This is a genomic window from Micromonospora sp. U56 (assembly GCF_018070095.1).
Lineage (GTDB): Bacteria > Actinomycetota > Actinomycetes > Mycobacteriales > Micromonosporaceae > Micromonospora > Micromonospora purpureochromogenes.
This window is the reverse complement of sequence record NZ_JAGPYL010000004.1, coordinates 1-56,438: the sequence shown is the minus strand read 5'-3', so window position 1 is coordinate 56,438 and position 56,438 is coordinate 1. Positions and strand designations below refer to the sequence as shown.

The 56,438-nt window shown below is 72.7% G+C and carries 49 protein-coding genes, 2 tRNA genes, 3 pseudogenes and 1 riboswitch (1 of these 55 running past the window's edge); of the genes and pseudogenes, 12 read left to right on the top strand and 42 right to left on the bottom strand.

The annotated features are described in order from the left end of the window. Positions 1–799 carry the 5' portion of a MacS family sensor histidine kinase gene (gene macS, locus KBX37_RS03465; protein ID WP_210774464.1) on the bottom strand. 332 nt of this gene lie to the left of the window's left edge, so 799 of the gene's 1,131 nt are visible here — the first part of the coding sequence; its start codon is at positions 797–799; its stop codon lies beyond the left edge, outside the window. 119 nt (positions 800–918) lie between these two features. Here macS and KBX37_RS03460 point away from each other — a divergent pair, with 119 nt between their 5' ends. After that, positions 919–1,386 carry an ATP-binding protein gene (locus tag KBX37_RS03460; protein WP_210774463.1) on the top strand — a complete coding sequence of 156 codons (468 nt, stop codon included), beginning with the start codon at positions 919–921 and terminating at the stop codon, positions 1,384–1,386. 14 nt (positions 1,387–1,400) lie between these two features. On the opposite strand, the gene KBX37_RS03455 is transcribed toward KBX37_RS03460, so the two are convergent. Further along, entirely contained in the window at positions 1,401–2,339 is a 939-nt protein-coding gene (locus tag KBX37_RS03455) for a ribose-phosphate pyrophosphokinase (RefSeq protein WP_210774462.1), read from the bottom strand. A 221-nt stretch (positions 2,340–2,560) separates the two neighbouring features. Next, positions 2,561–3,394: a phosphoribosylaminoimidazolesuccinocarboxamide synthase gene (locus KBX37_RS03450; protein WP_210774461.1), complete on the bottom strand. Its 834-nt coding sequence runs from the start codon at positions 3,392–3,394 to the stop codon at positions 2,561–2,563. Positions 3,395–3,602: 208 nt separating this feature from the next. On the opposite strand from KBX37_RS03450, the gene KBX37_RS03445 reads away from it, so the two are divergent. Then, the gene (locus tag KBX37_RS03445) at positions 3,603–4,934 is read left to right on the top strand and encodes an extracellular solute-binding protein (RefSeq protein ID WP_307848925.1); all 1,332 of its coding nucleotides are present in this window, start codon (positions 3,603–3,605) and stop codon (positions 4,932–4,934) included. 35 nt (positions 4,935–4,969) lie between these two features. Here KBX37_RS03445 and KBX37_RS03440 read toward each other — a convergent pair whose 3' ends face one another. The 7 genes from KBX37_RS03440 to KBX37_RS03410 all read right to left on the bottom strand — a co-directional run bounded on the left by KBX37_RS03440 (position 4,970) and on the right by KBX37_RS03410 (position 11,316). Beyond that, a complete protein-coding gene (locus KBX37_RS03440; protein WP_179801708.1) occupies positions 4,970–5,218 on the bottom strand; it encodes a hypothetical protein in 249 nt (82 codons plus the stop codon). Between the two features lie 111 nt (positions 5,219–5,329). Continuing rightward, a tRNA-Met gene (locus KBX37_RS03435) sits at positions 5,330–5,403 on the bottom strand. Positions 5,404–5,525: 122 nt separating this feature from the next. Next, positions 5,526–5,602, bottom strand: a tRNA-Met gene (locus KBX37_RS03430). Between the two features lie 59 nt (positions 5,603–5,661). Next, positions 5,662–6,582: a hypothetical protein gene (locus tag KBX37_RS03425; RefSeq protein ID WP_210774459.1), complete on the bottom strand. Its 921-nt coding sequence runs from the start codon at positions 6,580–6,582 to the stop codon at positions 5,662–5,664. Beyond that, on the bottom strand, positions 6,572–7,081 hold the full coding sequence (locus KBX37_RS03420) for a SigE family RNA polymerase sigma factor (protein ID WP_210774458.1): 510 nt from the start codon (positions 7,079–7,081) through the stop codon (positions 6,572–6,574). Before KBX37_RS03420 ends, KBX37_RS03425 begins: the two co-directional genes overlap by 11 nt. A gap of 151 nt (positions 7,082–7,232) precedes the next feature. Next, the gene (locus tag KBX37_RS03415) at positions 7,233–10,187 is read right to left on the bottom strand and encodes a UPF0182 family protein (protein WP_210774457.1); all 2,955 of its coding nucleotides are present in this window, start codon (positions 10,185–10,187) and stop codon (positions 7,233–7,235) included. A gap of 115 nt (positions 10,188–10,302) precedes the next feature. After that, positions 10,303–11,316, bottom strand: coding sequence for a PDZ domain-containing protein (locus tag KBX37_RS03410; protein WP_210774456.1), 1,014 nt, complete (start codon positions 11,314–11,316; stop codon positions 10,303–10,305). Between the two features lie 182 nt (positions 11,317–11,498). Between KBX37_RS03410 and KBX37_RS03405 the strand changes: the two genes are divergently transcribed. Continuing rightward, positions 11,499–12,731, top strand: coding sequence for a zinc-dependent metalloprotease (locus KBX37_RS03405; protein ID WP_210774455.1), 1,233 nt, complete (start codon positions 11,499–11,501; stop codon positions 12,729–12,731). A 93-nt stretch (positions 12,732–12,824) separates the two neighbouring features. Here the strand turns inward: KBX37_RS03405 and KBX37_RS03400 are convergent, their stop codons facing one another. Beyond that, positions 12,825–13,433 (bottom strand): hypothetical protein, encoded by a 609-nt coding sequence (locus tag KBX37_RS03400; RefSeq protein ID WP_210774454.1) that lies wholly within the window; start codon positions 13,431–13,433, stop codon positions 12,825–12,827. A gap of 139 nt (positions 13,434–13,572) precedes the next feature. After that, entirely contained in the window at positions 13,573–14,103 is a 531-nt protein-coding gene (locus tag KBX37_RS03395; protein WP_088960451.1) for a M48 family metallopeptidase, read from the bottom strand. 513 nt (positions 14,104–14,616) lie between these two features. Between KBX37_RS03395 and KBX37_RS03390 the strand changes: the two genes are divergently transcribed. Together KBX37_RS03390 and KBX37_RS03385 are read left to right on the top strand one after the other, a co-directional pair. Then, positions 14,617–14,784 (top strand): DUF5679 domain-containing protein, encoded by a 168-nt coding sequence (locus tag KBX37_RS03390; protein WP_012014940.1) that lies wholly within the window; start codon positions 14,617–14,619, stop codon positions 14,782–14,784. A 206-nt stretch (positions 14,785–14,990) separates the two neighbouring features. Continuing rightward, positions 14,991–15,875, top strand: a pseudogene (locus KBX37_RS03385) (hypothetical protein); the annotation flags it as partial. On the opposite strand, the pseudogene KBX37_RS03380 reads toward KBX37_RS03385, so the two are convergent. From KBX37_RS03380 to paaA, 19 genes and pseudogenes are all read right to left on the bottom strand, one after another. Then, positions 15,801–17,906: pseudogene (locus tag KBX37_RS03380) on the bottom strand (NADH-quinone oxidoreductase subunit G); the annotation flags it as partial. The pseudogenes KBX37_RS03385 and KBX37_RS03380 sit on opposite strands and share 75 nt — an antisense overlap. Then, on the bottom strand, positions 17,906–19,222 hold the full coding sequence (gene nuoF / locus KBX37_RS03375) for an NADH-quinone oxidoreductase subunit NuoF (protein ID WP_210774453.1): 1,317 nt from the start codon (positions 19,220–19,222) through the stop codon (positions 17,906–17,908). The gene nuoF and the pseudogene KBX37_RS03380, both read right to left, overlap by 1 nt. Beyond that, positions 19,219–20,364, bottom strand: a complete 1,146-nt coding sequence (nuoE, locus tag KBX37_RS03370) for an NADH-quinone oxidoreductase subunit NuoE (RefSeq protein WP_210774452.1) — start codon at positions 20,362–20,364, stop codon at positions 19,219–19,221. Before nuoE ends, nuoF begins: the two co-directional genes overlap by 4 nt. Next, positions 20,361–21,686: an NADH-quinone oxidoreductase subunit D gene (locus KBX37_RS03365; RefSeq protein ID WP_210774451.1), complete on the bottom strand. Its 1,326-nt coding sequence runs from the start codon at positions 21,684–21,686 to the stop codon at positions 20,361–20,363. Before KBX37_RS03365 ends, nuoE begins: the two co-directional genes overlap by 4 nt. Continuing rightward, positions 21,683–22,420, bottom strand: coding sequence for an NADH-quinone oxidoreductase subunit C (locus KBX37_RS03360; RefSeq protein WP_210774450.1), 738 nt, complete (start codon positions 22,418–22,420; stop codon positions 21,683–21,685). Before KBX37_RS03360 ends, KBX37_RS03365 begins: the two co-directional genes overlap by 4 nt. Continuing rightward, positions 22,417–23,094: an NADH-quinone oxidoreductase subunit B family protein gene (locus KBX37_RS03355; RefSeq protein ID WP_088959278.1), complete on the bottom strand. Its 678-nt coding sequence runs from the start codon at positions 23,092–23,094 to the stop codon at positions 22,417–22,419. Before KBX37_RS03355 ends, KBX37_RS03360 begins: the two co-directional genes overlap by 4 nt. A 14-nt stretch (positions 23,095–23,108) precedes the next feature. Then, complete coding sequence (locus KBX37_RS03350) at positions 23,109–23,474, bottom strand: NADH-quinone oxidoreductase subunit A (RefSeq protein ID WP_088959279.1); 366 nt, start codon at positions 23,472–23,474, stop codon at positions 23,109–23,111. A 133-nt stretch (positions 23,475–23,607) separates the two neighbouring features. Continuing rightward, positions 23,608–24,885 (bottom strand): geranylgeranyl reductase family protein, encoded by a 1,278-nt coding sequence (locus tag KBX37_RS03345; protein WP_210774449.1) that lies wholly within the window; start codon positions 24,883–24,885, stop codon positions 23,608–23,610. Between the two features lie 134 nt (positions 24,886–25,019). Next, complete coding sequence (locus KBX37_RS03340; RefSeq protein ID WP_088959280.1) at positions 25,020–25,244, bottom strand: hypothetical protein; 225 nt, start codon at positions 25,242–25,244, stop codon at positions 25,020–25,022. An 87-nt stretch (positions 25,245–25,331) separates the two neighbouring features. Further along, a complete protein-coding gene (locus KBX37_RS03335) occupies positions 25,332–26,042 on the bottom strand; it encodes a demethylmenaquinone methyltransferase (protein ID WP_210774448.1) in 711 nt (236 codons plus the stop codon). Positions 26,043–26,153: 111 nt separating this feature from the next. Beyond that, a complete protein-coding gene (locus tag KBX37_RS03330; RefSeq protein WP_210774447.1) occupies positions 26,154–27,389 on the bottom strand; it encodes a cell wall anchor protein in 1,236 nt (411 codons plus the stop codon). Between the two features lie 548 nt (positions 27,390–27,937). Next, complete coding sequence (locus KBX37_RS03325; RefSeq protein WP_210774446.1) at positions 27,938–29,143, bottom strand: hypothetical protein; 1,206 nt, start codon at positions 29,141–29,143, stop codon at positions 27,938–27,940. Between the two features lie 386 nt (positions 29,144–29,529). Continuing rightward, positions 29,530–30,723 (bottom strand): hypothetical protein, encoded by a 1,194-nt coding sequence (locus KBX37_RS03320; protein WP_210774445.1) that lies wholly within the window; start codon positions 30,721–30,723, stop codon positions 29,530–29,532. A 170-nt stretch (positions 30,724–30,893) separates the two neighbouring features. Then, positions 30,894–32,084, bottom strand: a complete 1,191-nt coding sequence (gene mqnC / locus KBX37_RS03315) for a cyclic dehypoxanthinyl futalosine synthase (RefSeq protein WP_210774444.1) — start codon at positions 32,082–32,084, stop codon at positions 30,894–30,896. Positions 32,085–32,259: 175 nt separating this feature from the next. Then, entirely contained in the window at positions 32,260–33,396 is a 1,137-nt protein-coding gene (gene paaE, locus KBX37_RS03310) for a 1,2-phenylacetyl-CoA epoxidase subunit PaaE (protein WP_210774443.1), read from the bottom strand. Next, positions 33,393–33,869 (bottom strand): 1,2-phenylacetyl-CoA epoxidase subunit PaaD, encoded by a 477-nt coding sequence (gene paaD / locus KBX37_RS03305; RefSeq protein ID WP_210774442.1) that lies wholly within the window; start codon positions 33,867–33,869, stop codon positions 33,393–33,395. Before paaD ends, paaE begins: the two co-directional genes overlap by 4 nt. Beyond that, positions 33,863–34,588 (bottom strand): 1,2-phenylacetyl-CoA epoxidase subunit PaaC, encoded by a 726-nt coding sequence (gene paaC, locus KBX37_RS03300; protein ID WP_210774441.1) that lies wholly within the window; start codon positions 34,586–34,588, stop codon positions 33,863–33,865. The genes paaD and paaC overlap by 7 nt, the downstream gene beginning before the upstream one ends. Continuing rightward, positions 34,585–34,872 carry a 1,2-phenylacetyl-CoA epoxidase subunit PaaB gene (gene paaB / locus KBX37_RS03295; RefSeq protein WP_210774440.1) on the bottom strand — a complete coding sequence of 96 codons (288 nt, stop codon included), beginning with the start codon at positions 34,870–34,872 and terminating at the stop codon, positions 34,585–34,587. The genes paaC and paaB overlap by 4 nt, the downstream gene beginning before the upstream one ends. After that, positions 34,869–35,936 carry a 1,2-phenylacetyl-CoA epoxidase subunit PaaA gene (gene paaA, locus KBX37_RS03290; protein ID WP_210774439.1) on the bottom strand — a complete coding sequence of 356 codons (1,068 nt, stop codon included), beginning with the start codon at positions 35,934–35,936 and terminating at the stop codon, positions 34,869–34,871. The genes paaB and paaA overlap by 4 nt, the downstream gene beginning before the upstream one ends. Before the next feature lie 368 nt (positions 35,937–36,304). Between paaA and KBX37_RS03285 the strand changes: the two genes are divergently transcribed. Together KBX37_RS03285 and KBX37_RS03280 are read left to right on the top strand one after the other, a co-directional pair. Further along, the gene (locus KBX37_RS03285; RefSeq protein WP_210774438.1) at positions 36,305–37,294 is read left to right on the top strand and encodes a hypothetical protein; all 990 of its coding nucleotides are present in this window, start codon (positions 36,305–36,307) and stop codon (positions 37,292–37,294) included. Further along, positions 37,294–38,232, top strand: a complete 939-nt coding sequence (locus tag KBX37_RS03280) for a hypothetical protein (protein WP_210774437.1) — start codon at positions 37,294–37,296, stop codon at positions 38,230–38,232. Before KBX37_RS03285 ends, KBX37_RS03280 begins: the two co-directional genes overlap by 1 nt. 94 nt (positions 38,233–38,326) lie before the next feature. Here KBX37_RS03280 and KBX37_RS03275 read toward each other — a convergent pair whose 3' ends face one another. The 3 genes from KBX37_RS03275 to KBX37_RS03265 are packed head-to-tail and all read right to left on the bottom strand — an operon-like array spanning position 38,327 to position 41,138. Then, a complete protein-coding gene (locus tag KBX37_RS03275; protein WP_179802732.1) occupies positions 38,327–39,178 on the bottom strand; it encodes a menaquinone biosynthetic enzyme MqnA/MqnD family protein in 852 nt (283 codons plus the stop codon). 33 nt (positions 39,179–39,211) lie between these two features. Further along, the gene (locus KBX37_RS03270; protein ID WP_210774436.1) at positions 39,212–40,513 is read right to left on the bottom strand and encodes an MFS transporter; all 1,302 of its coding nucleotides are present in this window, start codon (positions 40,511–40,513) and stop codon (positions 39,212–39,214) included. Positions 40,514–40,553: 40 nt separating this feature from the next. Then, entirely contained in the window at positions 40,554–41,138 is a 585-nt protein-coding gene (locus KBX37_RS03265; RefSeq protein WP_210774435.1) for a helix-turn-helix transcriptional regulator, read from the bottom strand. Between the two features lie 521 nt (positions 41,139–41,659). Here KBX37_RS03265 and KBX37_RS03260 point away from each other — a divergent pair. Both KBX37_RS03260 and KBX37_RS03255 read left to right on the top strand, forming a co-directional pair. Further along, entirely contained in the window at positions 41,660–43,780 is a 2,121-nt protein-coding gene (locus KBX37_RS03260) for an AAA family ATPase (protein ID WP_374103640.1), read from the top strand. A gap of 115 nt (positions 43,781–43,895) precedes the next feature. Further along, positions 43,896–44,657, top strand: a complete 762-nt coding sequence (locus tag KBX37_RS03255; protein ID WP_210774434.1) for a VOC family protein — start codon at positions 43,896–43,898, stop codon at positions 44,655–44,657. Positions 44,658–44,730: 73 nt separating this feature from the next. Here the strand turns inward: KBX37_RS03255 and KBX37_RS03250 are convergent, their stop codons facing one another. The 4 genes from KBX37_RS03250 to KBX37_RS03235 form a co-directional block, all read right to left on the bottom strand. Continuing rightward, positions 44,731–45,507, bottom strand: coding sequence for an ABC transporter ATP-binding protein (locus tag KBX37_RS03250; RefSeq protein WP_154940402.1), 777 nt, complete (start codon positions 45,505–45,507; stop codon positions 44,731–44,733). Beyond that, complete coding sequence (locus KBX37_RS03245) at positions 45,504–46,532, bottom strand: iron ABC transporter permease (protein ID WP_247656967.1); 1,029 nt, start codon at positions 46,530–46,532, stop codon at positions 45,504–45,506. Before KBX37_RS03245 ends, KBX37_RS03250 begins: the two co-directional genes overlap by 4 nt. A 205-nt stretch (positions 46,533–46,737) precedes the next feature. Continuing rightward, positions 46,738–47,676 carry an ABC transporter substrate-binding protein gene (locus tag KBX37_RS03240; RefSeq protein ID WP_210774433.1) on the bottom strand — a complete coding sequence of 313 codons (939 nt, stop codon included), beginning with the start codon at positions 47,674–47,676 and terminating at the stop codon, positions 46,738–46,740. 110 nt (positions 47,677–47,786) lie between these two features. Next, a riboswitch (cobalamin riboswitch) is annotated at positions 47,787–47,850 on the bottom strand. A 107-nt stretch (positions 47,851–47,957) separates the two neighbouring features. Continuing rightward, complete coding sequence (locus tag KBX37_RS03235) at positions 47,958–49,817, bottom strand: M14 family zinc carboxypeptidase (protein ID WP_210774432.1); 1,860 nt, start codon at positions 49,815–49,817, stop codon at positions 47,958–47,960. Positions 49,818–50,021: 204 nt separating this feature from the next. Between KBX37_RS03235 and KBX37_RS03230 the strand changes: the two genes are divergently transcribed. Next, a complete protein-coding gene (locus KBX37_RS03230; RefSeq protein ID WP_210774431.1) occupies positions 50,022–51,350 on the top strand; it encodes a peptidase C39 family protein in 1,329 nt (442 codons plus the stop codon). Positions 51,351–51,464: 114 nt separating this feature from the next. On the opposite strand, the gene KBX37_RS03225 is transcribed toward KBX37_RS03230, so the two are convergent. Genes KBX37_RS03225 through mqnE form a run of 4 tightly spaced genes read right to left on the bottom strand, consistent with a single transcriptional unit; the run spans position 51,465 to position 53,928 of the window. Next, positions 51,465–51,941: a hypothetical protein gene (locus tag KBX37_RS03225; RefSeq protein WP_210774430.1), complete on the bottom strand. Its 477-nt coding sequence runs from the start codon at positions 51,939–51,941 to the stop codon at positions 51,465–51,467. Positions 51,942–51,990: 49 nt separating this feature from the next. Beyond that, positions 51,991–52,269, bottom strand: coding sequence for a DUF4229 domain-containing protein (locus KBX37_RS03220; protein ID WP_210774429.1), 279 nt, complete (start codon positions 52,267–52,269; stop codon positions 51,991–51,993). A 43-nt stretch (positions 52,270–52,312) separates the two neighbouring features. Continuing rightward, positions 52,313–52,735 carry a hypothetical protein gene (locus KBX37_RS03215; RefSeq protein WP_210774428.1) on the bottom strand — a complete coding sequence of 141 codons (423 nt, stop codon included), beginning with the start codon at positions 52,733–52,735 and terminating at the stop codon, positions 52,313–52,315. 23 nt (positions 52,736–52,758) lie between these two features. Continuing rightward, complete coding sequence (gene mqnE / locus KBX37_RS03210) at positions 52,759–53,928, bottom strand: aminofutalosine synthase MqnE (RefSeq protein WP_210774427.1); 1,170 nt, start codon at positions 53,926–53,928, stop codon at positions 52,759–52,761. Between the two features lie 243 nt (positions 53,929–54,171). On the opposite strand from mqnE, the gene KBX37_RS03205 reads away from it, so the two are divergent. Next, the gene (locus KBX37_RS03205) at positions 54,172–55,737 is read left to right on the top strand and encodes a C40 family peptidase (protein ID WP_210774426.1); all 1,566 of its coding nucleotides are present in this window, start codon (positions 54,172–54,174) and stop codon (positions 55,735–55,737) included. A 136-nt stretch (positions 55,738–55,873) separates the two neighbouring features. Next, positions 55,874–56,438 (top strand): annotated as a pseudogene (locus tag KBX37_RS03200) (hypothetical protein); the annotation flags it as partial.

The window sequence follows — 56,438 nt, the reverse complement described above, 5'->3', positions numbered from 1 at the left end:
AGACGGACACCGCCGGCGAGGCGTACCGGCCGAGCAGGGCGCGCAGGTCCAGGGTGCCGGTCGGCTCGTCGGCGGCGGGCGCCGGGTCGACCCCGGCGATCAGGGCGCGCAGCGCCGCCTCCTGCTCGCCGGCGAGCCGGGCCAGCTCACCGGCCTCGCCGTCGAGGTGGGCGCCGCGCCGCTGCACCAGGGCCAGCACCTGGAGCACCGAGTCGTGGATGCCCCGGGCCAACCGCTCCCGCTCCCGGGTGGCCGCCTCCAGCTGCACCGCCCGGTGCAGCCGCTCCTCGGCGGTCACCGCCAGCCGCGCGACGTGCCCGACGATCACCCCGGCGAGCAGCAGCAGGATCACCCCGGTGAGCGAGGACGGGCCGATCCGTCCCCGGCTGGCCAGGTCCGCCGCGCCGAGCGCCAGCGCCGCAACCGCGCCGCGCCGCCGCCCGCCGGAGACCGCCCAGGCCAGCACCGGGCCGGCCAGCCAGACCACGGCCAGGGTCGGCACGCCGGCGGCCAGCGCCGGGCGGCCGACCACCCACGGGGAGACCGCGAGGACGACGAGCACGACGCCCAGGTCGGCCAGGAGCAGCGGCCAGTGCCGGTTCGCCGGCCGCGCGTAGCCGGCGGCGGTCACCCCGGACCAGGCCAGCATCGACAGCAGGACGGCGCCGGCGGCGAGCGGGTGGGCGTACCGGTCGGCGTCGCGGAGCACCAGCAGGCAGACGTACCCCAGGGCGGCGAAGCGGAAGACGGCGATGGAACGCCACAGCGGCACCTCGAGACCACCCGGCGGCGACGGCATGGCCGTCACGATGCCACAGCCGCCGGCCGGCTCGGCGCCGCCGGCGGTCGCGGTACCGAGAACCCTGACGTACGGTGGAAATGCCGCGAAACTCCGAGACCGGCTGTCGGGACAGGGCCATGACGAACGCAGATCCACCTTCGCCGCGTACGGTTGTGCCCATCGAATCTTCCGTTCTCATCGCCGAGGCCTTCGAGCAGGCACAGGTGACCGAGCTGCGACACTCGGTCACCTCCTGCGCGCACGCCGCGGGACTGAACGGCCAGCGGCTGGACGACTTCGTCCTCGCCGTCAACGAGCTGATCACCAACGCGGTCCGGCACGGCGGGGGCCGGGGCTGGCTGCGGCTGTGGCGGCGGGCCGACGAGCTGGTCTGCGAGGTCTCCGACCACGGCGCGGGAATCAGCGCGCAGCGGCTCGGCGACCACCGCCGCCCCGCGCCGGACACCGCCGGCGGGTGGGGGCTGTGGCTGGCCCGGGAGTTGAGCGACGCCATGGAGGTCGAGACCAGCCCGGCCGGCACGACGGTACGGATCAGCGCCATGACCCGGGCGCTGCGCCGCGCGGGCGGCCCGGCCGGCGACTGACCCGGCCGCCTGACTCAGCCGAAGAGCGCGCTGACCGACTCGCCGTTGTGGATCCGCCGCACCGCCTCGGCCAACGCGGGCGCCACCGAGAGGATCTCCAGCTTCGGCACCCGCTTCTCCGCCGGGATCGGGACCGTGTTGGTGCAGACGATCTCCAGCACCCCGTCCTCCCCGCTGAGCCGCTCCAGCGCGCCGCTGGAGAAGAGCCCGTGCGTGCAGGCGAGCCGGATCGAGCGCACCTTCCGCTCGCGCAGGTGCGCCATCAGCTCGATCACCGTGCTGCCCTTGGCGATCTCGTCGTCGAGGACGATGACGTCCCGGTCGGCCACGTCGCCGATCACCGTACTGATCTCGACCCGGTCGTCGCTGAACCGCTGCTTCGCCCCGGCCGCCACCGGCGTGCCGAGCATCCGGGCGAAGGCGGCGGCCTCCTTGGCGTTGCCCAGGTCCGGCGAGACCACCACGGTGTCGGTCAGGTCGTAGCGCCGGAAGTGGACGGCCAGCTCGCGCAGCGCGTGCAGGTGGTCGACGGGGACGCTAAAGAAGCCGTGCACCTGCGGCGAGTGCAGGGTCATCGCCAGCACCCGGTGCGCCCCGGCCGAGGTGAGCAGGTCGGCGACGAGCCGCCCGCCGATCGAGATGCGCGGGGCGTCCTTCTTGTCCGACCGGGCGTACGCGTAGTGCGGCAGCACCACGGTGATCCGGCCGGCGGACGCGCCCCGGGCCGCGTCGATCATGAGCAGCAGCTCGACCAGGTGCTCCTGGACCGGCGGCACCAACGGCTGGATCAGGAAGACGTCGCGCTCCCGGCAGTTCGCCTGCAACTGCACCTCCAGGCAGTCGTTGGCGAACCGGGAGACCCGCACCGGGTGCAACGGGACGTCGAGGTGAGCACAGATCTCGGCGGCGAGTTCGGGATGGGCAGTTCCGCTGAACACGGCGATGTCACGCACGATCCAGATCGTACGGAGGCCCCGGGGCGGGCGACGCGTGGGCGCGCGAGCTGCGCAAGGGCGGCGCGCACCCTGGACCGGGTGGAGTGAACGCCGGGTACTCACGATCATCTGATGAATCCCGACTGGAAGGTACGGAGGATGCACGCGGCGGCCTCGACCCCGCGCCACGGCGCGGCCGGGAGGTCCAGCCGGACGCCCGCCCTGCTACGGCTTTCTGATCAGGCCCAGCGGCTGCCGGTGAGCCTCTCGTAGACGTCGACGTAGCGGGCCCGGGTCGCCTCGACCACCTCGGCCGGCACCTCGGGAGCCGGGCCCTGCTTGTCCCAGCCGCTGTCGGTCGCCCAGTCCCGGACGTACTGCTTGTCGTAGGAGAACTGCACACGGCCCGGCTGGTACGACTCGGCCGGCCAGAACCGGGACGAGTCGGAGGTCAGCAGCTCGTCGCCGAGCATCAGGGTGCCGTCCGGCGTCCAGCCCAGTTCAAGCTTGGTGTCGGCCACCAGGATGCCCCGGTCGGCGGCCAGCTCAGCGCCGCGGCGGTAGACGTCGATGGTGATCTGGCGCAGCCGCTCGGCGGTCTCCGCGCCGACCTTGTCCACCACCTCGGCGAAGGTGATCGGCTCGTCGTGCTCCCCCACCGGCGCCTTGGTCGACGGGGTGAAGATCGGCTCGGGCAGGATCGACGCCTCGACCAGGCCGCGCGGCAGCGCCACGCCGGAGACGGCGCCGGTGCGCTGGTACTCCTTCAGGCCGCCGCCGGTCAGGTAGCCGCGGGCGACGCACTCCACCGGGACCATCTCCAGCCGCCGGCAGCGGATCGCCCGGCCGGCGAACTCGGCGGGCACGTCGGTGGTCGAGATGACGTGGTTCGGCACCAGGTCGGCGAGCTGCTCGAACCACCAGACGGAGAGGGCGGTGAGCAGTCGACCCTTGTCCGGGATCGGCGTCGGCAGCACCACGTCGTAGATCGAGATGCGGTCGGAGGCGACCAGGATCAGGTCGTCGCCGTCGGCGTAGACGTCCCTGACCTTGCCCGAGTGCAGAAGTTCCACGCGCCCTAGTACATCAGACGACGTCGGGACGCCCGGTGCGGCCACCGGCCGTCCCGAGCCCGGCGGGCCTCGGTCGGCTCGGCGCGCATCGATGTCGGTCAGCGCCCGAGCGACCGTCCCCGCCGCCGCCGGCCGCCCGGCGTTGACACCCGGGCTCACCGCCTGCGTGAATGGTCCGGCCCGCACCGCCGCGCACCAGGAGCCCCCCGTGCCCGCTGCCCGCCCTCCGCGCCCCCGGCCCGGCGCCGACCCGGACCGGCGGCGGCTGCTCGGCGCGCTGCTGGCGGTGCCGGCGCTCGCCACCGGCGGCCTCGCCGGGTGCAGCGACGGCCCGGCCGCCCCGGTCGACGAGAACGGGCCGATCGAGTTGTCGGTCTTCTGGTGGGGCAACACCCGGCGCGCGGAGGCCACCGAGCGGGCGCTGCGGCTCTACTCCTCGCGCAACCCCCGGGTCACCTTCCGGGTCACCTGGCAGGCCGCCAGCGGCTACTACGACCGGCTCGCGACCCAGGCCGGCGGCGGCAACGTGCCGGACCTGTTCCAGGTCGACGACACCGTGCTGACCGAGTACGCCCAGCGCGGCATCGCCCTGGACCTCAGCCCGTACGCTGCGGACGGCCGGCTCGACCTCGGCGGCCTGCCGCCCGGGCTGGCCGACTACGGCCGGGTGGACGGCCGGCTGTACGGCGTCCCCGCCGCGCAGACGCACGCCGCCGTGGTCTACAACAAGGACCTGCTGCGCCGGCTCGGGGTGCCCGCCCCGACCATCATGCCGTGGGCGGACTACCTGGCCTGGGCCGCGCGGGTCACCCAGGCCAGCGGCGGTCGGGTGGCCGGCACCATGGACCCGTCCGGCGACCACCGGGCGCTCTGGCTCTGGCTGCGCGGCCAGGGCGGCAAGTTCTACCAGGGGCGGCAACTCGGCTTCAGCTCGGCGGCCCTGGTCGACTGGTTCGAGCTCTGGCAGCGGGCCCGCAACGAGCGGGCGACCCCGGCCGCCGCGCTGGTGGACCGGGCCGACGGCGGCGAACCGGCCCGACAGCTCGTGGTGACCGGCCACACCGCCGCCTCGTTCGCCTGGTCGCACCAGCTGCCCGAACTTCAGCGCCACACCGACGACGAGTTGGGGCTGGCCGCCTTCCCCGGGCCGCCGGCCGCCCAGTGGGACCTGGCCTCGATGTACTGGGCCGGCTTCCACGGCACCCGGCACCCCGGCGTGGTGGCCGACGTCGTCACCTTCCTCACCACCAACGTCGAGGTGGGCCGGATCCTCGGCACCGACCGCGGGCTGCCCGCCGATCTGGCCGTGCGGCAGGCCGTCACCCAGGCGTCCGACGATCCGGTGGTCAAGCGCGTCGCCACGCTCGGCACCACCCTCAACGACCTGGTCGGGCCCGCCCCGGCCCCACCGCCCCGGGGGCACGCGCGGGTGCGCGCGCTGCTCACGGCGGGGGCCCAGGACGTCCGGTCGGGCCGGGTGGGAGCGCGGGCCACGACGTCGAAGTTCATGGCGCAGGCGCAGGGGGCGCTGGCCGAGTGACCCTGGCCGGCGTCCGCCGGCCAGGGCCAACCGGATCAGCTCGGCGGACGGTTGCGGCGGTTGCGCATCAGCCGCAGCACCAGGAACACGATCAACCCCACCACGACGAGGCAGCAGAGCAGGCCCAGGATGCCGCCACCGCCCCGGCCCCTGCGCCGTGCCGCCTCCACCACCAGCTCGCCCTGGCCCGTGGACGCCCAGGCCGCGACCGGTACGAAGACCGAGAGCACGACCGCACCGAGGACCGCGCTCAGCCGGCCCCACCACCTGTTCCAAGATGACATGCCCCCATCCTGACCGAGGCGGGCAAGCGGGGCACGCCGGACGGACGGGAAACCCCCGGCGGGCGGAAACGGCGAAGGCCCCGGAGCGGGGCTCCGGGGCCTTCGAACGAGTAGCGGGGACAGGATTTGAACCTGCGACCTCTGGGTTATGAGCCCAGCGAGCTACCGAGCTGCTCCACCCCGCGTCGGCTCCATAAGCTTAGCGCATCCCCGGGACCGAGATCAGCCGGGTCCCGGATCGGCCACCGGGCCGCTCGGGCGGGGAAAAGCGAACGGCCCGAGGATCAGATCCTCGGGCCGTTCGTCGTGGTAGCGGGGACAGGATTTGAACCTGCGACCTCTGGGTTATGAGCCCAGCGAGCTACCGAGCTGCTCCACCCCGCGTCGACTGGTTAACCGTAGCCTACGGGGCCCCGGACCCGCAAAACGGGTCCGGGACACACTCAGCGCAACCAGTCGCGGATCGCCAGCACCGCCCGCCGGCTGTCCGCGTCGACCTGCGACTTCGGGCTGGAACTGCCCTCCCAGCCCTGCTCCCAGAGCACCGTCACCACGTTCCCGATCCGGATGGCCCGGATCAGCCGGACCTCCTCGTCGCCGGTCGGCTGGTCGTTGACGTCGAGGAAGGGTTTGCGCATCTCGAACAGCACCGACTCGTCGCCGTAGCCGCTGCTGGGCAGCAGCTTCTGCCGGGACTTCACCTTGCCGACCGGCTGCTCGGCGCAGTCACGCACCGCGTCGCGCAGTTCGTCGAGCGCGGCGGCGGCCCTACCGTCGCGGTAGATGGTGATGCTGTGCCGGTAGAGACCATCCGGGATGTTCCCCTCCGGCGTGCCGGCCAGCTTGAACGGCACCGACCGGACGCGCTGCCGCACCGTCCCCGACGCGCCCGGCTCCGCCCCGCAGAGCGCCGGCAGCACCTGACCCTCGCCGAACCTCGCTCCCGCGCCGGTGTCGTTCGCCGCCGCCAACGCGAAGAAGGCGGAGTCGGGAATCGAGGTCGGCGTCCGGACGGGCGGCGGGCCGACCCGCGTCGGTGACGTCGACGGCGGTTGCTGCGACGCCGACCCGCTCGGGCCGGGCGAGGCCGCCGACGGGGTGGGCGTCGGGTTCGACGGCACCGGCGAGGGCGGGGCCGGGGTGTCGGCGGGCGGCCCGACCCGGGTGGCCGGGCCGGCGGTGAGGACGAACTGGGCGCCGACGGCCGTCCCGCCGACCAGCGCCGCCGCGGTCAGCACCCCCAGCGCCGCCCGGGTCCGCGCCCGGCGGTCGGCGTACCGACGCACCAGGTCGGGCGCCGCCAGGCCGCGTGGGTCGGTGTCCTCGGCGAGCGAACGGTAGAAACCGGTCAGTTCACGCGACATCGTTGACCTCCAGCTTCTCGGACGCGACCCCGGGCAGCAGCTCGGCCAGCCTCGTCCTGCCCCGGGACAGCCAGGACTTCACGGTGCCGGTGGGCGCCCCCGTCTCGCGGGCGATCTCCTCCACCGGCATGTCGAACAGGTAGTGCAGGGCCAGCGCCTGCCGTTGGTTCGCCGGCAACTGCCGCAGGGCAGCGACCAGCAGGACGGTGTCCTCGCCCGGTGGCCGTACGTCCTCGGGTAAGCCGGTGCGGCTCACCGCCGTGCGCCAGCCGCGCAGCCGGCGGAACCGGTCGGTGGCCAGGCGGCTGACCACCAGCCGCAGCCACGCCTCCGGCGCCGGGTGGGTGGCCAGGCTGCCCCACTGCCGCCAGGCCCGGGCGTACGCCTCCTGCACGAGGTCCTGCGCCTCGCCGTGGTCACCCGCCACCGCGTGGCCGTACCGCAGCGTCCGCCCGGAGGTGCTCCGGTAGAACTCGTCGAAGCTCTGCGCGTCCCTCATGCTCACACCACGTCTCCCCGTTTCCCCCACCTGCTGAGAAGACGGTGGACGGGGCCGCCCGGTTGCAGGGATCGGGTCGGAAAAGCGACAAGCCCGCGACCGGAGGATCGGCAGGTCCTCGGGTCGCGGGCTGGTCGGATCGCGCTGCGGCTCAGCCGCTCGGCGTCGGTGCCGGCGCGGACGGGCTGCCGCTCGGCGTCGGGGCCGGCCCGGCGGTCTGCTGCGCCTGCTGGAACGCGGTCATCGCCTCGTCCAGCGCCTTGAGCGCCCGGCCGTACCGTTCGAAGTCGCCGGACGTCTGCGCGGCCTTGACCTCGGCGATCGCCGTCTGCACCCGCTCCGCCGCGGCGGCCAGCTCACCGGTCAGCGGCGGCGGGTTGACGCCGCCCGGGGGCGGCGGCGGGGTGCCGCCGGGCGGCGGCGGCGTGCCCTGCCCGGCCCGTTTGCCCTGGTCGACGAGCTGCTTGATGCCGTCGGTGAGGTTGTCGGCCAGCACCACGTAGGAACCGCCGTCGCCGTACGAGAGCAGCACCTTCTGCAGCAGCGGGTAGGCGTCCTGCTGGTTGCTCTTCACGTAGACCGGCTCGACGTAGAGCATCCCGTCGCCGAACGGCAGCGACAGCAGGTTGCCGTACTGCACCTGGGCCTGGTTGGAGGAGAGCAGGTTGAGCTGCTGCCGGATGTTGGCGTTGTTGGTCATCTGCTGGTGCACCTGGACCGGCCCGGAGACCCGGGTCTGGTCCGGCAACTCCCACACCTCCAGCTTGGGCTGACCGTCGACGTACGACCCGGAGATCAGCGCGGCGAGGTTCTGCCGCCCGTTCGGGGTGACCGCCGCGGTGATCTGGAAGCGTGGCCCCTGCTGCCCGGGGAACTGGGTGAACAGGTAGTACGGCGGCTGCTTCTGCCCGCTGTCCGGCGCGTCCGGCACGTTCGGCACCTGCCAGAAGTCCTGGCCGGAGTAGAAGTCGCCAGGGTCGGTCACGTGGAACTTGGTGAGCAGGTTCCGCTGCACCTTGAACATGTCGGCCGGGTAGCGGAAGTGCTCGGCCAGCTCCGCCGGGATGGCGGTCTTCGGCAGCACCAGGTCGCCGCCGAACGCCTTGTTCCAGGCCTTGAGCACGGGGTCGGTCTGGTCGAACTCGTAGAGCCGCACCGTGCCGTCGTACGCGTCGACGGTGGCCTTCACCGAGTTGCGCATGTAGTTGACGTTCTCCCGGGCCAGCTGGAACGTGCCCCGGTTGGTCAGCTCGTCGGCGGTCTCGGTCTGCAGGTTGACTCGCTCGGCGTACGGGTAGGTCGCCGCCGTGGTGTAGCCGTCGACGATCCACTGGATCCGGCCGCCCACCACCGCCGGGTACGGGTCGCCGTCGAGGGTGAGGAAGGGGGCGACCTTCTCCACCCGGTCCCGCGGGTTGCGCACGTACAGCAGCCGCGAGTTGTCGTTGACCGCGTCGGAGAGCAGGAAGTTCGACTCCTGCTCCTTGATGGCGTAGAGCAGCCGGCGGGTGAACGAGCCGATCTCGACGCCGCCCTCACCGGTGTAGGTGTAGTACTGCTCGCCGCCGGTGGTCGGGGTGGGCCGGTCGAACTCGGCGTTGCGGGTCTTGTCGGACTGCCCGACGATCGCGTAGTCGTCCTCCTTCATCCGCTCGCCGTAGTAGATCCGCGGCTGGGTGGCCGGGATCTGCTCGGCCTGCGAGGAGCACGCCTCCTGCGCCTTCTCGCCGAGGAAGCCGGAGACGAAGTACGGCTGGCCGCCGCAGACCACCTGGTTGGCCGGGGCCGCGACGAGGCCGTACCCGTGGGTGAAGACGGTGTGCCGGTTGATCCAGTTGTTCTGGGTCAGCTCGCCGTAGTTGATCTCACGGACGCCGACCACGTAGTCGGAGGTCTTGTTCGCCACCGAGTACCGGTCGATGTCGAGCTTCGGCCCGAAGTCGTAGAAGCCGCGGACCTGCTGGAGCTGCGTGTACGTCTCGGAGACCAGTTGCGGGTCGAGCAGCCGGACGTTCGGCACCACCGAGGTGTCGGTGGCCAGGTTCGCCGGCGGGGTGAGATTGTTCGCCGCGTACCCGGTGGTCTTCGTGTCGCCCAACCCGAACGCGGCCCGGGTGGCCCCGATGCTGCGTTCGATGAACGGCGCCTCCTTGTCCCGGGCGCTCGGCTTGACCTCGAAGGTCTGCACCGCCCACGGGTAGATGCCGCCGATCGCGACGGCGGAGACGCCGAGCAGGCCCAGCGAGATGCCCGGCCAGACCAGGTTCCGCATCACCGCGTTGGAGAAGACGATGATGGCGATCGCCACCACCACCGAGATGTACGCCAGGATCTCCTTGGCCGGCAGCAGCGCGTTGACGTCGGCGTAACCGGCGCCGTAGAGCTTGGCGCCCTCGTTGTACTCCAGCAGCATCGCCCGCCGGTCCAGCACGTACGCGACGGCCTTGAGCAGCACGAAGACGGCGACCAGCGTGGAGAGGTGGGCCCGCGCGGCGTTGGTCATCCGGTCGCCGACGCCCTGCAGCCGCACCCCGCCGAAGATGTAGTGCACGGCCAGCGCGCCGAGCAGCGCCAGCACCACCGCGGTGAAGCCGACGCCGAGCAGGTACCGCCAGAAGGGCAGCTGGAAGACGTAGAAGCCGACGTCGACGCCGAACTCCGGGTCCTTGACGCCGAAGTCGCCGCCGTTGCGGAAGAGCAGCCACTGGTTCCACCGGCTCTGCCCGGAGAGGCCCGCGAAGAGCCCGAGCACGACCGCGGTCAGGCTGATCCAGGTGCCGATCCGGGGCGTGAGCAGCATCCGGTAGCGCTCCAGGGTGGCCTGCTCCAGCGAATGCGGCCGCAGCGCCGGTCGCAGCCGGTACGCCAGCCAGAGGTTGCCGCCCACGAAGAGCCCCAACCCCACCCCGATGGTGAGGAAGAGCAGCAGCCGGGTGACCAGTACCCCGGTGAAGACCTGGGTGTAGCGGACCTCTTCGAACCAGAGCCAGTCCGTCCAGGCCTGGACACCCCAGCCGAGCAGGGTGAAGAGCACGAACACCCCGACCAGGACTCCGATGGTGACGCGTCCGCGCCGGCTCATCCTCGGCAGGGGGCTGCTACGCATGACCACTGTTGGCTCCGCACGCTCGATGTGATCGGCTCCGGACAGGCACCCAGAGTACGGGGTGTTCCTGAACGTGTCGGTCCAAGGTCACGGCGGGCTGCCGCGGTGCCCGGGCTCAGCAGCGGATCGGCTGCCCACCCGACCGCAACGTCTCCAGCGCCGTCAATGCCTCGTCCAGCGAGCCGACCCTGATCAGGGGCAGGTCGGGCTGCGGATTGCGGACCGCCTCGGCACAGTTGTCCGCCGGCACCAGGAAGACCTTCGCGCCGGCCTTCTTCGCCCCGACGAGCTTCTGCGCGATCCCGCCGATCGGACCGACCCGGCCCTCGTCGTCGATGGTGCCGGTGCCGGCGATGATCTTCCCGCCGGTCAGGTCGGCCGGTTCGAGCTTGTCCACGATGCCGAGGGCGAACATCAGCCCGGCGCTCGGCCCGCCGATGTTGGCCAGGTCGATCTTCAGCGTGAACGGGTGCGGCTGCCGCTGCTCCGGCACCAGCCCGACGCGCGGCCGGCCGTCCTTCTCCCGGCTGGTCACCGTGGCCGTGCCGGCCACGCCGTCGCGGGTGTAGCCGATCCGCAGCGCGGTGCCGGCCGGCTTCGCCCGGACCAGGTCCACCAGCTTGGTCGCGGTGGTCACCTTGACCCCGTCGACCGTGGTGATCACGTCGCCGGCCTTGAGCACGCCCGCCGCCGGGCCGTCGGAGGCGACCTCCTTGGCCACCACCTGCACCGGGTAGCCGAGTTCCACCAGCGCGGCGGTCTCGGCGCTGGTCTGCGAGTTCTGGAAGTCCTCGGCGTTGCGCTTCTCCACCTCCTCCTGGCTCTCGTTCGGCGGGTAGACCAGCTCGCGCGGCACCACCGCCTCGTCGGCGGAGAGCCAGCCGGCGATCGCCGCGCGCAGCTTGACCGTGGGCTGCACCCCCACCGTGGTCATCCGCAGCTGGCCGGCGGAGTTGGACGTCGACCGGCCGGTGACCTGGATGACCTCCTTGCCGTCCGAGGTGCCGAGGGTGTTCACGGTCGGCCCCGGGCCGAGCACCACGTACGGGATGGGCGCGCCGAGCACGCCGATGCTGAGCAGAGTGGTGAGCAGAGCACCGAGGAGGACGGTCACGCCGCGACGTCTCATGCGGCAGAGCGTACCGATTCAGGCGGTGCCGCCCGGGCGGTCGAGGCCGACTTCGCCCTCAGCGCAACGACAGCGAGGGCGACCTGGGGCGCGGCGCGCGTACCGTAGACGTCGTGCCTGATATTCCGTTCGGTTTCGCGCTCCCGGGTGGGCAACCACCAGACCCCAACGATCCCGCGCAGATGCAGCAGTTCATGTCGCAGTTGCAGCACTTGCTCTCCGCGTCGGGCAGCGGGCCGGTCAACTGGGACCTGGCCCGGCAGGTGGCCGCCAGCCAGCTCGCCGCCGCAGGCGACCCGGCGGTGTCGCCGTACGAGCGGCACGCGGTGGAGGAGGCGCTGCGCCTCGCCGACCTCTGGCTGGAGCCGGCCTCCGCGCTGCCGTCCGGCATTCGCACCTCCGTGGCGTGGAACCGCAACGAGTGGATCTACAAGACCCTCGACGTCTGGCGCAAGCTCTGCGACCCGGTGGCCAGCCGGATGGTCGGCGCGATGGGCGACCTGGTGCCGCCGGAGGCGCGGGCCCAGCTCGGCCCGATGCAGTCGATGGTGGCGACCCTGGGCGGGGCGCTCTTCGGCGGGCAGCTCGGCCAGGCGCTCGGCTCGCTCGCCGCCGAGGTGCTCTCGGCCGGCGACATCGGCCTGCCGCTGGGCCCGGCCGGCACCGCCGCGCTCGTCCCGGCCAACATCCGGGCGTACGGCGAGGGCTTGGAGCTGCCCGAGGACGAGGTACGCCTCTACGTCGCCCTGCGCGAGGCCGCCCACCAGCGGCTCTTCGAGCACGTCCCGTGGCTGCGCGGGCACGTGCTGACCGCGGTGGAGAACTACGCCTCCGGCATCCGGGTCAACCGGGAGGCGATCGAGGAGGCGATGGGCCGGGTCGACCCGACCGACCCGGAGTCGATGCAGGCCATCGCCCTGGAGGGCATCTTCACGCCGGAGGACACCCCGGCGCAGAAGGCGTCCCTGGCCCGACTGGAGACGGTCCTCGCACTGGTCGAGGGCTGGGTCTGCCACGTGGTCGACAACGCCGCCGGCGAGCGCCTGCCCAACGTGGTCCGCCTCGGCGAGGCGTTCCGCCGCCGCCGGGCCGCCGGCGGGCCGGCCGAGCAGACCTTCGCCGCGCTGGTCGGGCTGGAGCTGCGACCGCGCCGGCTGCGCGAGGCGTCGGCGCTCTGGGCCGCGCTCACCACGCACCGGGGCATCTCCGGCCGGGACGCGGTCTGGGGCCACCCCGACCTGCTCCCCTCCGACGACGACTTCGCCGACCCGGTGGCCTTCGCGACCGCTCAGCTCGACCTCGACGACGAGCTGGCGAACTTCGACTTCACCGCGCCGGGCGGCCCGGAGGAGCAGGCGCCGGGCGGCACCCCGCCCCGCTCCGATGACTCCGGGGACGACACCGACAAGTCCTGATCCGCACCGCACCGGCCGGGCCGCACCCCACGCGCGCCCGGCCGGCGGCATCTGCACGGCAGCCCGGTGGGTCGCCCACCGGCTTCAGGGCGGTCAGCTTCGGCGGGCGGGGCCGGAGAGGAGGGCCCGGGTGGCCTCCCAGCCCTCGACCGCCGGGTTCAGCGCGGCCAGGTCGGCCGGGCCGCGCAGCCGCCGCCAGGCGGGAGTGACGGCCACGTCGCCCGGGGCCGGCGCCGCGCGGCGCACGTCCGCCGGCACCGCCGCGTCGAGGTCCACCGTCGGCAACCATCCGGGTACGGGCAGCCGGGTCGCCACCCCGAGCAGGCCGGGCCCCTCCCCCTCGACCGGGGCGACCGCCACGGGCCGGGTGGTGAGCGGCCGGAGCAGCTTGCCCAGGGTCAGGCCGGGCAGGTCCGGGGCGTCGGCGGCAACCACGGCCGCCTGGTCGTACCCGCTCAGCGCGGCCAGTACGGCGTTCACCGTGGGCTCGGCCACCTCGTGCACGGCGGTACCCGGCCAGATGACGGCGTCGGCGAGCCAGCGGTCCGCCGGGGTGACCGCCACCGCGGTCTCCACCTCGCTGAGCGTGGCGAGCATGTCGACGCTGTCCTCAGCCAGCGCGGTACGCCAGTCCACGGCATCAATTCCCGGCGGCGACCAGGTCACCGGGCCGAGCAACGCCACCACCACACGTCGGGTCACCCTCCGACCCTAACGTCCGGTGTGATCGACTCCGGGTCGCCGCAATGGCGGTATCGGAGGCGCACGGATGCCGCCACGTCGCCGACATGGAGTTGATCATCACGCGGCGGCGGGAGGGGGCCGGTCAGAGCGGTGCGGATCAGCCGGCGACGGGTACGGCGGAGGCGGCGGCGACGCCTTCCAGGTAGCCGCGGGCCCGCTCGGTCTTCGGGTACCGGGCGACGAGCTCCCAGAAACGGGCGTTGTGGCTGGGCACGATGAGGTGCGCCAACTCGTGCAGCAGCACGTAGTCGAGCACCCAGTCCGGCATGTCCTGGAGGCGGTGCGAGATCCGGATGGTCCGGTCGGCCGGGGTGCAGGAACCCCACCGGCCGTTCTGGTTGGTGACCCAGCGGACGCTGGCGGGCAGGGCGTCGCTGCCCTGGTCGGGAAGGTAGAGGTTGATCAGGCGCAGCGCCCGGTCGAGCAGTTCGGTGTCGGAGCGGGCGAGCCGGCCCTCACGGGCGGCGAGCCGGGCGAGCATCCGGTCGACCCACTCGCTCTCCTCGGCCCGGGAGAACTGGTCGGGGATCAGCACCACGACCCGCTCCCCGTCGCGGTAGGCGGACACCGTGCGTCGCCGGCGCTGACTGCGCCGTACCTCGACGACCGGCTTCCGCGCCCCAGCCATCAGTGGGCCGCGCAGCCGTGCATTCCTGCCACGGGGGAAAGCTAATGCGTACTGACCAGGGGTCCGCAAGAGTCAACACCGCGACACGCGCCCGGAAAATGGTGGTTGGTCGCGAGGAGTCCCGAAAAAAACTGTGGATGACCATGTCGGGCCGCCCCGATCACCCTTCGTGGCGGCCGGGGAGGCACTCGGCGCTCGCGTCCCACCCACCGTAGGTGATCACCCTCCGCAGCGCCGCTCGGGCCCCGTGCGGGCGTTTTTGCGGGTCTCCAACCGGCGTGTCCCCGGCAAACTCACTAATCCGGCCCATTCCGGCATGCACACTCTCGACGTCGACTTCCTCACAGTGTCGATGCACAGCTGACATGGATTCGCCCAGATCTGGGTAGGGTCCGCCAACCAGCGGTCACGAAGGTGTCCGCGGAGAAAGACCCAGCGCCTGGGCCCCGCGTGGCCCGCCGCCGGGAGACCCGCCGGGCCGGCTCGCCCGGCGGACGAGACGAGGAGGCTACCGTGGCCGACCAGGCCCAGACCTACAACGGTTACTGCGTCAAGTGCAAGGAGAAGCGGGACTTCGAGGGGCGCGTCGAGGTTTCGAAGACCGGGATGAACATGGCCAAGGGCAAGTGTCCGGTGTGCGGCACAACAGTGAACCGCATCCTGGGCAAGGCCAAGGTCTGACCCGTACGCGTTCTGCGGGGGAGGGGTGGCCGGCGGCCGCCCCTCCCCCGCGTCGTTCCCGGGGGCACGACGGTGTCGGGAGGGCGACAGAGTTACCCGCCGGTTGTGGATATCCCGCCGCTTCCTGTGGACAGCGCTGGACAGAGCGCCGCGCACCTGTGGACAACGATCGACGGACAGCGCGGACTCGGTCACGATCCGTCGTCATGACCCCGTCAACCCGCCCGGCCCACCCGACCCTCTCCCGCCCGCCCCTGCCCCGCCCGACGCTGCTGCCCGGCCTGACCCGGCTCTGGCGCGACCGGCACACCCTGCAACTCGGGCTCGACCCGGGGCGCGCCGTCCTGCTCGAGGTCGCCGACCCGCGCGCCGCGCGCCTGCTCGACCTGCTCGACGGCAGCCGCAGCGAGCGCGGGATCCTGGCCGATGCCGCGGCCGCCCGGATCGGCCCGGACGAGGCCCGCGAACTGCTGGACGCGCTGCGCGCCGCCGGTCTGGTCGTACCCGCGCACACGCTGCTCCCCCGGGACCTGGCCGGCCCGGCGCGCAGCCGCCTCGCCGCGGAGGCCGGGGCGCTCGCGCTGGCCGCGCCCACCCTGCCCGGCACCCCGGCGCAGGTGCTGCGCCGGCGGCGGGCCGCCCGGGTGGTGGTCGCCGGCGCCGGCCGGCTCGGCGGCCCGGTCGCCGTCGCGTTGGCGCAGGCCGGAGTGGGTCACGTGGCACCCGAGCTCGCCGGCACGGTCGGCCCCGCCGACCTGGTCGGCACCGGGCTGGCCGGGTCCGACGTGGGACGCCCGCTGGCCGCCGCGCTCCGCTCGGCGATCGGCCGGACCGCCCCCGGCACACAGACCCGCCCGTTGCGCCGCGGTCGGGTGGAACTGGTGGTCCACCTCGGCGCCGACCGGCCGGCCGCCCTGCTCGCCGCCGGGTACGCCCAGCGTCGCCAGCCGCACCTGCTGCTCGGCCTGCGCGAGGGCGTACCCGTGGTCGGGCCGCTGGTGCGACCGCCGGTCGGTCCCTGCCTGCACTGCCTGGACCTGCACCGGGCCGACCGGGACCCGGGCTGGCCCGGGCTCGCCGCCCAGCTCGCGGCGGACGCTCGGCACGTCACCGGTGCCCAGCCGGACGTCGAGCTGCGCGGCGAGGGCGTCCAGCACCCGGCCGTCGGTCATCGCGGCGGTGTTCAGCACCGCCTCGAAGGTGCGCAGCCGGCCCTCCCAGTCCAGGAAGCTGCCGGCCTTCTCGACCACCGGGGCGACCGGGAAGACCACGTCCGCCCGGCGGGCCACCGCCGAGTTGCGCAGCTCCAGGCTGACCAGGAACGGCACCGCGTCCAGGGCCTGCTCGGCCAGGCGCGGGTCGGCCAGGTCGGCCGGGTCCACGCCGGCCACCACCAGGGCGCCGAGCTGGCCGTTGGCGGCCGCCGCGAGGATCTGGTCGGTGTCCCGCCCGGCCTGGCTGGGGATCACCCCGGCCGGGATGTCCCAGGTCTCGCCGAGCTCGGCGCGGGCGGCCGGCTCGGTGACCGGACGCCCACCGGGCAGCAGGTTGGGCAGGCAGCCCGCGTCGACCGCGCCGCGGTCACCCGCGCGCCGCGGCACCCAGGCCAGCTTCGCCCCGGTACGCCGGGCCACGTCCGCCGCGGCGGAGAGCGCGCCCGGCACGGTGGCCAGCCGCTCGCCGACGAAGAGGATGGCGCCCTCGGCGCTGAGCGCCTCGGCCACCGTGTCGTGCTCGGCAAGCACGCTCGCCTCCTCGCCCGGCACCACCCGGGCCAGCTTGGCGCCGAGCTTCTCCAGGCCACGGGTGGCGAACGGGGCGATCGCGTAGACCGTCAGCCTCTTCTTCAGGTACGCCTTGCGCAGCCGCAGGAAGAGGATCGGGCACTCCTCCTCCGGCTCCAGGCCGACCAGCACCACCGCGGGCGCCTTCTCCACGTCGGCGTAGGTCACCTCGGTGGCCCCGGCGACGGTGCTGGCCAGGAAGTCGGCCTCCTCACGGGAGACCGGCCGGGCCCGGAAGTCGATGTCGTTCGTCTGCAGCGCGACCCGGGCGAACTTCGCGTACGCGTAGGCGTCCTCGACGGTCAGCCGGCCGCCGGTCAGCACCGCGGTGCCCCGGCCGGAGTCCCGGGCGTCGCGCAGCCCCTCGGCGGCCCGGGTCAGCGCCTCGCTCCAGGAGGCCTCGCGCAGCTCACCGGTGCGCTCGTCGCGGACCAGCGGGGTGCTGAGCCGGTCGAAGGCGCGGGTGTACTGGAAGCCCCACCGGCCCTTGTCGCAGTTCCACTCCTCGTTCACCGCCGGGTCGTCGCCGGCCAGCCGGCGCAGCACCTTGCCCCGCCGCCAGTCGGTGCGCTGGGCGCAGCCGGCCGAGCAGTGCTCGCAGACGCTCGGGCTGGAGACCAGGTCGAACGGGCGGGCCCGGAATCGGTACTGCGCGCCGGTCAGCGCGCCCACCGGGCAGATCTGCACGGTGTTGCCGGAGAAGTAGGAGTTGAACGGCACGTCGCCGCTGTCGTCCCCGGACTCCACGCCGTACGCGTCGTCCCGGTAGATGTTGATCTCCTCCGCGGACGACCGGCCCATCAGGTCGATGAACTTGTCGCCGGCGATCTCCTCGGAGAACCGGGTGCAGCGCTGGCAGAGCACGCAGCGCTCGCGGTCGAGCAGCACCTGGGTGCTGATCGGCATCGGCTTCTCGTACTCCCGCTTGTGCTCGTGGAACCGGGAGTCGGTGCGGCCGGTGGACATGGCCTGGTTCTGCAGCGGGCACTCGCCGCCCTTGTCACACATCGGGCAGTCGAGGGGGTGGTTGAGCAGCAGCAGCTCCATGACCCCCTCCTGCGCCTTCTTGGCGACCGGCGAGGTGAGCTGGGTGCGTACCACCATGCCGTCGGCGACGGTCTGGGTGCAGGAGGCGACCGGCTTGCGCTGCCCCTCCACCTCGACCAGGCACTGCCGGCAGGCGCCGGCCGGGGCCAGCAGCGGGTGGTCGCAGAAGCGCGGGATCTCGGTGCCCAACTGCTCGGCGACCCGGATCAGCAGCGCTCCCTTGGGGGCGGTGACCTCGACGCCGTCGATGGTGAGCGTGACGGTGTCGGGGGCCTTTACGACGTCAGTCATCAGTGCGCTCCCACCAACTGCTTGTCCGACAGCTTCGGCGCGGTACGTCCCTCGATGTAGTCGAGGTAGTCCTGCTTGAAGTACTTCAGCGACGAGGTCACCGAGCTGGTCGCACCGTCACCGAGGCCGCAGAACGAACGGCCCAGGATGTTGTCGCAGGTGTCGAGCAGGGTGTCCAGGTCCTCGTGGGTGCCCTGACCGGCGAGGATCCGCCGGTAGACCCGGACCATCCAGTAGTTGCCCTCGCGGCACGGGGTGCACTTGCCGCACGACTCGTGGTGGTAGAACTCCAGCCACCGGTAGGTCGCGTAGACCGGGCAGTCCTGGTCGGAGAAGATCTGGGTGGCCGTGGTGCCCAGGATCGAGCCGGCCGCCGCCACCCCCTCGAAGTCCAGCGGCACGTCCAGGTGCTCGGCGGTCAGCAGCGGCGTCGACGAGCCGCCCGGCGTCCAGAACCGCAGGTTGTGCCCGGGCTGCATGCCGCCGGCCAGTTCGATCAGCTCGCGCAGGGTGATCCCCATCGAGCACTCGAACTGGCCCGGGTTGGCGATCCGACCGGAGAGCGAGTAGATCATCGGGCCGGAGGACTTCTCCGTGCCCATGGTCTTCCACCAGTCCGCGCCGCCCAGCACGATGTACGGCACGCTGGCGATGGTGCCGACGTTGTTGACCACGGTCGGGCTGGCGTACAGGCCGTGGGTCGCCGGGAACGGCGGGCGCAGCCGGGGCTGGCCCCGGAAGCCCTCCAGCGAGTCCAGCAGCGCGGTCTCCTCACCGCAGATGTACGCCCCCGCGCCGGAGTGCACCACCAGGTCGAGGTCGAAGCCGCTGCCCTGGATGTTGCGCCCGAGGTAGCCCTTGGCGTACGCCTCCTGCACGGCGTTGCGCAGCCGGCGCGCGGCGTGCACCGCCTCGCCCCGGATGTAGATGTAGGCCCGGTTGGCCCGGATCGCGTACGACGCGATGATCACGCCTTCGACCAGCGAGTGCGGGTCGTGCGTCATCAGCGGCAGGTCCTTGCAGGTGCCCGGCTCGCCCTCGTCGGCGTTGACCACGAGGTAGTGCGGCTTGCCGTCGCCCTGCGGGATGAACCCCCACTTGAGACCGGCGGGGAAGCCGGCGCCGCCACGACCGCGCAGGCCCGAGTCCTTGATCAGCTGGATCAGGTCGTCCGGGTGCGCCTTGAGCGCCTTGCGCAGCGCCGCGTAGCCGTCGAGCTTCTCGTAGGTGCCGATCCGCCAGGCGTCCGGCGACAGCCAGCGCTTGGTGAGCACCGGCGTGAGCTTGGCCAGCGTCTCCGGCCGAGGCGTGGTCACTTCTGGCCCCCCGTTTCGCTCGCGACGGCGGGGCCGGCGTTGGCTCCCGCCTCCGCATCCTTGAGGTTGCGCTGCTGCGCACCGGCCTCGTCGCCGGCGGGCTTGCCGTCGCCGGCCGGCGGGTTGGCCGCCACGCCGGCGGCCTGCGCCTCCTGCGCGTCGCGCGGCGCCGGGGCGGTGTTGTCCGTCGGGACCTTGGTGCCCGGGGCGTCCGGCACGGCGGTCTGCGCGTCGGGCTGCCGGGTCTCGGCGGTACGCACCTGCGGCGACTTGTCGTCCGGCGCCTTCACGTCCGGGGCGGTGCTGCCGCCGGCCGCGGCGGCGGGAGCCGGCTCGCCGGCGCCGGCGTTGCCGGGCGTACCCGGCTTGGCGCCGTTGCCGCTCGCGGGCGGGGCCTTGGCCGGCTCAGCCTTGGCGGCTTCGGCGGCCTTCGCCTGCGCGGCGGCCTTGTCGGCCTCGGCCTTGCTCCGGATCGGGGTGTTCGGGTCGAAGCCGGGCACCGAGATGCCGTGCTGCTCGGCCAGGCGCAGACCGCGCAGGGTCGGCTCGCCCGCCCCGCCGTCGGCGACCGCGCCCTCGCGCTCGTCGGCGAAACCGGCGAGCTGCACCGCCATCTCCTTGAGCGTGCAGAGCCGGGCGCCCCGGGTCGGCATCGGCCGGCCACCGGCGCGCAGCTCCTCGACCACCCCGAGCGCGCCCTGCAGGTCGACGCCGTCGAAGAAGTCGTAGTTGACGGTCATCACCGGGCCGTAGTCGCAGGCCGCGAGACACTCGGCGTGCTCCAGGGTGATCTTGCCGTCGGCGGTGGTCTCGTCGTGCCCGACGCCCAGGTGCTCGGCGAGGGTGTCGTAGACCTCCTGGCCGCCGAGCACGTTGCACATGGTGTTGGTGCAGACGCTGACCAGGAAGTCGCCGGTCGGCTTGCGCTTGTACATGGTGTAGAAGGTCGCCACGGCGCCGACCTGGGCCTTGTTCAGCCCGAGCACCTCGGCGCAGAACTCGACGCCGGCCGGGGAGACATAGCCCTCCTCGGACTGCACCAGGTGCAGCAGCGGCAGCAGCGCCGACCGGGACCGGTCGGCCGGGTACCGGGCGATGATCTCCCGCGCCCGCTCCCGGGTCTGCTCAGTGAAAGTCGTCATCGGTCACATCCACCCATCACGGGGTCCAGCGAGGCGCCACCGGCGATCACGTCGGCGATCAGGCCGCCCTCGGCCATCGCCGGGAGAGCCTGCAGGTTGACGAAGCTCGGCTCCCGGTAGTGCACCCGGTAGGGCCGGGTGCCACCGTCGGAGACCGCGTGCACGCCCAGCTCGCCGCGGGGCGACTCGATGCCGACGTACACCTGGCCCGGAGGAACCCGGAAGCCCTCGGTGACCAGCTTGAAGTGGTGGATCAGCGACTCCATCGACTGACCCATGATCTTGGCGACGTGCTCCAGCGAGTTGCCCATGCCGTCCACGCCGATGGCCAGCTGCGCCGGCCAGGCGATCTTGCGGTCGGCGACCATCACCGGGCCCGGCTTCAACCGGTCCAGCGCCTGCTCGACCAGCTTCAGCGACTCGCGGATCTCGGCGAGCCGGACCTGGTAGCGACCCCAGACGTCGCCGTCGGGGTGGGTCGGGACGTCGAACTCGTACGTCTCGTACCCGCAGTACGGCATGGTCTTGCGCAGGTCCCAGGCCAGGCCGGCGGAGCGGAGCACCGGGCCGGTCACGCCGAGCGCGACGCAGCCGGTCACGTCGAGGACCGCGACGCCCTTGGTCCGCTCGGTCCAGATCGGCTGGCCGGAGAGGAGGTCCTCGTACTCCTTGAGCTTCTTCGGCATCATCTTCAGGAAGTCGCGGATCTTGGCGATCGCCGCGTCCGGCACGTCCTGCGCGACGCCGCCCGGCCGGACGTACGCGTGGTTCATCCGCAGGCCGGTGATGGTCTCGAAGATGTCGAGGATGTACTCCCGCTCGCGGAAGCCGTAGAGCATGATCGAGATCGCACCCAGCTCCATGCCGGTGGTGGCCAGCCAGACCAGGTGCGAGGAGATCCGGTTGAGCTCCATCATCAGGACCCGGATGGTGGTGGCCCGCTCGGTGATCTGCTCCTCGATGCCCAGCAGCTTCTCCACCGCCAGGCTGTACGCCGTCTCGTTGAACAGCGGGGCAAGGTAGTCCATCCGGGTCACGAAGGTCGAGCCCTGAACCCAGTTGCGGTATTCGAGGTTCTTCTCGATGCCGGTGTGCAGGTAGCCGACGACCGAGCGGGCCTCGCGGACCGTCTCGCCCTCCAGCTCCAGGATCAGCCGGAGCACGCCGTGCGTCGACGGGTGCTGCGGACCCATGTTGACGACGATCCGCTCGTCGTTGATCGGGTCGGTGCTGGCGACGACCTGGTCCCAGTCCCCACCGGTGACGGTGAAGACCCTGCCCTCGGTGGTCTCGCGCTCGGTCGCGTAGTTGGACGTGGTCACTGGTAGGACCTCCTACGGTCCGGCGGTGGAATTTCCGCGCCCTTGTACTCGACGGGCACGCCGCCGAGCGGGTAGTCCTTGCGCTGCGGGTACCCCTCCCAGTCGTCCGGCATCAGGATCCGGGTGAGGTTGGGGTGACCGTCGAAGACGATGCCGAACATGTCGTACGCCTCCCGCTCCTGCCAGTCGGCGGTCGGGTAGACGGCGGTGACGCTCGGCAGGTGCGGCTGCTCGGCGGAGACCGCGGCCTCCAGCCGGACCCGACGCCGGTAGGTCATCGAGGTGAGCTGGTAGACGACGTGCAGCCGCCGGTCCTCGGCACCCAGGTAGTCCACACCGGAGACCGAGGAGCACAGCTCGAAGCGCAGCGCCAGGTCGTCCCGCATCACCTGGCAGACCTCGGCGATCCGCTCCGGGCGGACGTGCAGGGTCAGCTCGCCGCGGTCGACGACGACCTTCTCGATCGCGTCGCCGAAGGCCGGGTACGCCTCCTCCAGCGCGTCGCGGACCTCGTCGAAGTACCCGCCGTACGGCCGGGGGGCCTCCTCGATCGGCCGGCGCTGGCGGACCAGGCCGCCGTAGCCGGAGACGTCACCGCTGCCCTGGTTGCCGAACATGCCTCGGCCGGCCGGGCTGGACGGCGGGTGCTCGGCGGGGGCGCCGCTGCTGGCCCCCGCCGGGGTGACCGGTACCGGCACCCCGCCGTCGTTGGTCCTGTCGTTCGGTGCGGTCACTTCGGGCCCCCGTGCGCGTGGAGGTGGTTCTGGGCGTTCATCCAGTTCTCGATCCGCAGCTGCTCCTCGCGCCCCTCGCGGACGGCCTTCGTCCACTCGGCACGCCGGGCCTTGTCGTTGCGGTACGAGGACGGCATCGAGCCGTACGGCACGACCGGGACGTCGCCGCGCTCCTGGCGGGCCTGGAGCATCTTGCGGCCGTTCGCGCCCAGCGGCTCGTACATGATCTTCTCGCGGAGCTTGAGGATCGCGTCGATGAGCATCTCGGGCCGGGGCGGGCAGCCGGGGAGGTACATGTCCACCGGCACCACGTGGTCGACGCCCTGGACGATCGCGTAGTTGTTGAACATGCCGCCGCTGCTGGCGCAGACGCCCATGGAGAGCACCCAGCGGGGCTCCGCCATCTGGTCGTAGATCTGGCGCAGGACCGGAGCCATCTTCTGGCTCACCCGGCCGGCCACGATCATCAGGTCGGCCTGACGCGGCGAGGCCCGGAAGACCTCCATGCCCCAGCGGCCCATGTCGTAGTGCGGGCCACCGGCCGCCATCATCTCGATGGCGCAGCAGGCCAGGCCGAAGGTGGCGCCCCAGACGGACGACTTCCGCGACCAGTTGACCAGCTTCTCCACGGAGGTGAGCAGGACGCCGGCGGGGAGCTTCTCCTCGATGCCCATCTGACGTACCTCCCTCAGTCCCAGTCCAGGCCGCCGCGCCGCCACACGTAGGCGTATGCGACGAAGACCGCGACGATGAACATGACCATCTCCACGAAGCCGAAGATCGGCAGGGCGTCGAACGAGACCGCCCAGGGGTAGAGGAAGATGATCTCGATGTCGAAGACGATGAAGAGCATCGCCGTCAGGTAGAACTTGATCGGGAACCGACCGCCGCCGACCGGCTGCGGGCTCGGCTCAATGCCGCACTCGTACGCCTCGAGCTTGGCCTTGTTGAAGCGCCGGGGACCGGCGAAGCGGGCGGCGGCCACGGAGAACAGCGAGAACCCCGCGGCGAGGGCGAACAGCCCGATGATCGGTGCGTAAGGCGAGAGCGACATCTTTTCTCCTGCTCGTCCTTCCCCTGCCCCTGGTGCTTGACAAAAATCACACTATTCACGTCCCGCGCCGGGTCCTCCAGCGGGGGTCGATCTCTCTCCCCGCCCGGGCCGACACCGGCCCGGACGTGGTCCTTCAGACGGCTGGCGCCGCCTTCGTCATCGCGTTGATGACCCGGTCCATCGCGTCCCCGCCACGGGGGTCGGTCAGGTTGGCCAGCAGCTTGAGCACGAAGCGCATCAGCGTCGGGTGCGGCATGCCGTGCTTGGTGGCCATCCGCATGACCTCCGGACGGCCGATCAGCTTCACGAAGATCCCGCCGAGCCGGTAGTAGCCGCCGAACCGCGCCTTCAGCTCCGTCGGGTACGCCGCCAGCGCGCGCTCCCGCTCCGGGCCGGCGGGCCGGGCCAGCGCCTGCACCATCACCTCGGCGGCCAGTTCACCGGACTCCATCGCGTACGCGATGCCCTCGCCGTTGAACGGGTTGACCATGCCGCCGGAGTCGCCGACCAGCAGCACGCCCCGGGTGTAGTGCGGAACCCGGTTGAAGCCCATCGGCAGCGCCGCGCCGAGGATCGGGCCCTCGGCGTTCGTCTCGTCGGTCATCCCCCAGTCCTCGGGGGTGTTGGCCAGCCAGTCGGTGAGCAGCCGCCGGTAGTTGGTCTTGCCGAAGGCCGAGGAAGAGTTGAGCACGCCCAGGCCGACGTTGACCCGGCCGTCGCCGAGGCCGAAGATCCAGCCGTAGCCGGGCAGCAGGTTGTCGCCGCTGTCCTTGCTGCGCAGCTCCAGCCAGGACTCCAGGTAGTTGTCGTCGTGCTTGGCCGGCGAGCGGTAGTAGCGCCGGACGGCCACGCCGATCGGCCGGTCCTCCCGCTTGGCCAGCCCGAGGGCGAGCGGGAAGCGGCCGGAGACGCCGTCGGCGGCGACCACCAGCGGCGCGTGGAAGGTGGCCAGCTCCTTCTCCGGGCCGACCTCGGCCTGCACGCCGATCACCCGGTCGTCGGCGCCGAGCACCGGACCGACCACGTTCACGCTGGTGCGCAGCTTGGCGCCGGCGGCGACCGCGCGCTGGGCGAGCAGGTCGTCGAAGTCCAGCCGGGTGCGGACCAGCCCGTAGTTGGGGAAGCTCGCCAGGTCGGGCCAGTCCAGTTCGAGGCGTACTCCGCCGCCGATGACCCGGAGGCCCTTGTTGTGCAGCCAACCCGCCTCGGGTGAGGTGTCCACACCCATCCGGACGAGCTGCCGGACGGCGCGCGGGGTGAGCCCGTCGCCGCAGACCTTCTCCCGAGGGAACTCGGTCTTCTCCAGCAGCAGCACACGCACGCCGTGCCGCGCCAGGTGGTACGCGGTCGCCGATCCTCCGGGACCGGCGCCCACGACGATCACGTCGGCGTCGTTCTCCACCGCGGTCATCTGCGCCTCCTCCCGCATGCTCGTGAAATGCTTCACAAGCCGATCGGGTTGGAGTCTATGGCCGGCGTTACACCACCGCCGGATGAGGGGTACCTAACTCGCCGGAAATCAGCCGTTCGGCGTCCATGCCGAGGTCAGGGGCGGGCCGGCGCGGCGGTGTCCAGGCCGGCGTCGACCCGGATCGTCTCGGGCAGGTGCTCGCGCAGCGCCCCGCCGGCGGCGCGGTCCAGCGCGGCGAGCACCTCGGCGACGACCTGACGGACGTCCGCGGGATCCGCGCCGGCCAGCTCCTTGAGCTGGGCGATGAGTTCGGCGGCGTCGTCGTCGGTGGCCCCACCCACCTGCTCTGGTCCCGTCATGGGGGCGAGCCTACGGGGCATAGTGGACCAAAGGCGGATATTCACGAAAGAAGGCGGTCTGACCGGATCGCCGCCGGGCCGGCGTCGTCAGTCGCGGATCGCCCGGTGCAGCGCCACCACGCCGCCGGTCAGGTTGCGCCAGGCCACCCGTCCCCAGCCGGCCGCGCCGACCCGGGCGGCGAGCGCCGCCTGGTCGGGCCAGGCCCGAATCGACTCCGCCAGGTAGACGTACGCGTCGGGATTGCTGGACACCGCGCGCGCCACCGCCGGCAGCGACCGCATCAGGTACGACAGGTAGACAGTGCGGAAGGCGGGGTTGACCGGCGTGCTGAACTCGCAGACCACCAGGCGACCACCCGGCTTCGTCACCCGGGCCAGCTCGCGCAGCGCCGCGTCGGTGTCGTTGACGTTGCGCAGCGCGAAGGAGATGGTCACCGCGTCGAAGCTGGCGTCGGCGAAGGGCAGCTTCAGCGCGTCGCCGGCCAGCAGCGGCACCTGCGGCCGGGTCCGCTTGCCGGCGTGCAGCATCCCCAGCGACAGGTCGGCGCCGATCGCGTACGCCCCGGACTGGGCCAGTTCCTCGGTCGAGACCCCGGTGCCCGCGCCCACGTCCAGCACCCGCTCCCCCGGTCGCAGGTCGAGCGCGGCCCGGGTGGCCCGCCGCCAGGACCGGTCCTGCCCGAAGGAGAGGACGGTGTTGGTCAGGTCGTAGCGGGCCGCCACGCCGTCGAACATCGCGGCGACCTCGTGCGGCTGCTTGTCCAGGCTGGCGCGCTGGCCCTGCGGGGTACGGCTCACCCCTCCACTCTGCCAGCCCGGCTCCGCCCGGCGGCCGCTGGGTCGGCCCGCCGGCGGGCACGCGAAAGGGCGGGGTGGTCGCCCACCCCGCCCTCGCGTCGTGGCGTCGGATCAGTCCTCGGACTTCTCGTCGCCCGGGGTCACCAGCACCACCTTGCGCCGGCGGGAGAGCACCAGCAGTGCCCCGCCCGCGAGCAGCACGGCAGCGCCGATGCCACCGATCAGGCCGACCTGCACGCCGGTCACCGGCAGGCCGCCGTCACCGCCACCGGTGCCGCCGCCCGAGGTCGGGGTCGTGGTCGGCTGGCCGCTCGGCGTGGCGGTGGGCTGGCCGGTCGGGCTCGGGCTCGGCGACGGCCCGGTGCTCAGGTCGACGAAGACGTCGAACTGGGCGGTGTTGTCCAGGTCGTCGGTCTCGGTGAACGCCCGGCGCTGGCCGAGGCTGGCGACCTGCGGCTCCTCCTCGGGCTGTCCCTCGGCGGCGTCGAGACCGGCGGCGAAGACGAAGCCCGGCCGGAGCACCTTCTCGGTGACGTCCGCGCCGACCTTCACCCGTACGTCGGAGGTGTAGAACTGGCCCGGCCGCAGCACCGCGCCGGCGTCCTCGCAGTACGCCTGGGCGAGCCCGCCCAGCTCCTGCTCGACGCAGCCCTCGGGCACCTCGGCGAAGGTGACGCCGGCCGGCAGCGTGATGCCGTACGCGACGCCGGTCGCCTTCCGGCTGCCGTCGTTGTAGATCGCCCAGTCCAGCGGGGCGATGTCGCCGGGCTTGACCGGCCTGAGGCCGGACTCGCCGGCCTCGTCGCCGTCGACCGCCACGTCGGCGTACACGTCCTGCACCCAGCTGGTGAGGTCGTAGCCGGGTCGGGCGACGGTGATGTCGTGCTCGACGGTGTTGTTCTCCAGGTCGGGGTCGGCGGTGGCCGCGCTGATGGTTACCGTCAGCGTGCCGGCGTCACCGCGCCCGCCCGTGGAGAAGAGCGGGATGCCGAAGTCCTCAGTGGTGCCGGCGGTCAGGTCGCCGAGCAGGCAGGTGAAGCGGGTGTCGTCGACCTCGCAGCCGTCCGGGACGACCACGCCGACCTTGCCGGCCTTGAGGCCCTTGGTCTCGACGGTGACCGCGACGTCCTTGGCGTCGACGGAGCCGCGCGTGTTGTCGACCTGGAACTTGAACGGCTTGGCCTTGGCCTCCTTGACGCCCTTGGCCAACTCCTTGCTGATCGGGATCAGCTCGAGGTCCGCCTGGTCGGCGGCGTGCGCCGGGGCGGCGACGGTGGCGAGACCACCGGCGGCGAGCAGGGCGACGGCACCGGCGCGCGCCAGGGCCGAGCGGTGGAACAGTGTCATCGATCCCCCGGGGTTAGGGACAGTGGAATGGGTTGCGGACCGAGCGGACGGTATCGGAGATCGACGGACGTACGCCAGCGTCGCCCCGCGATTCGCGGCCATCGGTGCCCGTCCGGACGAAACAGTGGGGGCGGGATGGTCACCCATCCCGCCCCCACTGCCGTGCGTTATATGTGAACGGCCCTCATGGGCCGATGGAGGACGTGCCCCCGGGCTGCCCGCTTCCCGCCGCCCGGAATCCCGGGAAACAGCAGGTGCGCCGGCCGGGACGTTAGCGGTCGCCGACGGGCGTCGCCATAGCTACGCGCCGATCGTTTCCGAGCTGTGCCCCACCCGCTACCAGGCGATTGTCCGGATAATCGGGTCTTGTACCGGATGTTTGCCGGGAACAGTCCCCCGAACGGTGGCCCTGAGTGTTCTTCCGACCGCCGCTGCCGGACCTCCGGTCGATCACCGGGAGGCCCGGCCGGTGACGCGACGTGGGGTGGGACGATCGCCCGTCCCACCCCACGTCCACCACTGCCGGCCCGTCGGGGCCAACTCCACCGTCAGGCGGTCGGCTTCTCGTCGCCCGGGATCACCAGGACCACCCGGCGACGCCGCGCCATCACGAACATCGCCCCACCCGCGGCCAGCACCGCCACGCCGATGCCACCGATCAGACCGGCCTGCGGACCGGTCACCGGCAGACCACCGCCGCCGCCACCACCGGTGGTCTTGGCCACGACGACCGCGAAGTCGTCGCTGTTGTCGGTCGCGTCGACGTCCTTGGCCTGGACACCGGCGATGTTCTTCGGCAGCGCCGGGGCCGCCTCCTTGGCGATGCTCGGCGTGGTGGCAGCGGCCAGCGGCTCCACGGTGACGGTACCGCCGGTCAGGCTGCCGGGCTTGACGTTCTCACCGACGGTGATGAGGTTGAAGAAGCCGTAGCCGGAGAAGAGCTTGTCGTTCGCGTTCGTGTCGTCCTTGGCCGGGATCAGGCCGAAGTTCTCGTAGTTGCAGACGAGCGAGGTCTTCGAGGCGTTGTACTCGCAGTCCTCCTCGACCTCGGTGAACGTCACGCCCTTGGGGAGCTTGACGCTGATCTTGAGGCCGGCGGCCGCGGCGTCGCCGTGGTTCTCGATCCGGTAGTAGACACCGGACTTGCCGCCCGGGTTCAGCGCACCGCTGAACTTGATGTTGCCGTTCACGACGGTGGCCGCCTGGTCAACGTCCGGCGCGAAGACGGCGAGGTCCGGGCCGGTGCCCTCGACCTTGACGTCCACGGTGACCTCGTTGTTGGACTCGTCCGGGTCCTCACCGTCGTGCAGGATGAACGCCGTGATCGAGCCGGCCGGGCCGGTTCCGGTGCCGCCTTCGCCGCCCCCGTCACCGGGGAGGCCCTCCAGCGTGCGGGACAGCGGGAAGGCCCAGTCGATGTCCGCGCCGGCGGGGATGGTGTCACCCTCGATGCCACAGAGGATGATGCCGTCCTCGCGACGGTTGCAGCCACTCTCGTCGATGTCGACGAGCTTGGTGTCCAGCTTGCTGATGTCGAGCCCGACCAGGATGCCCTTGGCGTCCACGTCGCTCTTGTTGATCAGCGAGACGGTCGCGTTCTTGCCCGGCGCGCCCACCGCGATCGTGGTGCCGCTCGCCTTGATCGCCAGGTCGGCGGAGGTGGCGGCGAACGCCGGGGCCGCGAAGGCGCCCGCGGCGATCACGCCGGCGGCACCCGAGGCCGCGAACGCGGCCGCACGGTTACGGAAGATCATGGAAAGTGCCCCCCCGTGGGGTGAAGGAAAGGTACGAGCGCGCACGCTAGTGGGGCACGCCGACCGTCGCCACCCCCCCACGCCGAACCTTTGTCACCTGCCTGGCTAAGAGTCACTTAAGGATTGTCCGAATTGATGGCTCTTGCTATGCCGGCGAGAGTCGGTTCATCAGCCGAAAGGTGACGCGGATTTCGATCTTTGTCAGCGAACCACTGCCCGTTCGGATGATCAGCGGTGCAACGTCGCTGCTCACGGCCTGTCGACCGGGCGTCCACCCGGGGCGATGACGGGCCAATCCGGACCGGAACGACGGTGGGGCGGGACGGTCACCCGTCCCACACCACGTCCGCTGGCCTCGTCGCGGCCGGTCGACCCACTCCCGCCGGTCAGGCGGTCGGCTTCTCGTCGCCCGGGGTCACCAGGACCACCCGGCGACGACGCGCCAGCACGAACAGCGCGCCACCTGCGGCCAGCACCGCGGCACCGACGCCACCGATCAGGCCGGCCTGCGGGCCGGTCACCGGCAGGCCACCGCCGCCACCTTCGCCGCCGGCCGGCGCGGCCACGATCACGGCGAAGTTGTCGCTGTTGTCGCTCGGGTCCACGTCCTGGGCCAGCCCGGCCGGCGCGGTCGTGGTGAGGAACGAGGCCAGCTCGCTGGGGGTGTTGGCCAGGCTCCGCTCGGTGGCCGGCAGGGCGCCCCGGGAGCTGACCTCGACGGCGCCGCCGGTCAGGCTGACCGGAGCATCGACGTCGGCCGCCACCTTCACCGGGAAGACGCCGTACAGGTCGCCGCCCGGCTTGAGCCGGGTGAGGCCGCTCTCGCAGTCGGCGGTACGCCGGTCGGCGGTGTACTCGCACTCCTTGAGGTCCTGGCTGAAGGTGACGCCCTTGGGCAGGGACATCTTCAGGTCGACCCCGTCGGCGATCATGTCGCCCTGGTTGAGGATGAGCGCGAAGACGGTCGTCTCGTCGCCCGGGTTCAGGGTCGGCTTCTTCACGTCCGGCTCGCCGTTGGCCCGCCAGAAGACCTGGGTACGGACGTCCGGCGCCAGCACCAGCAGGTCGACGCCGTTCTCGGTGGTGAACTCCACCTGGGTGGTCCGGGAGTTGTTCGCGGTGTCGGTGTCGTTCTCCGACTGGATCTGGAAGGTGACGGGCGCCGAGTACTCGCCAGTCACCGCGTCGGTGTCCTTGAACGCGAGCGCCGGCAGCTCGAGGGTCGCACCCGGCGTCGGGATCTCCTCCTTGGTCAGCGCGCACGCCCACGTGCGCCGTCCCTCGACGGTGATTTCCTCGCACTGTTCGAGCAGCGGTATGACGTCCACCTTGGTGGAGTCCAGCTTGGACACATCGACGGCGAGCACGACGTCGGTCGGGGTGTTCTCGCCCTTGTTGGAGAGCTTGGCGAAGGCGATCTTGCCCGGGGTGCCCGCCGCGACGCGGGTGCCCACGACGTCCAGCGACAGGTCGGTGGCCGGGTTGTCGGCGTACGCCGGGGCGCCGAGGACGGTGAACGCGCCGGAGGCGAGCAGCGCGGCGGCGCCCAGCCGCGCCAACGGCCGGTTACGGAGGATCATGGAAGGGTTCCCCCCGTGGGAAAAGACGACAGGTACGCCGCAGGCTAGCGGCGGATCATCCGCCGCGCTGTCCCCCGCGCCGTCCGGTCACCATCCCGACTGCCGCCGCTCCCCGCTTCCCTGACCGGCGTCTTCCGGGCCCCGGTGTTGTCGGCTCCGGTCGCCGCCCGTCAGCGGGCGTCGACCAGCGGCAGCGACTTCCCGGCGCCGCCACCGGGCATGGCGATCGAGGAGAAGTGCGAGACCACCCGCTCGTCGGTCGGGTCGTCGGCCGGGGTGTGGTGCACCGCGAGGCGGCGGTAGAGGGTGTCCCGCTGGGCGGGGATCCGGCCCGCCGAGCGGATCATGGCGATCAGCTCGTGCAGGTTGGAGCGGTGCCGCGCGCCGGCCGAGGAGATGACGTTCTCCTCCAGCATGATCGAGCCCAGGTCGTCCACGCCCATGTGCAGCGAGAGCTGGCCGACGTCCTTGCCGGTGGTCAGCCAGGACGCCTGCAGGTGCGGCACGGTCTCGAAGAAGAGCCGGGCCACCGCGACCAGCCGCAGGTACTCCAGCGCGGTCGCCTGGGTGCGGCCCTTGAGGTGGTTGTTCTCCGGCTGGTACGTCCACGGGATGAACGCCCGGAAGCCCTGGGTGCGGTCCTGCACGTCACGGATCATCCGCAGGTGCTCGATCCGCTCGGCGTTGGTCTCGCCGGTGCCCATCATCATCGTCGCGGTCGACTCGATGCCCTGGCGGTGGGCCAGCTCCATGACCTCCAGCCAGCGCGCGCCGGACTCCTTGAGCGGGGCGATGGCCTTACGCGGCCGGTCGGGCAGCATCTCGGCGCCGGCGCCGGCGATCGAGTCCAGCCCGGCCGCCTTGATCCGGGCGATGGCCTCGTCCAGGCTCACGCCGGAGACCTTGGCCATGTGCAGGATCTCGCTCGGCCCGATCGAGTGGATGGCGAGCTGCGGGTACGCCTGCTTGACCGAGGAGAAGAGCTCCTCGTAGTACTCGACGCCGTAGTCGGGGTGGTGGCCGCCCTGGAGCATCACCTGGGTGGCGCCCAGCTCGACCGCCTCGCCGCACCGGCGCAGGATCTCCTCGGTCGGGTGGGTCCAGCCCTCCTTGTGCTTGGGGGCCCGGTAGAACGCGCAGAACTTGCACGCCGTCACGCAGACGTTGGTGTAGTTGATGTTGCGGTCGATCAGGTACGTGACGATGTTGTCCGGGTAGCGCCGGCGGCGTACCGCGTCCGCCGCCTCGCCCAGCGCGTGGAAGGGCGCCTCGGTGTAGAGCAGCAGGGCCTCCTCGGGCGTGATCCGCCCGCCGTCCGCGCCGCGCTGCAGGATGTCGTCGATCTCCCGGCTCACCGTCACGCCTCCGAGCCTACGTCGGCCCCCGGCGGCACCGCACCGGGCACCGCCACCGGTGACCCGCGCCCCACGAGCGGAGAACCGGCCGGCCCGCCGGGCTCACCGGCGTTCCCACAGCGTGTAACGGAAGGTGAGGACGCGCGTCATCGATTGTTTACCGGGCGGGAACCGGCAGCCGTCAGGCGTCGTAGTCGACCGTGAGCCGGTCGGTGGTCGGGCTGGACTGGCAGGTCAGGACGTACCCGGCGGCCACCTCGTCGGGCTCCAGGGCGTAGTTGCGGGCCATCGTCACCGCCCCGTCGACGACCTTCGCCTTACAGGTGGAGCAGACGCCGCCCTTGCAGGCGTACGGCAGCTCGCCGCGGACCTTGAGCGCCGCGTCCAGCACCCGCTCGTCGCGCCCCATGGTGAAGCTCGACGACCGGCCGTCGAGCAGGATCGTCACCTCCGCTCCGGCGCCGGGTTCGTCACCGGGGCGGCGTACCGGCTCCGGCGGGGCGTCGACGTGGAACAGCTCGCTGTGCACCGCCGACTCCGGCAAGCCGCGCCCGGTCAGCAGCTCCCGGGCCGCCACCACCATGCCGTACGGGCCGCAGAGGAACCACTCCTCGATGGCGTCGCCCGGCACGATGGTCTCCAGCAGCCGGCCCAGCCGCTCGGCGTCGATCCGCCCCGACAGCAGCGGCGACTCGCCCTGCTCCCGGGAGAGCACGTGCACCAGGTGCAGCCGGGTCGGGTAGCGGTCCTTCAGGTCGGCCAGTTCCTCGGCGAACATCACCGTGTTGGCCGTGCGGTTGCCGTACACCAGGGTGAAGGTGCTGGCCGGCTCGACGGCCAGGGCGGTCGCGACCAGCGAGAGCACCGGGGTGATGCCGGAACCGGCGACGACCGCGCCGTAGTGCCGGACCCGCTCCGGCGCGAACGCCGTGGTGAAGTGCCCCAGCGGGGGCAGCACCTCGACGGTGTCGCCGCCGCGCAGCGCCCCGCAGGCGAACGCGGAGAACGCGCCGCCGGGGATCTCCCGCACGCCGATCCGCAGCCGGCCGTGCCGGGCCAGCTCGTCCGGGGTCGAGCAGATCGAGTACGACCGCCGCACCTCCGCGCCGTCCTCGCCGGCAGAGCCGGTGGGCCCGGCTCCGCCGGGACGACGCACGGTGAGGTGCTGGCCGGCGGAGAACCCGAAGGCCTCCCGCAGCTCCTCGGGCACGGCGAGAGTGATCGCCACGGCGTCGTCGGTGAGCCGGTCGACGGCGGCGACGGCCAGCGGGTGGAAGGCCGGCCGGCGGCGGACGGGTCGGGTGATGGTGACAGTCACAGCGCCTTCAGGTGGTCGAAGGGTTCGGAGCAGGCGCGGCAGCGCCAGAGGGCCTTGCACGCGGTGGAGCCGAAGCGGCTGACCTGCTCGGTCTCCGGGGAACCGCAGCGCGGGCAGCGGACGGCCAGGGTCAGCGGGACCACGGTCGCGGTCCGGGCCGGGGCGGGCGGGGCGATGCCGGCGGCGGCCAGCTTGGCCCGCCCGCTGTCGGAGATCCAGTCGGTGCTCCAGGCCGGGCTGTAGACCGTGCGCACCTCGGCGTCCGGGTGACCGGTGGCGGCCAGCGCCCGGCGGATGTCCGCGCGGATCACGTCCATCGCCGGGCAGCCGGTGTAGGTGGGGGTGATGGTCACGACGACCCGGCCGGTGGCCGGGTCCTCGTCGACCGCCCGCAGGATGCCGAGCTCGTCGATGGTGATGACCCGGATCTCCGGGTCCACCACCGCCGCCACGGCCGCCCGCGCACTCACCATTTCGCCCCCGGGTGCGCGCGGTGCAGCACCTGCATCTCGGCGAGCAGGTACGACAGGTGCTCGGTGTGCACACCGGCGCGCCCGCCGGCCGGCGCCCAGCCGGTCTCCGGGCGGGCCAGCGTCGCCTCGTCGAGCACGGCGGACACGCACGTGTCGAAGTCGGCCCGCAGGGTGGCCGGGTCGACCGGCACCGCCGGGTCCGCCGTGAACAGCTCGTGGTGGTACGGCCAGAGAAGGTCCAGCGCGGCCTGGGCCCGGCGGTGCGACTCCTCGGTGCCGTCGCCGAGCCGCTTCACCCACAGCGAGCTGTGGTCCAGGTGGTAGGCGGACTCCTTGCGCGCCTTGGCGCCGATCGCGGCCAGCCGCTCGTCGGCGCAGCCGGCCAGCGCGGTGTAGAGCGGCAACTGGTACGCCGAGAGCAGCAGCAGCTTCACCATGGTCACCGCGAAGTCGCCGTTGGGCAGCTCCACCAGCAGGCAGTTGCGGAACTCGCGGTCGTCGCGCAGGTACGCCAGCGCGTCCTCGTCCCGGCCGGCGCCCTCCAGCTCGCCCGCGTACGACAGCAGCAGGCGGGCCGCGCCGAGCTGGTCGAGGGCGATGTTGGCCAGCGCGATGTCCTCCTCCATCTCCGGCGCGCGGGTGGCCCACTCGCCGAGCCGCTGCGCGGCGACCAGCGCGTCGTCGGCGAGCGCGAGGGTGAAGTCGAAGGGGCCGTTCACAGGTGCGCCACCCCGTCCGGCACCTCGTAGAAGGTGGGGTGGCGGTAGACCTTGTCGGCGGCCGGGTCGAAGAAGGCGTCCTTCTCGTCCGGGCTGGACGCGGTGATGGCGCTCGCCGGCACCACCCAGATCGACACCCCCTCCTGACGGCGGGTGTAGAGGTCGCGGGCGTTGTGCAGGGCCAGCTCGGCGTCGGGGGCGTGCAGGCTGCCGACGTGGGTGTGCGACAGCCCGCGCCGGGCCCGGACGAACACCTCCCACAGCGGCGAGGATTCCTTGCTCATGCGGCCACCTTCTGCCTCTGCTGCGCCCGCTTGGCGGCGTACGCCGCAGCGGCCTCACGTACCCAGGCGCCCTCGGTGTGGGCGCGGCGGCGGTGTTCCATCCGCTGCCGGTTGCACGGGCCCTCGCCCTTGATCACCCGCATCAGCTCGTCGTAGTCCGGCTGGGTGTAGTCGTAGGCCTGGCGCTCGTCGTTCCAGCGCAGGTCGGGGTCGGGCAGGGTGAGGCCGAGGATCTCGGCCTGCTGCACGCACATGTCGACGAAGCGCTGGCGCAGCTCGTCGTTGGAGAAGCGCTTGATCTTCCAGGCCATCGACTGCGCGGAGTGGGTCGAGTCGCCGTCCGGCGGGCCGAACATCGCCAGCGACGGGTACCACCAGCGGTCGACGGCGTCCTGGGCCATCGCCTTCTGCCCGGGGGTGCCGTGCGCCAGCGTGTGCAGGATCTCGTAGCCCTGCCGCTGGTGGAACGACTCCTCCTTGCAGACCCGGATCATCGCCCGCGCGTACGGCCCGTACGAGCAGCGGCACAGCGGCACCTGGTTGACGATCGCGGCGCCGTCCACCAGCCAGCCGATGGCGCCGACGTCGGCCCAGGTCAGCGTCGGGTAGTTGAAGATCGAGCTGTACTTCTGCCGCCCGTTGAGCAGCATCTCGACCAGTTCGTCCCGGCTGATGCCGAGGGTCTCGGCCGCCGCGTAGAGGTAGAGCCCGTGGCCGGCCTCGTCCTGCACCTTGGCCAGCAGGATCGCCTTGCGCTTGAGCGAGGGGGCCCGGCTGATCCAGTTCCCCTCGGGCTGCATGCCGATGATCTCGGAGTGGGCGTGCTGGGCGATCTGCCGGATCAGCGTCCGGCGGTACGCCTCGGGCATCCAGTCGCGCGGCTCGATCTTCTGGTCCGCGTCGATGACCTCGGCGAAGTACGCCGCCAGGTCGGCACCGGGCTCCGGGGTACCGCGCCGACCGCGCGCCGCCGCCTCGCGCAGCGCCGCCTCGGCCGCCTCGACCTGACCGAGCAGGTCACCACCGGGAGCGTCCCCCTCGGCGGCGAAGTCATTGCCATACATGGCCCAAGTGTTACAGCTCATCCCCGATGACACCAGAGGGTGTAACAGGATTGCGAGAAGCCTTTGCGTCACCGGACAGCCGCGCTGGGTGGACACCCGCACCGGCCCCGTGCTGTGATACGCGTCACTTGGCGAAGATGAATCCCCCCAAGGCCGGCAAACCTGCTGTTTATCCCGGGTTCACGGCAAGTTGCCGTGCGTCGAGTTCTGGCGGGTCGCCCGTCCGGACGTAGACTTCCCCCGGTCACCACCGATCGGCTGCTGACGATCGCACCACGACGACGGCCATCCCCCGGCCTCAGCGGTCGAGCCGACCCATGCGGAAACAGCCGGTCCCCCCGGCCCTGACATCTGGAGCTCACCCACTCATGCGATCTCGCGTGACCATGGTGCTCGCCGTCCTGGCGGTCCTGCTCGGCGCCGGCCTGCTGGTGCCCACCGCGTACGCGAAGCTGGCCGGCGACGGCAGCGGCCTCGGCGGCATCGGTGGCGTCGGGGCGGAGCAGGTCCCCGCCCCGACGCCCACCCCGCCCCCGCCGCCGACGCTGGCCGCCGGCCCGGTCTCGGTGAACTTCAGGGGCGAGTTCTTCGGCTGGGCCCTGATGGACCGGAAGACCGGAAAGATCTCCGGCTCGAAGAACCTGGCCTCGACCAGCTCGACCGAGTCGATGCTCAAGGCCTGGATCGTCTCCGACTACCTGCGCCAGCTCGGCGACAAGGAGCCCTCGGCCTCGCTCAAGAGGGACGCGAGCCTCGCGATCCGGGACAGCAACGACGACGCGGCGAACCGGGTCTACAAGGCCGCCGGCGGCTCGTACAAGGTGCCGGCGGGCGGGCAGCCCGGCCCGGTGGTCAAGCGGGCGATCAGCATCTGCGGCCTCACCGACACCAAGCGCGGCAGCGTGGCCACCTACGAGGGCTGGTGGAGCTTCACCCGGATGTCCCCCCAGGACGCGGTCCGGCTCGGCGACTGCATCGCCGACGGCAAGGCGGCCGGCCGGAAATGGACCAAGTGGGTGCTCAACGAGATGGCGCAGGTCCGCGGCAGCGTCAAGGTGCAGCAGGCCAGGTCCGGCGGCGGCAAGTGGGGCATCGTCGACGGCCTGCCCGCCGAGATCAAGGCGCAGGGCCCGGTCGCCATCAAGAACGGCTGGACCCCCCTCAGCTACGACGGCAACTGGCACGTCAGCTGCCTCGCGGTCACCGACAAGTGGAGCCTCGCGGTGATGCTGCGCTACCCGCAGAGCAGCAAGCTGGAGTACGGCGCGAAGGTCTGCGCCAGCGTCGCGACCCAGCTGGTCACGCCACAGCCCGGTGCGGCGCTGAAGGTGCCGCAGCAGCCGGTCGGGAAGCTCTGATGGCCGGCAGCCGCCGTGGTGGCCGGCGGAACGCCACGCCACTGACGCTGGCCGCCGTCGCCGCCATCCTGATCGGCGTGGTGCTGGTGGCGCTACGGCTGCTGCCCGGCTCACCGCTGCAGTCGGCCGCCGCCTCGCACTGGGGCGAGCCCACACCGGACCGCTCCACCGGCCAGCCCACCGATCGCAGCAACCGCCCGAAGCCGACCCCGTCCCCGACGCCGTCGCTGGAGCCGCTGCCGTTCGCGGACCAGCAGATCGACCTCGACATCAAGGGCTGGTACGCCTGGAGCGTGCTGGACACCCGGACCGGGAAGATCATCGGCTCGGAGAACATGGACAAGACCAGCACCACCGCGTCACTGATCAAGTCCTGGATCGTCGCCGACTACCTGCGCAAGGCCGCCGAGGCCGGGCAGACGCCGAGCGACGCCAAGCTCGCCGAGGCCACCCGGATCATCCGGGACAGTGACAACACCCTCGCCGAGAAGTTCTACAACAGCGTCGGGCGGTCCCCCTCGATCAAGCGGATGGTCTCCATCTGCAAGACCACCGACAGCGGTCCGGCCGCCGACGGCGGCTGGAGCCGGACCAACCTCTCCCCCCGGGACACCGCCCGGCTGGGAGCGTGCATCAAGGACGGTCGCGCGGCGGGCCCGAAGTGGACCAAGTGGCTGCTCGCCGAGATGCGCCAGGTCCGTGGCACCGGCGACTTCGGCATCCGCAAGGCGTTCCCGGTCGCCGAGCGGAAGACCATCGCCATCAAGAACGGCTGGGTCGACCGGACCCGGGAGCAGGAGATGCACATCAACTGCCTGGCCATCGGCGACAACTGGACGATGGGCGTGATGCTCCGCTACCCGGTCGGCATGGGCTATGAGTACGGCATGAAGAACTGCCAGAAGATCACCGAGGCGGTGCTCCGCCCGGCCACCTGAGCCGGCTTCCCGCCGTTGCGCCGATGTGGCGGTGTCCCCTCACCCGGGACACCGCCACATCGGCGTTCTGGTGTCGATCAGCCCGGCGGCGCGGTCAGCCGGCGAAGAACTCGGGACCGCCGTCCGGCAGCGCCGGGGCCTCGCCGATCGCCGCGGCCCGCCGGGCGAACTCGCGGAGCCCGGCCACCTGCCGCTCGCCGAGGGAGAAGTCGAGGGTACGGAAGTACGTGGCGAGGGTCGCCGCGTCGAACGGCTCCCAGCGGGCGGCCGACTCGGCCACCTGGTCCAGCTCGGCCAGGCACAGGTCACGGGAGCGCAGGAACGCCTCGTGCACCTCCTTGACCATGCCCGGGTGGGCGGCGGCGAAGTCGCGGCGTACCGCCCAGACGGCGAAGACCATCGGCAGTCCGGTCCACTCCCGCCAGGCCTGCCCGAGGTCGGTGACCTCCAGCCCCCGACGCGGGGCCTCGTAGAGCGCGCGCAGCGCCACGTCGCCGATGAGCACGCCCGCGTCCGCCTCCAGCAGCATCTGGGTCAGGTCCGGCGGGCAGCGGAAGTAGTCGGGGCGGACGCCGTACCGCTCGCCGAGCAGGAGCTGGGCGAGGAGCACCCCGGTACGCGAGGTGGAGCCGAGCGCGACCCGGCCGCCGTCCAGCTCGGTGAGCGGCTTCGTGGAGACCACGTTCACCGAGAGCACCGGCCCGTCGCTGCCGACCGCGAGGTCGGGCAGGAGCAGCAGCTCGTCGGCGTGCCGCAGGTACTCCACCTGCGAGATCGGCCCGATGTCCAGGTCGCCGGCGACCAGCGCGGCGCTCAGCCGGTCCGGCGAGTCCTTGTGCAGGTCGACGTCGAGCAGCGCGCCGGAGCGCATCAGCCCCCAGTAGATGGGCAGACAGTTCAGGAACTGGATGTGCCCGACCCGGGGGCGCGCCACGCGTTCAACCATGACCCGACCGTAGCCCCGTGCTCCGCGGCCTGCTCAGCGGCCCGGCACCGGAGTGGCCAACTCCGCATCCACCGCCCGCCCACCGGGCTCGGCCGCCGCTGCCGGCTCGACCGGGCGGACGGCCGATCCCGCGCGCCGGACGGCGCGGACGACCACGGGCACGAAGGCGAGCACGACCAGCAGGCCGGCGACCCCGGCCACCGCGATCAACGGACGCGGCGGCAGCACCGCCAGCAGTGCGCCGCCGGCCAGGTACCCGGCCATCGAACCGCCCTGGACGGCCGCGCCGTAGGTGGCGTAGGCCCGGGCGCGCAGCGCCTCGGGGGCCCGCCGGGCGGTCAGCACGGTGGCGAAGACGTTCTCCCCGCCGTTCGCCGCGCCGCCCACCAGCCAGAGCGGGACCAGCAGTCCGGCCGCCGGCACGGCGGAGGCGAGCACCACCATCAGGCTGCAGCCGCCGAGGGTGGCCAGCACCCCGTACACCAGGGCGCCGTCGTCGTCGAGCCGGCGGGCCAGCCGCGCGGCGAGCCAGCTGCCCGGCAGCATGCCGGCCATCCAGGCCGCGCCGACCAGCCCGTAGATGGTGGCCGAGCTGTCCAGCGTGTCGCGGATGAAGAACACCTCGATCACGTTGATGCCGCCGATCGCGGCGATCACCGCGGCCGTGGTGACGACCATGGCCAGCAGCAGCGGGTCGCGGCGCAGCCGCCAGGCCGGCGCCGGTCCGGTGGTGGTCGCGGCCGTGGCGGTCACGGTCCGCCGGCCACCCCGGCGGGTACGCAGCAGCACGCCGGCGACCACCAGCGCGAGGTAGCTGACGGCGTCCAGCAGCAGCGGTACGCGGGTGCCGAACTGCCCGACCAGCAGCCCGGCGAGCACCGGGCCGGCGAGCGCGCCGAGGGAGACGGCGGTCTGGTTGACCGCGCTGGCCCGGGGCAGGTCGTCGGGGCGCACCATCGCCGGCAGCAGCGCGGCCAGGCAGGGCTGGGTGACCGCGAGCCCGCAGGCGAGCAGCGCGACCAGCCCGATGACCAGGACCGGATGCTCGGCGAAGGCGAGCAGGGCGCAGAGCGCGGCCTGCACCAGCCCGACGCTGACCAGCAGCCGGCGGCTGTCCACCCGGTCGGCGAGCCGCCCGGCGAGCGGGGCGAGCACCACCAGCGGCAGGGTCGCGGCCAACAGCAGCCCGGAGACGGCGAGCCCGCTGGCGCCAGCGGCCTGGAGGGCGAGTGCGAGCGCGGTGGCGGCGAGGAAGTCGCCGCAGATGGTGGTGCCGCGCGCGGTGGCGGCCAACCAGACGTCGGACCAGCGCGAACCGCCAGATGCGAAGGACATACTTCGAAAATAATCCTTCACACCTGATCGAATCAACCCCCTACGCCAACGGCACCACCTTGTACTGCACCGCCACCGACCGCGCCCCGGCCGGCGGATCGGCCTGCCGGTTCCGCTGCCGGTACGGCCGGAGCAGGGCCAGCACCGCCTCGTTCAGCTCGGCCAACTCGGCGGCGGTGAGCAGCAGCATGCTGTCGCTGAACAACGCCACGTCGTACCACTCGGGAGGCTCACCCCCGGCGCGCCGCAACCAGTCCCGGGTCCGCTCCATGTCCCGGGCGGCGTGCGCCTCCACCAGTGCCTGCTCGGCGGCGCGGGCTTCGGGGCCCGCGTCCTGGCCCGGGTCGACGAACCAGTTCTGGCTGAACGTGCGCCAGAGCCGCTCCCGCGCGTCGCCCCGGCTGGGCGCCTGCTCCACCAGGCCGGCCTTCGCCAGCGCCCGCAGGTGGTAGCTGGTCGCGCTCGGCGACATGCCGACGACCTCGGCGCACTCGGTGGCGGTCGCGCCGCCCTCCCGGGTGTTCAGGTGTTCCATGATCGCGATTCGGGCCGGATGGGCCAGCGCCCGCATCACCTGCGGGTCGCTGATCGTCATCCGGCGCTGCTCGGGCCGCGCCTCCGTCATCCCCCCATGATCCCGCCCCGCCGCCCGGCGGGACCAGCACCGGTCCGTCCCGCCCGACACGGCCTGCCGCTCCGCGCCCCTGCCGACTGCCCGCACCCACCGGCTGGGTCCTCCCAGCACGCTGTGGACCTGATGACGTGAACGACTCACCGGACCGGGTGCCGTCACGACTGTCGCCCGCGCCGTGCGATGCCAAGGCCGTGCCGAGCCGGGGCCGAGTCGTTTGCGACATCAGCTCCACAGCGACGTGCAGCGCACCGCAACCTCCCGACGGCCGGAGCTGCCGCCCGGCTCCGGACGCCGGCCAGTAGCTCGGGCGCAGGCGCCGGGCCGGCCGGCGCGGCATGTGCGACCGGGGGTCGGCGTAAATGCGTGGCCGCCGCCAACGGTGAGGCGTAACGTGGAGCGCCGCGCGCGGACCGCGCGCCTTCCTCACCGGGCACAGCCGGTACCGCGTCTGACGGAGCGCCGGGCGGCCCAGGTCAACCGATCACACGAACGCCACCGGAAGGTCGCCTCGGATGACCCGTGCCGCCACGCCCACCACCGACCCCGTCCGACCCTCGACAGCCGCCGACAGCGACCCGGCCGACGCCCTGGCCGCGCAACTCGCCGCCGAGCGGGCCCACCTGGACACCTCCCGCGCCGCGCTGCGCCGGATGCGGGAACGCGCCGAAGCCCTCTTCGCCACCGGCGACAAGGTCGCCGGTGACGCGTACACCGCCGAGCAGCTCGGCCGGCACATGGCCCGGCGGGTCAAGGAGCTGGCCGACGACCCGACCACCCCGCTCTTCTTCGGCCGGCTCGACTTCGGCCACACGGACCCCGACCATGCCGGACGCGAGTACCACGTCGGCCGGCGGCACGTCACCGACGACCGGGGCGAGCCGCTGGTGCTGGACTGGCGGGCTCCGATCTCCCGGTCGTTCTACCGGGCCAGCGCCCGGGACCCGCAGGGCGTCGCCGTCCGGCGGCGGTTCGGGTTCAGCGGCGGCGCGCTGACCAGCTTCGAGGACGAGCACCTCGACCGGGGCGAGGAGCTGGGCACGGCCAGTCGGATCCTCACCGCCGAGATCGAGCGCCCGCGCGTCGGCCCGATGCGCGACATCGTCGCCACCATCCAGCCCGAGCAGGACGAACTGGTCCGGGCCGACCTGGCCGACTCGATCTGCGTGCAGGGCGCGCCGGGCACCGGCAAGACGGCCGTCGGGCTGCACCGGGCCGCGTACCTGCTCTACCTGCACCGGGAGCGGCTGCGCCGCTCGGGAGTGCTGATCGTCGGGCCGAACCGGGCGTTCCTGTCGTACATCGCGGCGGTGCTGCCGGCGCTCGGCGAGGTCGAGGTCGAGCAGGCCACGGTCGAGGACCTGGTCACCCGGGTGCCGGTGGGCGCCGTCGAGCACCCCGCCGTGGCCACGCTGAAACACGACGTCCGGATGGCCGAGGTGCTGCGCCGGGCCGTCGACGCCCACATCGGCGCGCCCACCGAGCCGATCATGGTCTCCGACGGCTCGTTCCGCTGGCGGATCGGCCTCGACCCGCTGCACCGGCTGGTCGAGGAGACCCGCCGGGAGGGCCTGCCGTACGCCACCGGCCGCGACCGCGTCCGGGCCCGGGTGGTGGGGCTGCTGCAACGCCAGGCCGAGGCGCGCCGGGCCGAGTCACCCAGCGACGCCTGGCTGCGCCGGATGGCCAAGGCCCGGCCGGTCACCGCCTTCCTGGACGCGGTCTGGCCGGCGCTCACCCCGGAGGGGCTGGTGCACACGCTGCTCGGCGACCCGCAGGCGCTCGCCGCCGCCGCCGACGGGCTGCTCACGGCGGAGGAACAGGCGCTGCTGGGCGGCACCGACACCACCGCGCGGACCGGGACGAAGCTCGGGCGCACCCCGCGGACGACGAAGTGGACCGCCGCCGACGCGGTGCTGATCGACGAGGCCGCCGGCCTGATCGAACGGCCCGCCGGCTTCGGGCACGTGGTGGTCGACGAGGCGCAGGACCTCTCCCCCATGCAGTGCCGGGCCATCGCCCGGCGCAGCGAGCACGGCTCGATCACCCTCCTCGGCGACCTGGCCCAGGGCACCGCCCCGTGGGCGGCCACCGACTGGCGGGAGTCCCTGTCCCACCTGGGCAAGCCGGACGCGGTGGTGGTGCCGCTGAGCGTCGGCTTCCGGGTGCCGGCGGCGGTGGTCGCGTTCGCCAACCGGCTGCTGCCCGCGCTCGCCGTCGACGTACCCCCGGCGCGGTCGCTGCGCCGCGACGGCGGGCTGGACGTGCGTACCGTGACCGACCTGGACGCGGCGACCGTGGCCGAGGTGCGGGCGGCGCTCGCGCACGACGGTTCGGTCGGCGTGATCGCCGCCGACGACGCGGTGGACCCGCTCCGCGCGGCGCTGGCCGCCGCCGGTGTACCGACCGCCACCGCCGACGACGTCGAGACCGCGGCGCGGGTCACCGTGGTCCCCGCGACGCTGGTCAAGGGCCTGGAGTACGACCACGTCGTGGTCGTAGAGCCGGCCGCGATCGTCGCCGCCGAGCCGCGTGGCCTGCATCGCCTCTACGTGGTGCTGACCCGGGCAGTGTCCCGGCTGGCCGTGCTGCACACCGCGCCGCTGCCCACCCCGCTGACCGACCCGGCCGGCTGAGGGTCGCCGGTACGGCTGACCTTTCGTCCGTTTCCCCCGCATCCGACGGCGGGACGGTGCCAGGATGCCGGCAGGGCGTGCCGTCGACGGACGCCACCGGCGGAAAGGGGCCATCGTGAGCGGCGTCGAGCCCGGCACGCCCTGCTGGGCCGACCTGGCCACCCCCGACCTGGAGGACGCGAAACGCTTCTACCCCGAGCTGTTCGGCTGGACCGGCCGGGTCTCGCCGCAGCCCGAGGCGGGCGGCTACACCATTTTCCTCAAGGACGGCCGGGCGGTGGCGGGCGCGGGACCGCCGGCCACCCCGGACCAGGTGCCGATCTGGTCCACGTACGTGGCCACCGACGACGCCAACCTGGCCGCCACCCGCGTCGAGTCGGCGGGCGGGCAGGTGCTGGTCCCCCCGTTCGACGTCTTCGACCAGGGCCGGATGGGAGTCTTCGCGGACCCGGCCGGCGCGGTGTTCAGCGTCTGGCAGCCGATGGCGATGAGGGGTGCGGAGGTGTTCAACGTCCCCGGCGCGATGTGCTGGAACGAGCTGGTCACCCCGGACCCGGAGGGTGCCAAGGCCTTCTACGAGCTGGTCTTCGGCTGGCATCCGGAGGACGAGCCGATGGATCCGGTCCCCTACACCGGCTGGCGGTGCGGCGCGCGGATCGTGGCCGGCATGATGCCGCCGCTCGGCGACGACTTCCCCGCCGACATGCCGGCCTACTGGTCGGTCTACTTCGCGGTGGCGGACACCGACGCCACCGCCGCCCGGGCCGCCGCGATCGGCGGCACCATCCTCGTCCCGCCCCGGGACATCCCCCAGGGCCGCCTGGCCGCCCTCCGCGACCCACAGGGCGCCCTCTTCTCCGTCATCACCCTCCCCTGACCCCGCTCTCGGCGATCCGGGACGCCGAGTCGCCGGTCCGAGGCGGTCTCAGGACCGCGCGGGGGGGGGGGGGTCAGTGGGGGCGGATCGGCACCACCAGCGGGCCGTGGTCGCCGTCGATGACGCGCACGTGGGCGCGGTAGTACGTGGCGAGGAGTTCCTGGGTGAGCACCTCGCGGGGCGGACCGGCGGCGACCACCCGGCCGTCGGCGAGCAGCACCAGCCGGTCGGCGTACTCGCCGGCGACGGAGAGGTCGTGCATGGTGGCGAAGACGGTCAGCCCGTGTGCCCGCCGCAACTGGTCGACCAGCTCCAGCACCTCCTGCTGGTGGCCGATGTCCAGCGCGCTGGTCGGCTCGTCCAGCAGCAGCAGGGTGGCGCCCTGGGCGAGCGCCCGGGCCAGGAAGACCCGCTGCCGCTCGCCGCCGGAGAGGGTGGCCAGCTCCCGGCCGTGGAACGCGGCCAGGTCCAGCCGGTCCAGCACCTCCCGCACGGCGGCCAGGTCGGCGGCGGACTCCCGCCCCAGCGGCGGGATGTACGGGGTGCGGCCGAGCAGGACGTAGTCGAGCACCGACATCCCGGCCGGTACCACCGGGGACTGGGCGACGGTGGCCACCACCCGGGCCCGCTCCCGGGGGCGCAGCGCGCGCAGCGGCGTACCGAAGAGGGAGACGGCGTGCGGCGCGGGCAGCAGGCCGCCGACGGCGCGCAGCAGGGTCGACTTGCCGGCGCCGTTCGGGCCGATCACGGTGACCCACTCGCCGGCCGCGACGGTCAGGTCGACCCCGGCGAGGATGGGCGCGCCGCCCAGCCGCACGTGCAGGTCGCGGACCTCGACGGCGGGCGTCACGACAGCACCCGCCGGGAGGTGCGTAGCACCAGGACGAAGAACGGACCGCCGAGCAGCGCGGTGACCACGCCGATCGGGATCTCGGCCGGGGCGGCGACGGTGCGGGCCACCACGTCGGTCAACGCCAGGAACGCGCCGCCGAAGAGCATCGACAGCGGCAGGATGACCCGGTAGCTGGACCCGGCGAGCAGCCGCACGGTGTGCGGGACGATGATCCCGACGAAGCCGATCAGCCCGGAGGCGGAGACCGCCGCCGCGGTGCCGAGCGAGGCGGCGGCGATCAGCAGGTAGCGGGAGCGCTGCGGGTGCAGCCCGAGGCTGGCCGCCTCGTCGTCGCCGAGCGACAGCACGTCCAACTCGCGGCGGTGCAGCAGCACCACGACCGCGGTGAGCGCGAAGTACGGCAGGACCAGCAGCACGTCGTGCCAGCCGGCGGTGGCGAGCCGGCCGAGCAGCCAGGAGTAGACCAGCTGGATGCTGTCCGAGTGCCGTTGCAGCAGGTACGTCTGCCCGGCCGAGAGGAACGCCGAGACCGCCACCCCGGCCAGGATCAGCGTCGCCGGGGACCGGCCGCGCGCGCCGGCCACCCCGAGCACGTAGGTCATCGCCACCGCGCCGAGCGAGCCGACGAACGCGGCCAGCGGCACGGTCAGCGACAGCCCGGTCAGCGCCGCACCGGCCGCGCCGAGGGAGATCACCGCAGTGACCGCCAGCCCGGCGCCGGCCGCCACGCCCAGCAGGTACGGATCGGCCAGCGGGTTGCGGAACACCCCCTGGTACGCGCCGCCGGCCAGTGCGAGCAGCGCGCCGACCAGCAGGCCGAGCACCACCCGGGGCAGCCGCAGCTCGGTGACGATGGCGATCTCACCGGCGGTCAGGCCGCTGTCCAGGTGCACCCCGGGCAGCAGGTTGAGCAGTTCGGCGGCGACGCTGCCGGGCGGCAGGCTGACCGGGCCGAGCGACACCCCGGCGACCACGGCGACCAGCACCGCGACCCCCCCGGCGGCCAGCCAGCGCCGGCGCAGCCCGGCCGGCCTGGCCGTACCGGCGGTCGCCGGCTCGGTGACCGGCGGCGCGGCGGACGGCCGGCCGGGACCCGACGCCGAGGCCGGGCCGGCCGACCCGGGGCCGGGGGGGTGGCGGGAGACGGGCACGCCGGTCGGCCGGGACGCGTCGGGCGTCCCGGCCGGTCGGGGTCGCGTGGGTCGCACGGTCACCGGCGGCGAACGGTCACGCCGGCACCTTGGCGACCGCGTCGACGACCGTGCGGAGCTGGTCGACCACGCGCGGACCCCAGCGCGAGGCGATGTCGTCGTCGAGGACGACCACCTGGTTGTTCTTGACGGCGCTGATGCCGGCCCAGCCGCTGCGGGCCTTGACCGTCTCCGGGGTCTGCTGGCAGCACTTGGTGTCGGCCAGGAAGACGAAGTCCGGGTCGGCCTTGACGATCACTTCCTGGGAGAGCTGCGGGTAGCCGCCGTTCTTCCCGTCGGCGTCCGAGGCGTCGGCGATGTTCTCCAGGCCGGCGAGGGCATAGATCGAGCCGATGAAGGTCTTGCTGGTCGCGGTGTAGAGCTCCGGGCCCAGCTCGTGGTAGTAGGTCAGCTTCTCCGACCGCTGCGGCAGGTCCTTGACCAGCTTGGCGATGTCGTCCTTCATCCGCTTGGTGACGTCGGCGGCCTCGGCCGGGTGACCGGTCAGCGCGCCCAGGTCGGTGATCTGCCGGTAGGAGTCGTCCAGGGTGGCCGCCGCCGGGGTGAGCAGCACCGGGATCTTCAGCGTGGTGAGCTGGTCGACGATCTTGTTGGTGTCGTTGGAGAGCACCACCAGGTCGGGCGTCTTGGCCGCGATCGCCTCGGCGTTGGGCTGGAAGCCGGACAGGTCGCTCTTCGGCGCCTCCGGCGGGTAGTTCGAATTGTCGTCGACGGCGGTGACCTGCTTGCCGGCGCCGATGGCGAAGAGCATCTCGGTCGCGCTCGGCGACAGCGAGACGATCTTCTCGGGGCGCTTCTCCAGCGTCAGCTTGCCGACCGTGACGGGAAAGGTGGCCGCCGCGCTGCTGCTGCCGGCGGCGGGGGTGTCGTTCGAGGTCTTCTCGGCGCAGGCGCCGAGGGTCAGTGCGGCCACCGCGAGGGTCGCGGCGAGCAGCCGGGGGGTACGTCCGGACATCTGTCCTCCTGTCGGTCGAGGAGCGTGGTGCTTCGCCGACAGGAACCTGGGCGCCCGTCCGCGAGGCGCCCTTCCTCGAGAGCGCGTGTCGCGACCACCGACGCAGGCGACCTGGCTCGTCCCCGCGCGGGGCGGGGCATCACAGTTGCGGGACAGCGCCGGTTTCGCACCGGCTTCGCTGCGGTTGGTCGGAGCCACGGTAGCGCACGACCAGCGGAGATCGTCCGGACGGGAGGGTGGGTGGGGCCCCGCCGGAGGCGGAACGGGACCCCACCCGGCTGTCAGGAGCTGGTGATGGTGATGTTGTCCACAGCCGCCTCGACAAGGCTCGCGCCGGAGGCGTCCGCCGCCTCCACCACGATCCGCACCGACTGCCCGGCGTACGGGGTGAGGTTGAGGTTCGCCACCGCCCAGGCGGCGTCCCGATCGGTGGCCGCACCCGCCTGGTTGAGCAGCGTGCTGGTGCCACCGTTGTGGATCACGCCGACCCGCAGGTAGTCCGCCGACGAGGCGTTCGACCCGTGCGCCAGGTACCAGGCCAGCGAGAGGGTGAGCGTGCCGGTGGCCGGCAGGGTCACCGCCGGGGACCGGGCGCTGGTCACCCCGCCGTCGACGTCGTGGTCACCGGCCGCGGTGCCAGCGAGCCGGCCGGTGACCAGGTCGTTGGCGCCGGCGTACGGGACGAGCTGCTTGGCCCCGGAGGAGTTGGTCGCCTGGGCGGCGCCCCGCTCCCAGACCCCGGTGGTGGCGGTGTCCGTGCCGGCCGGGTTGGTGGTCCAGCCGGTGGCCGTCTCGAAGGTGTCCGACCAGACCGTGGTGCCGCCACCGCCGCCGCAGTACTGGGACTGCTTGCCGATCGCCCGGTACGGGCAGTCGGCGTACTCGGAGAGCAACAGCACCGCCTCCCGGTTGCGGGAGGTCTGCGCTCCGATCACCTCGTCCGGCGGGTAGAAGCCGCCGCCGGTGGCCGAGCCCGGGTACATCTCGAAGGTGTACGCCCAGATGCCGTGGGCGCCCCACATCCAGTCGATGCTGGTGCCGTCGGCGATGTAGAGGTCGCTGGACTGCTCCGGGGTGTAGCCGTTGGTGTTCGCCATCTGCTGGCCGATGGTGGCGAAGGTGCTGTACTGGTCGGCGCTCATCCCGGTGGGGGTGTTCGCGGTGGTGTAGCCGAACGGCCAGAGCACCAGCTGCGAGTAGGTGTGGAAGTCGATGTTCGCCTTGATCTGCTGCGTCCCGCCGACCACCCGGCTGTTGACGAAGTTGCGCAGCGCGCTGGTCTCCGGGGCGGAGAAGGCGGACGGGCCGCGGTAGGTGTCCGACGAGGTGCTGCCGGACGAGCCGCCGCAACAGCCCCACTGGTAGGACCAGTTCCGGTTCAGGTCGGTGCCGACATAGGTCGATCCGCTGTTGGGCTGCCGGTTCTTCCGCCAGGAGCGGTACGAGCCGGTGGCGATGTCGTACTCGCTGCCGTCGGGGTTGACCGTCGGGACGATCCAGATCTCCCGGGAGTTGACGACGTTGGTGATCCGGGAGTCGCTGCCGTAGCTGTCGGTGAAGAGGTTGAGCAGGTAGATCGCCATCTCGACGGTCAGGTGCTCCCGGGCGTGCTGCTGGGCGTTGAAGAGGATCTCCGGTTCGTTCTCGTCGGTGCCGACGTTGTCGGAGATCTTCACCGCCATCAGGTCGCGGCCCTCGTACGACGTACCGATGCTGATCTTGCGGGCGATGGCCGGGTGGTCCGCGACCGCCTGGTTCACGACGGCGGTCAGCTCCGCGTAGTCGTGGTAGTTGGAGTCGGCCGGCGGGAAGGCGAGGGTGCCGGCCTCGTCGTGGGAATGCGTCGGCGCGGGGTCGGACTCCAGCCGGAAGCCCAGCCGGGTGATCGCCGCCGCCTCGGCCCGGGTGGCCGAGACGTGCAGCACGCCGTGCTCGGAGTAGTCGATCGCCGCGCCGGTGCGCGCGACGGCGTTCCGGTCGGCCAGGGTGCGTGGTCCGAGCACCCGGTAACCGGCGGCGGCCGGTTCCGGGTCGGGGGCGGGTCGGGCGGAGACCGGCCCGGCGGCGACGGTGACGAGGCCGAGCCCGACGGCGACGGCCAGCGCCAGCCGGCGGCGGAGTGGGGACGTGCGGAGGGCCATGGACAACCTCCTCGGGGTACGGGAGATCCCGTTGTCCGCACACTTCACCAGGAGTCACATGGTCATATCAACATTCATCACTTCCATGGTCCATCTCAGCCGGATCCTCCCGCCGGCAATAATTTTCCATGTCCGGACATCTGGCGGAACTTCCCTCCGAGCGGGACAGTGAACGGCAACCATTCCTCACCTCGCGGAGTTGCCATGGCCAGCAAATCCCTGCGCGCCGTCGCCCTCGCCGGCGTCGCCGCGCTCACCCTCCTCGGCACCGCCGTTCCGGCCCAGTCCGATCCGGTCACCGCCCTCGTCCACGACGAGCAGATCACCTGGCAGGACTGGACCAGCGACACCGACTGGGCGACCGGCGACGCCGCCGGCACGGTGGTCACCGCCGCCGGGCTCAGCCTCGGCACCCCGGTCGGCACCACCGTCTACAAGGACCCGCACGACAAGAGCAAGCGGAGCTGGGCGTACGGCACCTGGACGTCACCGGTGACCGAGGTCGGCTTCGACGCCACCGAGCTGGTCACCTCCTGGAACGCCGACACCCCGGCCGGCACCTGGATCCAGGTCGAGCTCCAGGGCACCTACACCACCGGCACCCACACCCCCTGGTACGTGATGGGGCGCTGGGCCTCCGGCGACGCCGACATCAAGCGGACCACCGTCGACAAGCAGGGCGACAAGACCTCGAGCATCTGGACCGACACCTTCGCCATCGACGACGCCGCCGCCGGGGTGCTGCTGCGGGCGTACCAGCTGCGACTGACCCTCTACCGGCACCCGGCGGGCACCGCGTCGCCGGTGGTCCGCACGGTCGGCGCGATGAGCTCGCACGTGCCCGACCGGTTCACCGTCACTCCGAGCGCCGGCGGCATCGCCTGGGGCACCGAGCTGGCCGTGCCGCGCTACTCGCAGAACATCCACTCCGGCCACTATCCGGAGTACGACGGGGGCGGCGAGGCCTGGTGCTCGCCCACCTCGACCGAGATGGTCGTCGAGTACTGGGGCCGCAGGCCCTCGGCGGCCGACACGTCCTGGGTGGACCCGACGTACCCGGACCCGACGGTCAACCACGCCGCCCGGATGACCTACGACTACCAGTACGACGGCGCCGGCAACTGGCCCTTCAACACCGCGTACGCGGCCACCTTCGCGGGGCTGGAGGGGCGGGTGACCCGGCTGCACTCGCTCGACGAGCTGGAGCGCTTCATCGCGGCGGGCATCCCGGTGGTGACCAGCCAGTCCTTCCTCGCCAGCGAGCTGGACGGGGCGGGCTACGGCACCTCCGGGCACCTGATGGTGGTGGTCGGCTTCACCGCCGACGGCGACGTCATCGCCAACGACCCCGCCTCGTCCAGCAACGAGGCGGTCCGGAACGTCTACCAGCGGGAGCAGTTCGAGCAGATCTGGCTGCGGACCAAGCGGACCACCGCCAGCGGCGGCACCGGCAGCGGCTCCGGCGGCATCGCCTACCTGATCAAGCCGACCGACGTGCCGTGGCCCGTTGTCGCGGGGTCCACCAACTGGTGACGGCCGGCACCGACGCGACGAGCCCGGCACGAGTTCCGTGCCGGGCTCGTCGGTGGGGCTTGTTCGGTAGGGGCTCGCCGGTCAGGGCGGGCCGTCAGGATTCCTGGCCGTGGCTCAGCGCGACGGGGCGAACGTGGTGGGCGGAGCGGACGTCTCGTCGGCGGTCCGCCGCCGGCGGACCATCCGGACCACCATGACCACCCAGGCCACCGCGGCGACCACACCGGCCAGGGTCAGCCCCGTGGCCAGCAGGTACGTGGATCCGCCCGTGGTGGAGAAGACGCCCTTGCGGGCGCCCGTGTCGCGCGCCGGGGCCGCGTCGCCCTGGGCCAGGCCGTCCGGCGCGTCGTAGAGGATGACGTCGGTGCGCCGGGCACCGCCGTCCGTGGCCACGAAGTCCCCGTGCCACTCGCAGTTACGCCGTGAGCATTCCTCGTTCACGGCCGTGAAGGTTCCCGCCGTACCGCTGCCGCCCTTGGCCTGCCAGGCCGGCACGAGGTCGGTGGCGCCCATCATCAGCCCGATGGCGGCGATGACCGGCAGCCCGATCCAGACGAAAACCTTCGTCCGCCACCCGTTGATCTTGTCCATGGCGGCAGACCCTAGCCGGGCCGCCCCGATTTCGCTGCCCCGTCGCCGGCTATCCCTCGCGGTGCGGGTCCGCCTGGTCGGGCTGGTCGTCGCCGGCCAGCGCCGACCGGAGCCGCTCCTTCTCGGCGCGCCGCCGCTCGGCCGCGAGGGCCATCTCCTCGGCCATCTCGTCCCGCCAGCCGCGCAGCAGGAAGAACGAGGCGGCGGCGGAGAACGCCAGCGCCAGCATCAGCTTGAGGAGGACGTTCATGTCGACCGGCCAGAGGGCCAGCACGACCACCACGAACAGCCCGATCCGGCCCAGCGTGTACTTGACCGCCGCGCTCACGTTTCCACTCCGTTCTCCGCCGCCGGGGTGACCCGGGTCGGGTTCAGCCCGTGCGTCGGGCCAGCCAGTGCACGCCATGGAACCAGAGCACCGCGTACACCAGGGTGAACGCGAGGGCGGCCAGGCCGCCGGTGAGCAGCGGCGCCAGGCCGCCCGCCACCCCGGCGACCAGCAGCCCGCCGACCACCGCGACCACGGCGGCGACCAGCGCCGCCACCACCCGGGCCGCGCCGAACTCCCAGGCCCGGAAGTCGTCCCAGTACAGCCACGCCGGCAGGATCACCGCCAGCCAGCCGTTGGTGCGCCCGAACTCCCCCGCGCCGATCGACGCGAAGGCCCAGTCGAACAGCACCAGCGCCAGCAACCCGATCACCCACCCGGCGAGGCTGACCCCGAGCAGGTCGCCCAGGGTGAGGACGCGCCCCTCGGCGTCCCGCCGGGGGAATCCGCTCCGCTGCTCGGTCATGGTGCTACGAGGATACGGCCGGGTCAGGCCCAGACCTGCTGGGGCTCGGAACGCCGCTCGGCCAGCGACGGGGCCTTGTCGTACTCCCGGACCACGTTGTAGCGGGTGTCCCGCTCGACGGGCTGGAAGCCGGCGTCCCAGATCAGGTGCAGCAGGTCGTCCCGGTGCATGGTGTTCGGAGTGCCGTACGAGTCGGCGTCGTGGGTGATCTTGTATTCCACGACCGAGCCGTCCAGGTCGTCCACCCCGAAGTTGAGCGACAGCTGGGCGACCGAGAGGCCGTGCATCACCCAGAAGCACTTCACGTGCGGCACGTTGTCGAAGAGCAGCCGGGAGACCGCGAAGGTCTTCAGCGACTCGGCCGGCGACGCCATCGTGGTGCGGGCCTGGATCCGGTTACGGATCTTGCCGTCCGCCGAGTCGACGAAGTCGTGCTGGTAGCGCAGCGGGATGAAGACCGCGAAGCCGCCCGTCTCGTCCTGCAGCTCGCGCAGCCGCAGCACGTGGTCGACCCGGTGCCGGGGCTCCTCGATGTGGCCGTACAGCATCGTCGACGGGGTCTTCATGCCCTTCGAGTGGGCCAGCCGGTGGATCCGCGACCAGTCCTCCCAGTGGCACTCGTGGTCGACGATGTGCTGCCGGACCTCCCAGTCGAAGATCTCGGCGCCGCCGCCGGTCAGCGACTCCAGGCCGGCGTCCATCAGCTCGTCGAGGATCGCGTCGGCGCTCAGCCCGCTGATCTTCTCGAACCACTGCACCTCGGTGGCGGTGAAGCACTTGAGCTTGACGTTCGGCAGCGCCGCCTTCAGCTCGCGCAGCACCTTTGGGTAGTAGCGCCACGGCAGGGTCGGGTGCAGGCCGTTGACGATGTGCAGCTCGGTGAGCTGCTCGTCCTCCATCTCCTTGGCCTTGCGTACGGCCTCGTCGATGCGCATCGTGTACGCGTCCTTCTCGCCCGGCTTGCGCTGGAACGAGCAGTACGCGCAGGAGGCGGAGCAGACGTTGGTCAGGTTGAGGTGCCGGTTGACGTTGAACATCACCCGGTCGCCGTTGAGCTCGGTACGGCGGTGGTGGGCCAGCCGCCCCAGCCAGGCCAGGTCGTCGCTGTCGTAGAGCGCGATCCCGTCCTCCCGGGTCAGCCGCTCACCGGCGTACACCTTCGCTTCGAGCTCGCGCTTGAGTCCGGCGTCCATCGAAAGCCACGTCCCTTCCACCTGTGTCCCGGTCGAGCCTACGTCGGGCCCCCGACGAGCCGGCAGCACGGGCACCGCCAGCGACGTACTTCACCGGACTCTCAGGTTCCCGTGACCGGGCGACGCATCGACATCGCTGCCTCGGTGCGGTAAGACAGGGTGGGGCGCGACACACACTGGTTGGTAGCGTCCCGGTCGCCGCGCCCACCGTGCGCGGCACGAGCGCGCCGGACGGGGAGCGGAATGGTCGACAGCGGGCACGGGCGACGGCAGCGACGACGCAGGAGCCCGGTGATCTCGCCGGTGCTGCGTCCCGCGCTCTGGTCGGCCCTGCTCGGCGCCGTCGCCGCGATGGCCCTGGCCACCCCCGCGTACGCCGAGCCGGCGCTGCCCAACGCCGTTCCCGACACCGGCTCCCGCCCGGTGGCCACCGGCGGCCTGCGCCTGCCCGGTGCCGCCCCGGGCCTGTCCGGCGGCGTGACCGGCGGTGTGACCGGCCTGCCCACCGGCGCGCCGACCCTGCCGGTCGGCGGGGTCGTCGCCAGCCCGCTGCTGGCCCAGATCACCGCCCTCGAGACGCAGAACGGCCAGCTCGGCGACCAACTGCTCGGGCTCCGCCAGCAGCGCGACGACGCCCGCACGCAGCTCACCGCTGCCGAAGGCGAGCTGGCCCGGGCCCGCGACGCCCTGGCCGCCGCCCAGCAGCGCGCCGACTCCGTGGCCGCCGACGCCTTCAAGGCCGCCGCCGCCCGGCCGCCCGGCGGGATCGCCGAGGACCTCGAGGGGCTGAGCCGCCTGTCGCGGATCTCCCGCGGCGAGCAGGCCGAGGGCACCACCGCCGCCGCCGGCGAGCTGTCCCGGACCCGCACCGCCGAGCAGGTCGCCACCCAGGCGGTCGCCTCCGCGCAGGACCGGGTCCGCCGGGCGGAGGAGCAGTTCACCGCGGTGGAAAAGGCGCTGCGGGAGAACGAGCGGAAGCTGGTCAAGCTCCGCGCGGACAACCAGGCCGAGCTGATCGAGCTGGAACGGCAGCGGGAGGCCGCCGAGCAGAAGCTCGGCGCCGCGTACGTCGAGGGGCAGAGCGCCACCGGCCTGATCGCCAGCCCGCAGGCCCTCGCCGCCGTCCGGTACGCGCTGGCGCAGCTCGGCGACCCGTACCTCTGGGCGGCCGAGGGGCCGGACCGGTTCGACTGCTCCGGCCTGATCTGGGCCGCGTACCGGTCGGCCGGCTACTACGACCTGCCCCGGGTCTCCCGCGACCAGTACTACGCCACCCGGGCCCGCTCGGTGGACCGCAGCGCCCTGCTCCCCGGGGACCTGCTCTTCTTCGCCTCGGGCAGCAGCTGGACGACAATCCACCACATGGGGATGTACATCGGCGGCGGCAAGATGGTGCAGGCACCGTCCACTGGCGACGTCGTCAAGATCTCCACGGTCCGGTGGTCCGGCCTGTACGCCGCCACCCGGGTCGTCGGGGCGGTACCCGCGCCGGCCACCCCGCCGCCGCCCGGCACGCCCGCCACGCCGGCCCCCAAGCCGACGGGGTCGACGTCGCCGAAGCCGACCACCCCGGCGCCGAAGCCTTCGCCCACCTCCACGAAGGCGCCCACCCGGCCGCCGACCACGCCCACCACGCCGCCGGCGTCGCCGTCGCCGTCGCAGAGCCCGTCGCCGTCGCCGAGCCCGTCGTACTCGGGCGCGCCGAGCCCGACGACCAGCAGCGCGCAGCCGAGCACCGCGCCGAGCAGCCTGGCCCCGGAGAACAACGCCCCGGCGTCGACCTCGGCCTCGGCGAGCACCGGCGCCTGACCCGGCACGACCCGGCCGATACCCGCCCGGTACGCGCTCCGGCTGTGCCGGCGGGGAGGAATGTGGCACCGTGACATCCAGGCACACCCGGCCCGGTGTCACGGGTGCGGGTGCGAGCGCGGCGCGGAGGGCGAGCATGGGCGAGCGACAGATTCCGGCGGAGACCGTCGACCGCGGATCCGTGCCCGAACCGGCCGCCACGACCGGACGCTCCGAGGTCGACGGGCCGCGGGCGGACGGGGCGTCGAGCGCGCCCGACGCCGCCCCGGCCGCACCCGATGCCTCGCCGGCCGCCCCCGACACCGGACCGGCAGCCGACCGCTCGGAAGGAGGCGCGAACGCGGACGCCCCGCCGGCCGGGTCCCAGCCGCCGCCGTCCGCCACGCCGGCCCGCGCCCGGGCCAGCGTCGCCACCGTGACCGCGCCACCGCAGGACGGAGGCGTGCCGGGGCCGCCCGCCGCCGGCACCACCTACCAGGCCGGCGCGCCGGAGAGCGCCCGGGCCGGCGGGGAGAGCGCCGCCGACCGGGCCGAGGGTTCCGGCTGGGCAGGCGTCCCGACCGACTCCGCGCCCGTGGTGGGCGCCGCGCCGGTACCCGGACAGCGCGGTGGTAGCTCGACGCCGGGCACCCGGGCCAGCGCCTCCGTGCCGGGGCTGAGCCGGGTCTCGGCCGAGGAGGCCGCCGCCGGCACGGTCGCCC

Excerpts from the sequence above, each read along its gene's own strand:
- KBX37_RS03230 (WP_210774431.1), top strand. The coding sequence starts at position 50,022 with ATGGCCAGCAAATCCCTGCGCGCCGTCGCCCTCGCCGGCGTCGCCGCG.
- KBX37_RS03415 (WP_210774457.1), bottom strand. The coding sequence starts at position 10,187 with ATGCGTAGCAGCCCCCTGCCGAGGATGAGCCGGCGCGGACGCGTCACC.
- KBX37_RS03320 (WP_210774445.1), bottom strand. The coding sequence starts at position 30,723 with ATGATCCTCCGTAACCGGCCGTTGGCGCGGCTGGGCGCCGCCGCGCTG.
- paaD (WP_210774442.1), bottom strand. The coding sequence starts at position 33,869 with ATGGTGAGTGCGCGGGCGGCCGTGGCGGCGGTGGTGGACCCGGAGATC.
- KBX37_RS03395 (WP_088960451.1), bottom strand. The coding sequence starts at position 14,103 with ATGGCTGGGGCGCGGAAGCCGGTCGTCGAGGTACGGCGCAGTCAGCGC.
- KBX37_RS03330 (WP_210774447.1), bottom strand. The coding sequence starts at position 27,389 with ATGACACTGTTCCACCGCTCGGCCCTGGCGCGCGCCGGTGCCGTCGCC.
- KBX37_RS03285 (WP_210774438.1), top strand. The coding sequence starts at position 36,305 with ATGCGATCTCGCGTGACCATGGTGCTCGCCGTCCTGGCGGTCCTGCTC.
- KBX37_RS03345 (WP_210774449.1), bottom strand. The coding sequence starts at position 24,885 with ATGACCGCGGTGGAGAACGACGCCGACGTGATCGTCGTGGGCGCCGGT.
- KBX37_RS03235 (WP_210774432.1), bottom strand. The coding sequence starts at position 49,817 with ATGGCCCTCCGCACGTCCCCACTCCGCCGCCGGCTGGCGCTGGCCGTC.
- KBX37_RS03340 (WP_088959280.1), bottom strand. The coding sequence starts at position 25,244 with ATGACGGGACCAGAGCAGGTGGGTGGGGCCACCGACGACGACGCCGCC.
- paaB (WP_210774440.1), bottom strand. The coding sequence starts at position 34,872 with ATGAGCAAGGAATCCTCGCCGCTGTGGGAGGTGTTCGTCCGGGCCCGG.
- KBX37_RS03280 (WP_210774437.1), top strand. The coding sequence starts at position 37,294 with ATGGCCGGCAGCCGCCGTGGTGGCCGGCGGAACGCCACGCCACTGACG.
- KBX37_RS03325 (WP_210774446.1), bottom strand. The coding sequence starts at position 29,143 with ATGATCTTCCGTAACCGTGCGGCCGCGTTCGCGGCCTCGGGTGCCGCC.
- KBX37_RS03240 (WP_210774433.1), bottom strand. The coding sequence starts at position 47,676 with ATGTCCGGACGTACCCCCCGGCTGCTCGCCGCGACCCTCGCGGTGGCC.
- mqnE (WP_210774427.1), bottom strand. The coding sequence starts at position 53,928 with ATGGACGCCGGACTCAAGCGCGAGCTCGAAGCGAAGGTGTACGCCGGT.
- KBX37_RS03425 (WP_210774459.1), bottom strand. The coding sequence starts at position 6,582 with ATGTCGCGTGAACTGACCGGTTTCTACCGTTCGCTCGCCGAGGACACC.
- KBX37_RS03460 (WP_210774463.1), top strand. The coding sequence starts at position 919 with ATGACGAACGCAGATCCACCTTCGCCGCGTACGGTTGTGCCCATCGAA.
- KBX37_RS03410 (WP_210774456.1), bottom strand. The coding sequence starts at position 11,316 with ATGAGACGTCGCGGCGTGACCGTCCTCCTCGGTGCTCTGCTCACCACT.
- KBX37_RS03355 (WP_088959278.1), bottom strand. The coding sequence starts at position 23,094 with ATGGGCATCGAGGAGAAGCTCCCCGCCGGCGTCCTGCTCACCTCCGTG.
- KBX37_RS03225 (WP_210774430.1), bottom strand. The coding sequence starts at position 51,941 with ATGGACAAGATCAACGGGTGGCGGACGAAGGTTTTCGTCTGGATCGGG.
- KBX37_RS03440 (WP_179801708.1), bottom strand. The coding sequence starts at position 5,218 with ATGTCATCTTGGAACAGGTGGTGGGGCCGGCTGAGCGCGGTCCTCGGT.
- KBX37_RS03270 (WP_210774436.1), bottom strand. The coding sequence starts at position 40,513 with ATGTCCTTCGCATCTGGCGGTTCGCGCTGGTCCGACGTCTGGTTGGCC.
- KBX37_RS03205 (WP_210774426.1), top strand. The coding sequence starts at position 54,172 with ATGGTCGACAGCGGGCACGGGCGACGGCAGCGACGACGCAGGAGCCCG.
- KBX37_RS03215 (WP_210774428.1), bottom strand. The coding sequence starts at position 52,735 with ATGACCGAGCAGCGGAGCGGATTCCCCCGGCGGGACGCCGAGGGGCGC.
- KBX37_RS03265 (WP_210774435.1), bottom strand. The coding sequence starts at position 41,138 with ATGACGGAGGCGCGGCCCGAGCAGCGCCGGATGACGATCAGCGACCCG.
- KBX37_RS03260 (WP_374103640.1), top strand. The coding sequence starts at position 41,660 with ATGACCCGTGCCGCCACGCCCACCACCGACCCCGTCCGACCCTCGACA.
- paaA (WP_210774439.1), bottom strand. The coding sequence starts at position 35,936 with ATGTATGGCAATGACTTCGCCGCCGAGGGGGACGCTCCCGGTGGTGAC.
- nuoE (WP_210774452.1), bottom strand. The coding sequence starts at position 20,364 with ATGACGACTTTCACTGAGCAGACCCGGGAGCGGGCGCGGGAGATCATC.
- KBX37_RS03405 (WP_210774455.1), top strand. The coding sequence starts at position 11,499 with ATGCAGCAGTTCATGTCGCAGTTGCAGCACTTGCTCTCCGCGTCGGGC.
- KBX37_RS03350 (WP_088959279.1), bottom strand. The coding sequence starts at position 23,474 with ATGTCGCTCTCGCCTTACGCACCGATCATCGGGCTGTTCGCCCTCGCC.
- KBX37_RS03275 (WP_179802732.1), bottom strand. The coding sequence starts at position 39,178 with ATGGTTGAACGCGTGGCGCGCCCCCGGGTCGGGCACATCCAGTTCCTG.
- KBX37_RS03420 (WP_210774458.1), bottom strand. The coding sequence starts at position 7,081 with ATGAGGGACGCGCAGAGCTTCGACGAGTTCTACCGGAGCACCTCCGGG.